We start from the raw sequence: 57,671 nt of genomic DNA, 5'->3' as shown, positions 1-57,671 counted from the left end.
TGTGTTGGGGCGTTTTGGAAGGAAACGGGAAACGGGTGAAATGAGAGTGAGGTGATCCATTTCACGGGTGCACCAGGAATGGATTATCTCACTCTCGTTTTGTTTGGGAAGTGTGTTCAGCAAGAGAAAGGGGAGAATGTCGTTGGATACGGGAAGCCATCTGCTGTTTGGATTCACCATGGCCGGGCTGTCGTATCTCGACCCGGCTGTATCCGGTGACCCGACCCTGGCTCAGGTGGTGATGGTGGGAACGGTGGTGGGTTCCAACGCACCGGATTTTGACAGTGTGGTACGATTGAAGGGATATTCCGCCTACATTCGCTATCACCGGGGTATCACGCATTCGATTCCCGCTTGGTTCATTTGGCCGGCGGTGATCGGGGTTCCATTGGCCGCCGGATATCAAGTGTGGGATCATTTTTGGACGTTGTACGGCTGGATTTTGCTATCCGTCCTCTTTCATGTGATCCTGGATTTGTTCAACACCTACGGGGTGCAAATTGCCCGACCATTCGTGAAGAAATGGTTTCACCTCGATATTTTGGCGATTTTTGAACCGTTCTTGTTTGTGGTGCATTTGGGTGGTTTGTGGTTGTGGTATCAAGGAGCCGACCCGCGTCAGGTGTTCGGCTGGGTGTATGCGATCACTGTCGGGTATATCGCCGTTCGCGCGTGGCATCATCACCGGGTGATCGACCGGGTGCTCAGGGAGACGGGGGTGGAGGGAGTTTGTCACGTTTTGCCCACGTTTCATTGGTTCCATTGGTTGTTTGTCGTAGAGACGGAGGATGGTTATTATACGGGGAGAGTGTCGGGGCGTTCTGTGCAGGTGGAGGATTTCTATCCCAAGGCACAGGAGCATTCGGCAATCCAAGCGAGTATGAAGACGGACGGTGTGCGGGCGTTTCTCAGTTTTGCCCAATGGGTGCACGTCACCTGTCGCGAGTTACAAGACGGGTACGAAGTCATATGGAGCGATGTTCGCTTTTGGTACGACAAAAAGCTGCCGTTCGGCGTCAATGTCCGGCTGGATAAAAAGGGCAACGTCGTGTGGCAGCGGTTGGGCTGGCGCAAACGACTGTGGGATCCACCGTTTGTGTGAGTAGGGGAGAGAGAGCCGCCCGTTTGGGGCGGCTCGTCTGTTAGAAATACAATTCGCCATGCTCCGCTTATCTGTAGCTCCTCTGCCTTTGGCGGATCGAAGGCAGTGGTAGGGAGAAATCATCACATCACTGAATACATCCGACCGGAGTAAATAGTAGGACGGCCCCGCCAACGTGGACAAAACCTGTGATCCTGTCAGCCCTTAGAGACTCTGCTTCTGGCGATTGCTGGCCACTGTCAACGAACAGTTAGCTTTTTGCAAGGCTAAGTTGCCATGAAACACCAAATTTATCCACAACCCAACAAAACTTTTGACTAAATGGATAAGCTTGTAATGGCATTAAAACTGCTCCATCTTGAGTTAACTTCTCAAAGAGTCGATCAATCTCGTCTTCAGTATCACATTTTACATACAATGATATTGCAGGAGTAAATGTAAACTCATGCTTTACGCTACTATCTATACACATAAACTCTTGTCCGCATAGTGAAAAGGTAGCATGTTTCACCTTCCCCTCTTCACCATCTTCGTTCGCTCCATAACGAGTAATACTAATTATTTCTGACTGGTCAAACAAAGAAGTATAAAAATTCATTGCTTCTTCAGCCTTACCATCGAACATGAAAAACATAGTAATCTTTTGATTTGAAATTTCCACTGGAAAACTATCCCCTTTTTAAAATGTAAAATTTCTGGGCCTCAATAAATCGACCGAATATATGTTCTTGTTGATGTTATACAAATTATATATAAGCGGATACATGTTGTCAAATATTATTAGGTTTTCCAATATGGCGAAGAGGATAAAAGGCGGATAAAAGGAGAAAGGCAATGGCTCAAGTGATAACAAAAGCTCCCTCGGATTTCTGAGGGAGCTTTTATGACTGATATTCGACACCAGGAAGGCGTTTATCTCATTCCTGAACAAACCAGAAAACCTGAAAATATGGAGTGTCACCGAATTAACGACCGCAGATACGCGATGACTTCTTTTAACCGATCCACAAACAAATCAATCTCTTCCTCGGGCGTCGTACTGCCGAGTGAAATACGCACGCTTTGATGCGCCTCATCCTGGCTGCGTCCCATCGCCATCAGCACGTGAGAGGGTGCGTGTTTCCCCGCGCTGCAGGCGGAACCGCTGGAGACGGCAACACCCATCCGGTTAAGTTCGAGCATCACCGCTTGACCCTCGATGCGGTGGAAGCTGAGATTCAGGTTGTTGGGCAAACGTTGTTCGGGATGGCCGTTTAACCGTACTTCCCCGATTTCCGTCTCGATCCGACGCCAGAGCCGGTCGCGCAACCGGGTGAGTCGCTCCCGGGTCTCTTCCGCTTCGCGGGCGGCCAGTTCGGCCGCGATTCCCAAACCGACGATGGCGGGAACATTGTAGGTTCCGGGCCGCATACCGCGTTCGTGTCCGCCGCCGTGAACGATGGGGGAGATCCGGACGCCCTTGCGAACGTACAGCGCGCCGACCCCTTTGGGCCCGCCGATTTTATGACCGCCGATGGTCAGCAGATCGACATGAAGATCTTGCACCGAAAACGGGACCTTGCCGAAAAACTGGACGGCATCGGTGTGAAACAGCGTGTGTTTGTCATGGAGCAATCGGCCGATTTCCGCGATCGGTTGGATTGTTCCCACTTCATTGTTGGCCGCCATGATGCTGATCAAGATGGTGTCGGGACGCAGGGCTCGTTCCACATCTTGGACACGTACCAGGCCGTTTTCATCAACGGGCAGTTCCGTTACCTCAAATCCGCTCTCCTTCAGCGACCGGCATGTTTCCAACACCGACGGGTGCTCGATTTGCGTGGTGATGATGTGTCGACCTATGTGACGCCGCTTTTTTGCGGCACCTTGAATGGCCAGGTTGTTGGACTCCGTTCCTCCGCCGGTGAACACGATTTCCCGAGGGCTTTCAGCCCCCAGCGCGCGCAGGAGTTGTCTCCGCGCATGCTCAACCGCATCATGGGCGTGTTGTCCCCAATCGTGTAAACTGCTGGGGTTGCCAAATTCCGTTTCCATGTATTGAAGAATACCCATGCGCACTTCCGGCCGAACGGGCGTGGTGGCCGCATGGTCCAGGTAGATCCGTTTCATTCGTTTCGAACGCCGGAAACCCTTTGCCGGCGCTGTTCCCTCCCTTTGTTTGCTCAGTGATTAGCAAAGTGTTCAAACTCCCTTTCATTATAACGAAAGGGGACAGCAATTTCCTCCCTGTTACCGGGAAAGATTCGTAACCGTTTTCACCAGCTCAAAATTGGCAGTTGACATGAAGGCGGATCATATCAACAATAAGAGTGATCGGTTGAGTTGATTATGTGAAAGGAATCACAAATATATGCGGACAGTAAAAACGGATTATATTGTGGTGGGCAGTGGTATCGCGGGATTGATGACCGGTCTGTTACTGGGAAATACGGGAGAAGTGATCATACTGACCAAATCACGTGAGGAAGCGAGCAATTCATTTCGTGCGCAAGGCGGGATTGCCGCCGCCGTCGGCGAGGGGGATTCTCCCGAGCTGCATCGGGAGGACACGTTGCGGACGGGCGTTCAGCATTGTGATCCCACATCGGTGGATGTGTTGGTCAACATGGCGCCCAAAACGATTCAACTGCTGACGGAGTTGGGAGCGAAGTTCGACCGTGATGGTGAGCAATGGGCATTGGGTCGTGAAGGTTCCCACAGTGCATCGCGCATTCTGCATGCCGAAGGGGATGCAACGGGTGCGGCAATCACCCGGGCATTGCTCCGGCAGGTGGCGAAGCGGCCGCATGTGCACTTGATCTCCCATACAATGGTTGTGGATTTGGTCGTATCCGGCGGGGAATGTGTAGGCGTAATCGCAGCCGACGCCGAAGCGGGTGAGACGTTGTATTTGGCGCGCGGTGTCGTGCTGGCCACGGGCGGTTGTGGTCAAGTGTACCGCTATACAACAAACGACCTTGTATCCACGGGTGATGGGTTTGCCATGGCGAGACGGGCGGGCGTGCCGCTGATGGATATGGAATTTGTCCAGTTTCATCCCACCGCGTTGGCAGTGGAACAAAATCCGATGTTTTTGGTTTCGGAAGCAGTGCGCGGTGAAGGTGCCACCTTGATCAACGATCGCGGTGAAGCATTCATGCAGCGGTATCATACGTGGGGCGATCTGGCACCGCGTGATGAAGTGTCACGGGCAATTTACAGCGAAATGCAACAAGGACGTCGCGTCTTTCTGGATGCCGGTGTGATCGGTGAACGTTTCGCCCGACGGTTCCCCACGATTCATCGCTATTGCCAAACACATGGAATCGATCCGGCAAGTGACCCGATTCCTGTCACACCTGCCGCACATTTTATTATGGGCGGAATTCGCACCGATTCATACGGGCAAACGCGACTTTCCCGTTTGTTTGCATGCGGGGAAGTGGCATGCACCGGTGTTCACGGTGCCAACCGCCTGGCGAGCAATTCCCTGTTGGAGGGAGCCGTATTTTCCCAGCGTGTGGCGGAACGGATGGCGCACCTGCCACCGCGGGAAAAAGAGCCGGTTCAAGTGCCTCATGTCGAACTGTACACGAATCGTAAGCAATTGGACCAGTGGAAAGATCGAATTCGGACGATCATGTGGGTAAAGGCAGGTATTGTTCGAACGGCGCAGGGCTTGGCCGAAGGGTTGAATGCGTTGCGCGAGATGGAAAACGAAGTACCCGTCTTTGCATGGGAGTGCCGCAATATGATCACTGTGTCGCAAGCCATCATGCAATCGGCTTTGTGGCGTCAGGAAAGCCGCGGTGGACACTATCGGGCGGATTTTCCGGAAACTTTGGAGGAATGGGCGAAAAAACACCGCGTTGTGTAGAAAGGGGCGGGGGAGATGAACCCGTTGGAACTGGATGCCGTCATCCGCACAGCATTGAATGAAGATGTCGGACCGGGAGACATCACAACGGAAGCTTTGGCGGAAGAACATCATGAGAGCGCGGCCGTATTTATTGCCAAACAACCTGGCGTTATCGCCGGTCTGCCTGTGGCGGAACGCGTGTTTCGACTATTGGATACGGATGTGCGGTTTGAACGGTTGATGGAAGAAGGAGACGAAGTGGCGGCATACACCGCTGTAGCCCGCGTAACCGGACTGACGCGCGCCCTGCTCACGGGGGAGCGTGTAGCGCTGAACTTCATGCAGCGGATGAGCGGCATAGCGACAGTGACCCGCCAGGTCGTGCGTCAAGTGGAAGGGTTGGACTGCGTCATCCTCGACACGCGTAAAACGACGCCGGGACTGCGTCTGTTGGAAAAGTACGCCGTGCGAGTCGGCGGCGGCACCAACCACCGGTATGGTCTGAGTCACGGTGTGATGATCAAGGACAATCACGTGGCGCTGGCCGGCAGTTTGGAAGCGGCTGTTCGCCGGGTACGGGAACGCGTGGGCCACATGGTGCAAGTGGAAGTGGAGTGCGACACGCTGGAACAGGTGAAGGAAGCACTGAAACTGGACGTGGATGCCATTCTCTTAGACAATATGAAGCCCGCCGAGCTGAGGGAAGCGGTACGTTTGATCGATGGCCGGGTGTGGACGGAAGCATCAGGCGGTATCACACCGGACAATGTACGAGAAGTCGCAGAAACCGGTGTCAATGGCATTTCGCTCGGCTGGTTGACGCATTCGGCCAAGGCGTTGGACATCAGTTTGGATTGGACAGGAGAAAAGGGGGATGAGCGATGATCGACATGTTGACAGCGGTGCATCAGGATTTGCCGGAAGAATACCGCACGCTTTCCGATCAGGAACTGGATCGCCGCATCACGGAAGCGAAGCGACGGCTGGGATCGGACTTGGTGATCCTGGGACATCATTACCAGCGTGATGATGTGATCCAATTCGCCGACTACCGTGGGGATTCGCTGAAACTGGCCAAAATCGCGGAGAAACTGCACGATGTCAAATATATCGTTTTCAGTGGCGTTCACTTCATGGCCGAAACGGCAGACACACTGACCACGGATGAACAGATCGTCGTGTTGCCCGATATGAAAGCGGGTTGCTCCATGGCCGACATGGCGGACATCGATGAGGTGGAAGAAGCGTGGGAAGTGATTCAGGAAGAGTTCGGTGACACGGTTATCCCGGTTACCTATGTCAACTCCACCGCGGCGATCAAGGCGTTTGTCGGTCGTCATGGCGGGACAACCTGCACGTCATCCAACGCGGAGGCCGTGCTGAAATGGGCGTTTGAACGGAAAAAGCGCATCCTGTTCTTGCCCGATCAGCATCTGGGCCGCAACACCGCGTACAAAATGGGCATCCCGCTGGAGCAGATGATTATCTGGGCACCGACGACGGGTGAATTTGAGGATTACCATTGTGATCGGGAAGACGTGCGCATGATCCTGTGGAAGGGGCACTGCTCCGTGCACCAGAAATTCCTCCCCGAGCACGTGCACCGCGTCCGCGAACGCGACCCCGAGATGAAAGTGATCGTTCATCCCGAGTGCTCGTTTGAGGTGGTGCAACTGGCAGATGACAATGGTTCCACCGATTATATTATCCGCACGATTGAAGCCGCCCCGCCGGGAAGCAAATGGGCGATTGGCACAGAGGTCAATCTGGTCCAACGCCTGGCCCAAGAGCATCCGGAACAGAAAATCATGTTGCTCAGCACGACCATGTGCCCCTGCCTGACAATGAACCGGATCGACCGTCCGCATCTGTTGTGGGCTCTGGAAAACCTGGTTGAAGGCAATGTGGTCAACCAGATCAAAGTGGACCCGGAAACCACTCACTGGTCCAAAGTGGCACTGGATCGGATGCTGGCGATCCAATGATGATGAAAAAAACGACCGTCGCCCGTGTTTGAATGAGGGAGACGGTCGTTTTTTTCATCAAGACTGCCAACATGAGAAAGTTTACTGATCCATGGTCATCCGAGCATATTCATTTATGAATTAAGCTAGAAGCTGGTTAAATAAATCGGTATACGGAATGTTATGCAAATTTGAATTAATTGAGAAGGGAAAATGAAAAAAGAAGGGATCAATCGTTGAGATGAAAAAGTCATGAATACCTGAGCAAATAGAATCAGCCGGCTATCCTTTGTTCTGAAAATTGTAAAAACAATATATAGAATAAATCTTGGCATAAAAATTGCTTTAATTAAAAGATAGCAAAAAGGGGGAGGAGAAAATGCCGTGTCAACGAGTTGGGTTGCTTTCATCGAACAAATAGATCAATTGCTTGCACCAAGTATGGCAAAAGATCATCCCAACCTGCCGGTAGTGAAAGAAGAAGGATGCTATTACTACGGCGCAGACGGAAAGAGGTATCTTGATTTTACCTCCGGGATCGCCGTGACAAATACCGGACACCGTCATCCCAAAGTGGTTCAGGCGATTAAGGATGAGGCTGATCACCTGTTGCATGGACCGTCGGGAGTGATCATGTATGAATCCATTCTCCGGTTGGCGGATGAATTAGGAAAAATCACACCCGAGGGATTAAACTGCTTTTTCTTTGCCAATAGTGGAACCGAAGCGGTTGAAGGAGCAATCAAACTAGCCAAATACGTCACGAGACGCCCTTATGTCGTATCGTTTACGGGTTGTTTTCATGGGCGTTCCATGGGGGCGTTGAGCGTAAGCACTTCAAAAAGCAAATACCGGAAATTTTTGCAGTCAAACGGTCTTACTTACCAGATTCCTTATGCCAATACAAAAGAGTGTCCGCCAGGTGAAGATCCTGAAGAATTTTGTGTGCGGAAGTTGGAAAGGGACATCAAAGTCCTGTTTCATCACCAGGTTACACCGGAAGAAGTAGCCTGTATGATTCTGGAACCCGTACTGGGAGAAGGGGGTTATGTAGTTCCACCACGAGCCTGGATTCGTAAAATTCGGGAGATTTGCGACCGTCATGGGATTTTGCTCATCTTTGATGAAGTACAAACAGGATTTGGCCGTACAGGAGAATGGTTCGCAGCACAAACATTTGGTGTCACACCCGATATTATGGCGATTGCCAAAGGAATTGCCTCAGGTCTTCCATTAAGCGCCACAGTAGCCTCCCGGAAATTGATGAAAAAGTGGCCGTTAGGAGCGCATGGAACCACATTCGGTGGAAATCCGCTCGCCTGTTCGGCTGCTCTGGCCACCCTTGAAGTAATCAAGGAAGAAAAGTTGATTGAAAATTGCCGGGAGATGGGAAGGTATGCACGTGAGAAACTCGAGTCCATGAAACGCAATCATCCGGTGATCGGTGAGGTTCGCTCGATCGGTTTGATGATCGGAATAGAGATTGTTCATCCGCAGACCGGCGAACCGAATGGAGAAGGGCTCTTAAACATCCTCAACAGATGTTTGCAAAAAGGCGTGTTGTTTTATTTCTGTGGGAATCAGGGTGAAGTGATTCGTATGATCCCGCCGCTTACTGTCACCAAACAGCAAATTGATGAGGGACTGGGAATGCTGGATGAGGCTCTGACAGAGTATGAAGAAGAATTTTTCAGCATCCTGAAAGAGATGAGATTGAATTAGGAGGGTTTATGATGCAATTGCTTGATATCATTGTCATTCTGATTTATTTTGGTACGATGGTTGTGATTGGTGTATACGGTTCAATGAAAGCCAAAACAACCGAAGAGTATGTCTTGGCCGGAAGGAATTTAGGATTCTTTATGTTCTTTGGTTGTATGGCGGCGGTCATTTTGGGTGGGGCATCTACGATTGGAACCGCAAAACTGGGTTATCAGTATGGAATATCTGGTATGTGGTTTGTAGTAATGATTGGCTTAGGGATACTCCTATTGGGGATTTTTATGATCAAGCCACTATTTGGGGAAAAAGTAAAAACAATCAGTGAATTATTGGGCAAACGTTATAATACCGAAACCAGGTATCTAAGTGCGATTGTGGCTAGTATCTATACGCTCATGGTTTCTGTTACGCAAGTGATTGGAATGGGGACAATTTTTCATGCAGTACTTGGTTGGGATAATCATTTATCCATGCTGATCGGCGGAGGGATTGTACTTTTTTATACACTGCTGGGTGGTATGTGGAGTGTCACCATAACGGATATTATCCAATTTGTGATCAAAGCGACAGGTATTTTTGCCATCATGTTACCCATGAGCTTATATGCAGCAGGTGGCTGGTCAAATTTAGTTTCCCAATTACCCAGTACTCATTTCGATGTGACTCACATTGGATTAACCCAGATATTTCAATATTTTCTGCTTTATACCCTTGGATTGATTATTTCTCAAGATATTTGGCAACGGGCATTTACAGCAAAAACAGAAAAGATTTCTCGTACCGGTAGTATCTCTGCTGGTGTTTTCAGCATTGCTTATGCGATTGCGATTAGTATCATTGGGATGTGCGGCGTTGTTGTCATACCAAACATAGATAATCCGCAAAATATTTTTGCTGCTATGGCGTTAAAAATTCTCCCGCCCGGTGTATTGGGTCTTGTGCTGGCTTGTGTGTGTTCCGCGCTGATGTCAACTTCCTCAGGTACGTTGCTCGCCTCGTCTACTTTAATCACGAATGATATACTCAAACCATTTTTCTTCAAAAAAGCAGATGAAAAGCGATTCATGATCGTATCTCGAGTGGTTACTTTCTTGGTTGGATTGACTGCGATCGTCTTTGCGATTTGGATTCAAGATGTATTAGTTGCACTGGATGTAGCGTATGCGATTCTCTCTGGAGCCATATTCGTACCTGTTGTGTTAGGGTTTTTCTGGAAAAGAGCAACAGCGAAAGCAGGATTTTATTCCATTATCATCAGCACTTTGGTTATCATTGCCGGGTTAGCGATTGAAGGAATTACTTCAACCAATCCGATTATGTACGGAATTGCCACCAGCTTCCTCGTGATGATCATCCTCTCACTGATCACTACGTCGAAAGAAGTTGTTCATGACGAGACAGCCAAGCGGGAGCTTAGTTAGATTTCAAACGGCCTTCCACACTGCTATCTGGTTTGGGCGAAACTGTTCGGAGTGGAATCCCCTTAAGGTCGGGAGACACAATAAGCCGCTTTGACCCATTGTGGGTTCAGCGGCTTCTTCTTTTTATGAGTCATGGGGCTCAGGTGGAAGTTCAAACGGAGGGATCTGCAGATGCTGTATCCGCAAGCGTGTCAACTGTGTGGCCATGTAGTGAGGTGAATAGGGCATATCGTGTTTGAGCCACCAGGATATGACGCCCAGATATGCGGAAGCGGCATAGTGGATCAAGATCTCTTTGGGAACTTTGGGATGGATCTCATGGCTCATGCTTTGTTCCAGACGGCTGTTCAAGACGTTGACGAATACGTCCATGAGCCGGAACCAAAAGCTTTGTTGCCCTTTTTTGCCGAGCATCACTCTGTAAAATTTCTCGTGTTTGGCAACATGTTCGAATACATAGACCAGGTCGGGAAGTGGCTGGACGACATTTCCGTCCGAATCGGTGATATCATAGTCGATCAGCTGGCATTCCTTCATTCCGGTTACCAATTCATTCAATATCTCTTCCACGCTTTGCGCGAGCAGATCTTCTTTGTCCCGGTAATGCAAATAAAATGTGGCGCGGTTGAGGGTGGCACGCTGAGTAATGTCTTGCACAGTGATGGCACTAAATCCTTTTTCGCCGATCAGCTCGATGAGTGCGTTTCTCAGCATTTGGCGAGTGCGGATGACGCGCGGATCCAATTTTCGGGGTTTGGATGACACGCGTTACCCCTCCTTTGTTGATCTTTTTGTTAATTGATAAACAAATCTATTCGATTTGTTGCATAATCGACAAATCGCCCGGAATTGATCATTGTAATCACCGTTAACAGTATTATAATTGACAATGTGTCGTTTAAAAAACGGTTTGTTTAAAAAATGGAATTGTATGATTGTGTCGGAGCCGCTTTCCATTACAGTTATGGATAGGAGATGGTACACATGTGTGGTATCGCCGGTTGGATCGATTGGGAAAAAGATCTTTCGGGTGAGCGGCCGGTCCTGGAAAAAATGGCCCAGGCGATTCGCCATCGCGGACCGGATGCGGACGGATTTTGGCTGTCGGAAAGGGCCGCTTTGGCGCACCGCCGCCTGATTGTGATCGATCCGGAAGGCGGTCTTCAGCCAATGGTGTATCGCCAAGGGGATCGTGTTTATACATTGACATACAACGGAGAGATTTATAACTATCTTGAGTTGCGCCGTCTGTTACAGGAGCGCGGCCATGTATTCAAGACCAATTCCGATACAGAAGTGCTGTTGCACACCTATTTGGAATGGGGCGAAGATTGCGTTCGTCATCTGAACGGGATTTTCGCTTTTGCCATTTGGGATGAAGCGGATCAGAAACTGTTTTTGGGTCGCGACCACTTGGGGGTCAAGCCGCTTTTCTATGCCGAACGCGGTAGCGCCGTCTTGTTTGCTTCCGAAATCAAAGCTTTGCTCGCGCATACGGCTGTCAAACCGGAATTGGATCAGGACGGGTTGGCTGAGATTTTCGGCATGGGGCCGATGCGCACTCCTGGCGTCGGGGTGTACAAAGATGTGAAAGAAGTGCGTGCCGGCCATACCGTTGTGTTCACGCGAGAAGGAAAACGCATTACCCGTTATTGGGAGCTGAAAAGCAAACCGCACACGGATGATGTGGAGACGACTGCTGAGCGCATTCGCGAAATCTTGGAAGATACCGTGCGGCGCCAACTGATTTCCGATATGCCGCTCGTGGCGATGCTCTCCGGTGGTTTGGACTCCAGCGGGTTGACGGCGATTGCCGGGAAAGAACTCGGCCGGGAAGGGAAAACGCTCCATACGTATTCACTCGATTTTGTCGGCAGTGACCGGGACTTCCAGGAAGACTTGCTCCACCGCGATTTGGACCAACCCTGGGTCAAACGGGTGTCCGAACATGTGAAAACCGAGCATCACACCATTGTCCTGGATACGGATGAACTGCTGGAGCACATGCTGGTGCCGCTTCGAGCCCGCGATTTGCCGGGTATCGGGGAAATGGAAACATCGCTGTATTTGTTGTTCAGAGAGATGAAAAAAGATGCGACGGTGGCCTTGTCCGGTGAATCGGCGGACGAGGTGTTCAGCGGTTATCCCTGGTTCCACCAAGAAGAGTTTCTGAATGCCCGCACGTTCCCGTGGCTGGTGAGCACCGGTTTCATCAGCAGGGTCATGTCCCCGGAAGCGTTGGAAAAAGCCCGTCCGGATGAATATGTAGCGGCGAGATACGAAGAAGCGATTGCCGAAGTGCCGGCACTGCCCGGTGAAACGGTATTGGAAGCGCGTCAGCGGGAAATGTCTTATCTCTTTATCACCCGTTTCTTGCCGTTCATGCTCGACCGCAAAGACCGCACCAGCAGTTATGTCGGGTTTGAAGTGCGTGTTCCGTTCTGTGATTATCGCTTGGTGGAATACCTGTTTAATGTCCCATATAAAATGAAAACGGTTGATAACATCGAAAAAGGGATTTTGCGGCGCGCACTGAAGGGTTATTTGCCGGACGATGTACTTTACCGCCGAAAAAGCGCATATCCGACCGCACAAAATCCGAACTATTTCCAAGCGGTCAAGCGCTGGATGAAAGACATTTTGAGCGATGCCAATTCCCCGGTGTTACCGCTGATCGACAAAAAGAAAGTGGAAGCGATTATAGATGGAAAAACAGATCTTAATGACGGTAGAATCACCAAATTGCTGGAATACCTCATCCAAGTGAACACGTGGTTGAAAGAATACGGGATTGTTATTCGTTAACCTTATCGTTGTTGGTTAAAAAAAGTACAAAAGCCTGCTACTGTTGAGGTAGCAGGCTTTTGTACTAATGAATGAATATGCAGGGGGCGATGTTTTCCCGGATGGGCGACCTTCAGGAGCCCGGTAAAAGGTATTTACAAAAATATTAGAAATATGATACAAATAAGAGAACAATCTTTAACAGAATTTTTACGGCATGAGACGGGTTTTTTTACAGAAGAATCAGTTAATGAAGCGGAACCGTAAAAAGAGGAGGTGATCACGTTGATAAGAACCTATAAATTCAGGCTGAAACCAACGAAAGAGCAAATCGAGAAAATGGAATGGACACTGGGCATGTGCCGCCGGCTCTACAACTCCATGCTTGAACAACGAAAGTTCGCCTACAAAAGACGCGGAATCACGTTGAACTATCACAAGCAAGCAGTAGAACTCCCGGCACTCAAGAAGGAGATCCCGGAGTTCAAAGAGATCCATTCCCAGGTTCTTCAAGACGTAGCCAAGCGGTTGGACAAAGCATTTCAAGCGTTTTTCCGTCGTATTGAGCGTGGGGAAAAGCCGGGATACCCTCGCTTTCAGGGTAAGAACCGATACGATAGCTTCACCTATCCTCAAGCTGGCTACAAACTGGATGGAAGGTATCTGAAGCTCTCCAAAATCGGCGATGTGAGAATCAAGCTACACCGCCGGATCGAAGGAAAGATCAAGACTTGCTCCATCAAGCGGAAAAACGGCAAGTACTACGCTTGCTTCTCGTGTGAGGTGGAAGCAACACCTATAAGTACCGGTAAGCAAGTAGGAGTGGATTTGGGGATCAAACATCTTGCTGTGACCTCTGATGGGGAATATTTCGACCACCCTAAGTATCTTCGTCAGTCGGAAAGAAAGTTGAAATGGCTCCAACGGATGGTTTCCCGCAGAAAGAAGGGCTCTCATCGTTGGAGAAAAGCAGTTACGATGTTGGCCAAATGCCATGAATACATAGCCAATCAGAGGAAAGACGCAGCTCACAAAATCAGCCGATATTTGGTGGACAACTACGATGGGATTGCCTTTGAAGACTTAAACATTCGGGGGATGGTGAAAAATCACCATTTTGCCAAGAGCATTGCAGACGCAGGTTGGAGGATGCTGGTTCAATTTACGGCTTACAAGGCAGAGTGGGCCGGTAAGCAAGTGATGGAAGTGGATCCTCGCAGCACGTCGCAAGTTTGCTCGGAGTGCGGTCGGATCGTAAAGAAGACCTTAAAAGATCGTACCCATCGTTGCTCATGCGGATATGTAGCAGACAGAGATGTCAATGCTGCAAGGAATATCCTGTATCGAGCGATGGGATACGATCCTGAACCAAGATACGGGAAATTAGAACTTAACTTTTTCTAGGCTTGGACGAAGCCTTCGTGGATGGATGTGGGTTGCCACGCCAGATGAAGCGAGAAGCCCACGGATTAAGCCGTGTGGAGCAAGTCACTCCGTGCTTCATTCACTGGAATACACGGCTTTCACATTTTTGGGGTATCCGATTGGTTCATTGTTATCACTGCCGTTGGTGGAACGGATTGACCGCAAATGGCTGATTGTTATTTCCGCTTTTCTGATGGCTGTGTTTGGCATTTCATTTGGGGTGACGGAGAATCCAACGCTCATCATTTTGTTTGGTAGTTTTGTACACACTGGTCAGTAATGTCTTTTCCAACGCCTTTCATATTTATCAGGCCGAGATTTTTCCAACCTCTGTCCGCGCAACAGCTACCGGGATCGCCTACAGTTTCAGCCGCTTCATGAGAGGGTTGATGCCATTCCTGTTGCTTCCGATTTTAAAACAATACGGTTCCACGGTCATGTTTACGGTCGTTGCCATTGCGATGGGACTTATTATGCTTGATATCGGTTTGCTCAGGCCGCGAACCACGGGACGATCCCTCGAAGAAATCAATGAGAACAGATTCCATCCTTCTGACTCAAATATCAGTATGTAAGAGTGTTTGAGTCTTCTTCTTAACTTTTCATTTATAAGGAAAATCCATGGGGGGATATTATGAGTACAAAAAGCTTGGTGTTGTCCCTACTGGATTTCAGATTTGATAATAAGGCTGGTTTCGTTCCACTGGTATCTGCTCTTGAAGGAGTACGGGCAGACGAGGCTGCATGGCAGCCACATGCCAATAGTCATTCGATCTGGCAAATCGTAAACCACATTGTGTTTTGGAATGAAAACATATTAAAAAATTTGCAGGGCAACACGACACCGGTGAATATAGATAACAGTGCAACGTTTGGAGACCCTGGAGATCCTACAGACGAGACTGCATGGCAGGCTACTGTTGAGAGGATGAAAGAAGTCTGTACGAATATACAATTAACATTGTCCGACTGGGACGAGAACAGGTTTGATACACCTTATGATAACTCTGCTTCGTCACATAAGCTCGTGCTTGCAGAGTTGGCAATGCACGACGCATACCACATCGGACAAATTCTCTATATTCGTAAATTGTATGCTGCGCGAGCCAATCATTAATGACGTGTCGATATGGATACAGCTCGACTCAATTTAACCAATTCAAAGGGGCTAGCCCAAAGTAGTAGGTGAGATGATTGCAGGCGTGACAAGAGAAGGGTGGCCTTTTCTCCAGCGAGGACATTTTTCACAAGAGCGAGAGAAAAGGCCACCCAGTCAAAAACGTCACCATCGTTCACAACATTTTAAACACTGACCATCGACTTGCTGTTCTCTTCGATCGTCGACGGCTCCAAATTGAAGCAGCGGCGATAAATCCATTCATAGCCTTGTACGTCGATGTCGCGCGGATTGCCAATCGTTTGCGGATCATTGTATGCTTCCTGTGCCAAGCGTGGAATCATATCGGCAGGTACGCCTTGTTCTTCCAGGGTTGGGATTTCTACATCCCTGACTAATTGATAAACTGCTTTTACTGCTGCTTTTGCGGCTTCCTCGACGCTCATGCCGTGGATGTTCACACCCATTGCCTGTGCAATACGTGCATATTTTTCGGGTTCTCCCATCCAGTTATATTCCATGACAGGCCCTAACAGCGCCGCCACGCATTGACCGTGAGCCACAGGGATGATTCCACCGAGTGTTTGAGCCATTGCGTGTGCGGCCCCCGCTGATTCGCTCCCATAGGAAAGTCCGGCAAGCATGGCTGCATGCGACATGGCATAGCGCGCTTCAATATCTTTGCCATTGGCTACTGCTCGGCGCAAGTACTTCGCAACATACTCGATGGCGAGCAGCGCAACGGCATCCGTCATCGGTTGAGCATAATGACAAGTATAGCATTCAATGGCGTGAGACAAGGCATCAATTCCCGTTGCTGCCGTAATATGCGGAGGCATGGAGACGTGAAGTTCCGGATCGATGATCGTTAAATGAGCAGCAATCAACGGACCTCCTACATTAAATTTAAATTGGCGATTCGGGTCGGTAATCACTGCCCATTGCGTAACTTCACTACCCGTCCCGGCTGTAGTAGGAATCGTGGTTAGCGGCGGAATCCGTTTGGAGAGCGGTTTTTTCCCCTCAGCCGCTTCATACTCCAAAACGGGTTCTCCGTGGACTACCTCCACCCCTATGGCTTTGGCCGTATCCATCGAGCTGCCGCCGCCAACTGCCACAAGGCCGTCACAGTTTTCATCGAGATATACGTTTGTCCCATCAGCCACAATATAAATAGACGGGTTTGGTTCCACTCTGTCAAAAATCACGACTTCAATCTGGGCTTCTTTTAAACTTGCAACAACGGGATCAATCAAACCTGCTTTTTTTACACCCGGGTCCGTGACAAGCAGCACTTTGTTGACACCGAGTTTTTTCACTTCTTCTCCGGTGTGCTTGATCACACCAACGCCGTGTTTTACGATCGTTGGCATCTCAAAGCTTTTCAATCTGCTCATTCTTTCAAAACGCATGAACATGTGTGATCTACTCCCTTTATGTAAATGTAAATGAAAAAACTGCTAGAAAACTTCTTTTGCTTTCGGCTTGACCTCTTTGAACCAATTCATCGGTTGCGGGTTTGTGTTTAAGTAGATATGTTTTATTTCCGTGTATTCTTCCAAACCAATCAGGCTTAGCTCACGTCCGATTCCCGATTGTTTATACCCGCCCCAAGGAGCTTGTGGGAAATACGGATGATAATCGTTGATCCATGTAGTGCCCATGCGCAATTGTCGGACAACCCGTTCTGCCCGGTTCAGATCGCTAGTCCAAACAGCACCTGCCAATCCGTACACGCTGTCGTTTGCCAGACGAATCGCTTCTTCTTCCGTATGGAAAGTCTCAACAGTAAGCACCGGACCGAAAGATTCCTCTTGAACAATGCGCATACTCGTATGGCAATTGGTGAAAATAGTCGGCTCGATGAAGAATCCTCTTTGCAGTTCCGGATTTTGGGGTCGTTTGCCTCCAAGCACAAGAGTGGCTCCCTCTTCCAAGCCCATTTGAATATATTTTTCGATTGTCGCTAGATGCTCGGCGGAAATCAACGGGCCCATCTGTGTATCTTCGTCAAAACCGTTACCCAGTCGGATGTGTTTCGCCTTTTCGACGACTGCTTCTACAAACCGGTCGTGAATGGATGCTTCCACAAGCAGCCGTGCCCCGGCGGAACATACTTGTCCGGCATGGAAAAACACAGCGTTCAGAGCGTAATCTACTGCTGTCTCGAAATCGGCGTCGGCAAAAACAATGTTCGGGTTCTTTCCTCCAAGTTCCATGGAAATTTTCTTGAAATTACCGGCTGCTGCTTTCATAATCTGTCTACCCGCTTCTCCACCGCCGGTAAAAGAGATTAAATCCACGTTGTGGTTTTCCGCCAATTCAGCGCCAACAGTCGAACCAGGTCCCAATACCAGGTTTGCGACGCCAGGGGGTAACCCCACCTCGTCAAATATCTCGAACATTTTTATTGAGGTAAGCGGAGTAATTTCCGCAGGTTTCAGTACAACTGTATTCCCTGCTGCGAGTGCCGGAGCCAATTTCCATGAAGCTTGTAACAATGGATAGTTCCAAGGTGTAATCAAGCCACAAACTCCCACCGGTTCACGAACCACTCTGCTGACAGAATGGGGATGGGGGGACTGAATCATATAGCCGCCGTCCTTGTCGGCAAGCCCTGCGTAATACTGGAATACATCAGCGATTCCATCCATATCAGCCAAGCTTTCAATCAGCGTTTTGCCCGTATTCAATGTTTCTAATTCGGCTAGCTCCTGTCTGTATTCTTTAATCTTAAGGGCTATTTGAAAGAGAATTTCTCCTCTTTCAATAGCGGTTAGATTTCTCCACTCTCCGTGATCAAACGCTTTTCTTGCCGCTTGAATGGCATCCATCGCGTCTGAACGGTCTCCACGTGGTACAGTGGCGATCACTTCCTGATTGAAGGGGTTAATAATCTGCTTGGTCTGCCCTGAACGAGAATCCACCCACTTGCCATTGATGTACATCTTGTTCATCTTTCCACCCCTTTAAAAAATAAACAGAGCCTTCTTTCATATCTCAAAAATTCACAGGATACGGAGTGGCGACGTTGCTTGAATCGGTACTGAACAGTCGGTAACAGCCTCTACACGCGGGAAGAAGAGCAGCAACGCGATCGCGGAATGGGACTGATCCGCACTGCGAAGTTGATTTTTTCATCAACGATGTCTGAGTGATGCAATTGGTTACAGTCGTAACTCACCGTAAATTCCATGGGACGAAAGGTTGGTAAAAGGCGGTGTCCAGGTGCGAGGTTCATCATCGTCATCAGTGTGACACCGGGAAGTGTTGTCATCAGGATGGGCAGCAGTGAGTAGAGGAGAGCTGAAGTGAGTTTTTTTCTTGGTTAAAAAGCGTGGTTTTGTGGGGGCGTTCTGATGGTATTCCATCATTACGGTGGATTAGTGCGTGCAATTTTATCATGGTGAATTAGTGCGTGCATTTTTTCATTATTTTTAAGGAGTAGTGTAGCAGTGATGTCAGATGTAGTGCTTGAGATGACGTGAGAATGGTCAGCATCCGCAGACTGTTTCCTTGGACAACGCCCAAGTTCAGTTTGTATGTACCCAAATCAGTGACGTAACTGTTACTTTACTACGTTTTCACCCCTTACCAGCATAAGGCATTTTCTACTAAATCAACAATTTCTACTGTAGGATGAGCACCGCTTGATAAATATTCTAACATTTCTAGTTTGACCGAACAATCCCTAGGGAAAAGATAAATCAAGAAAATAATCGCAACTTATTTAAGTCTTTATTCGTCAAATAATGATAAAAGTAATTTTTTAGAAGGAAGTGAGTCGGAAAATGGAAACGTTGAAAACAAGCCAATCGAATCCATCCTCAGATATGGCTGTGCAAGATTTGAGCGTACAGAAAAGTTCCGGGACCTTTTGGACACCATTAAAAACGGCTGTCATCGGTTTTTTTGTATTTACTGCGATCACACTGGCTTATTCGTATTTTTCAAAAAGCGAGATATACTGGCCCGGATTGATGATCATGCTCTTGCTATACTGTGTTTTTTATTATATCGGGGCGAAAGCGATTACCAAGAGAAAAGGGAAAACGGATGACATGCTTGTAGCTGGAAGAGCGATGCCCCTATGGATCTCTATGTTTACCATGACAGCCACCTGGGTCGGCGGCGGATACATTACCGGTACGGCGGAAAGCGTATACAAATCAGGGATTGTGTGGACTCAGGCCCCTTGGTGTTATTCAATCAGCCTGATTATCGGCGGAATCTTTTATGCTCGAAAAATGCGCAAACTAAAGTTTATGACCATGCTTGATCCACTGGAAGCCCGTTTCGGTAAAAAGATGGCCGGTCTCCTCTATATTCCCGCGTTGATGGGGGAGCTGTTTTGGAGCGCGGCGATCTTAACCGCTCTGGGAACAACATTCGGAGTGATTCTCGGATTTAGTTTTACTGTGTCGATTATTTTTTCTGCCGTTGTTGCTGTTGCTTATACGGTTGTTGGCGGACTGTGGGCTGTTGCTCATACAGATGTTTTGCAGTTAACGATTATGTTTGTCGGATTATTTCTTGTCTTACCTTTTGCTTTTTCCCATGTGGGAGGATTTACGGCCGCTTTTGAACATTATCAGGCAGGTATGAAAGATTCTTTGAGTATTTTCCCCCCTCTCACAGGCTGGAAAGATCCTGACTGGGGGAATTACTACTGGAACTGGTGGGATTACTCTTTGCTCCTGATTTTTGGCGGGATCCCCTGGCAGAGCTATTTTCAGCGTATACTCTCTGCAAAAAATGAGAATGTAGCTATGTGGTTATCCATTACTGCTGGATTGTTATGTGCAGTAGCCGCAATTCCTCCGACGCTCATCGGGATTGCCGGTTACAATGCGGACTGGAAAGCATTAGGAACAACAGCCCCTGAAAACTCCTCCATGATACTTACTTATGTATTCAAATATATGACCCCCGACTTGGTCGGTGCGATTGCGCTTGGCGGATTAGCTGCAGCAGTTTTGGCCGCCGTCGCCGCATCGATGTTGTCAGCCTCCGGCATGGCCGCTTGGAATCTATATCGACCCTTGGTAAAGCCGAAAGCAAATCCCCACCAACTACAACAAATCATTAAACGTTGCATTATCATTATTGGAACGACTGCTACACTGATCGCGTTAAATGCCAAGAGTGTCTATGCTCTCTGGTACTTATGCAGCGATTTGGTATATGTGATTTTATTTCCTCAGTTAACCTGCGCGCTGTTTTATAAGGGAGCAAACCGTTACGGGTCTCTTGCTGGGTTCATTGTGGCAATGGTGCTGCGTATCGGAGGAGGAGAACCTCTTCTCGGTTTGCCGCCGCTCATTCCTTATCCGATGATTGAAAACGGTACAGTACTGTTCCCCTTCCGCACTTTTGCCGCAATAGCAGGGTTTGTCGCCATTTTCGTTGTTTCTCATCTGACCCGACGTATCTGTCCCCCGAAGCAACTGAAAGGTGACTTTCTCCACACGGCCTAAGCACCAGAGAAACTCCCTTTGGTCGCCGTGTGGGGCAAGTCACGAAAAAAGTTCGGTATGTGTCCCAAAAATCCCCTGTAATTTCCTGCGATCACAGGTTCATCACGGAGTCATGATAAAGATGCGGGTACGCAACGGTTGAGCTCAGATCCATCTGTGCTCTCATGAATGGGGGTACAGATGGATCGACCAAAGATTGCATACAGGTCATGCCATTGGCTTGTATGCAGTCGGAGGGAAGATGCCGTACGGTTGGGAAAGGCTCCGTTGCAGTCGGGTATCAACCTGATTGCAGCGGGGTCCCAACCGATCGTACGGCGTCGAGCGAAGATCGTGCAGGGTTCCGAAATGATTCCATACAGCCGTTTGGTTGTATGGGGTTATGAAGAGATCCTGCGCGATCGAACGAACCATCATCATGGGTTGTGAAATGTTTGGTCATGGTCGAAAGATCATGGCTGGATATGAAGCGATTCATGATGGTGTAAGGTAGACCGTTGCGTACTCGTGTTTTTTGTTCGAATTGGCACTAAAGCTCCTCATTTACTCTCCGTTATAACGGGCCGATACCATTCCACAGCATTGCGGTAAAGCACCTTTTCCGCAAGCGCTTCCCCAATGGTCTCACGGATGAGATCAATATCCGCATCCTGAAATGGTCTTTTGGCTCTGGTGGAGGGGAGATCCGTGCCGAACATCAATGCATGGGGATTGACTGCAGTGATGGATCGAATCGCCTCTCTTACGTCCAAATCCACTCTGCCGAATCCTGTTGCTTTGACCCGCACCCCTTTTTCCACAAGAGAAAGCAAAGTGGGAAAACTATCACGGGTTAACCCCAGATGATCGATGGAGACAGCAGGCAATTGGGTCAACAATGGGGCAAGGTCGGTCAACATCTGGGAATTGATGTACAGTTCCACATGCCAGCCTGCCAATTCATATACACGTCGGGCGAATGGCTCCAACCGGGACAATGGCACTGATCTCCCGCGATGTATGTTGAATCGGACACCCCTGACCCCGATTTGGTGAAGGTGCAAGATTTCTTCATCGGGATAATCGACAGGCAGTTGAGTGACTCCGACAAAGTTGGGACCCAAGGTTTTCAGCGCTTCTGCCAGATAGCTTTGATCAAATGATTGAAAGGAACCGGAAACGACTGCACCTCCGATTACACCAAGGTGACGGGTTCTTTGAATGTAATCCTCACAAGTAAAAGGATCAGGTAAAAAGCCTTGATTTTTCGTCAGGGGAAAACGTGGGTCGATGATATGAAAATGGGCGTCGAAAATGGTCACCGATTCTGAAAACTCCTTTTAAAAATTAGACAGGATATGATCGAAAGATGAATCCGGGAACCGAGTCGATGAGCGATTCCCGGACTCGATTTTTTTGACGGGTATCAGGGAGATGAACAGGAAAAATGATCAGTTCACTATTTTGGCGACTGAATGATGAAGATAAGCCTTATATCCGTTGGACAGTTGAATTTCGAACCATTCACGGCCTTGCCCGGTCAGGGAGAACACCGTACCGTTCGCCGCTTTTTGGATGATGGGGGCGGATAGTGACGGTGCCGATCTGACGTTGGCCCGGCTTGCCGTGATTTGTACACGTCCGGATGCGGGCCGGATCGTGTCCGTCCCTGTATCATTGCCCACGATGATCACGTTGGCACTGTAGACGTATCCCGTTTTGCCGTTGTTCAGGTTCACCCGATACCAGTCCCGCACCACACCGGTTTTCTCAATAACGGTGTCTTTGGCCAACTGGGTGATGACAAAGGCGCCAGTGGACGGTCCGGTACGGATATTGGTTTTGTCCACCGTAATTTTCAGCTGACCGGAAGCCGGTTGGACGCCGTAGGAGGGGTCGCCCTCCCAGCGACCGGTGTGTTGGCCGTTATGAATCCAAACAGCTGTGCCTTCCGGAACGATGTCGTATAGCTGAATCACGTCCTCGTTACGCATCCGCACACATCCGCTCGATGCATGGGTACCGATGGATTTCGGTTGATTGGTACCGTGAATGCCGTAGGAGCGCCCTTTGTCACCGTTGACGCTGATGCCCAGCCAGCGTGGACCGAGCGGGTTGTTTGGATCGCCGCCAGGAATGTTTTTCCATCCCGGTTTTACAATCTTGACAACGAGGGTGAAGGTGCCTTCCGTCGTCAGGGATTGGGTTCGTCCAGTTGCGACAGGATAAACTTTGTAAAGATCACCGTTTTTGTACAAATACAGTTTGTTGGTCTGCTTGTCCACTTCAATTTGGTAATGGACAGTTGGTGCTGCGCCTACGTTCGTCAGTGTGAACGTGAAGATCAACACCAGCGCGACCAGTGGAACGAACCACCATTTCCAATGGCGAATCGTTGTCGTTCCCTCCTCTTCTCTCTGTCTCCCCGTCCCGTCTCATGAAAGAAACCGCCTTATCGGCGGATGGCTTGTTTCTATTACTAGCATACAGAGATTCCGGATTCCCGTGAAGAGGAAGGAAGAGGAGATTTTGCGAAATCTCGCTTCACCATTCGCGGACGACGCTCCGGTGAACGTAACCGGTCTCATCTCCGGTACGGATTTCATACCAATCCCCATACATGCCGAAAACGGGCAACGGCGTTCCCTGCTTCATCCAACGCAACACCGGTGCGTGAAAGGAAGGTGCCGTACGAACCTTGGCCGCTTGGGGTGCGATGGTGACCGTGTCCGGGAGTCCATGTCGCGCAGGCGGATTTGATCTTACCACGGATTGATGTACGAACCCGCAGCCGCCCTGCCATATCACACGGTACCAGCTTCCTGATTTTCCGGTGACACTTAGTTGGGTTCCGCGGGGCAAACGGGTCAAAATGTCAGTGTGGAACGAAGGGCCTAAACGAATATTGGCCGCAGCCGGCGTTATCCAAAGCGTTCCGTCGGCTGAACGGACCGGAAGTCGGACATCATTTGAGCGGGCGAGAGCGTGTTTGCTGCTTTTGTTCACAATGGTTACCGGGGTGCCCACTGGAATGATCCGGAACAATTCAGCTACGTCCGCATTGCGCATCCGGATACATCCGTGGGAGGCATAAGTGCCGATGGAGTCGGGGCGATTGGTGCCGTGAATGCCATAGGTGGTACCATCGTCACCACGAACGCTCAAACCCAGCCATCGTTTCCCGAGCGGATTTTGCGGTACGCCTCCGGGAACGTTTTTCCAGCTGGGATTTACTACTTTTATGACGATGGGAAACGTCCCTTCCGGCGTCAGTCGGGGTGACCGTCCGGTGGCGACGGGATAGGAGCGCAACTCTGTTCCATTTTGGTATAATGTCAATGTGTTGGTCGATTTGTCGACCACGATGCGGTATCCACCGGAGGCACCAGCGCTCGGTACTGCCCATCCCACTATTAACAAAAAGCAGATCAGAATGGCAACACGTCGCAAGAACCATTCCCTCCTGAAAAGAAGTTGGCGGATCAACTGTTGATGTGTTTGTAATTCGGCGGAAATGTCGATTTTTTCCTTCTATTGAGTGGAAATTTTTGTTGAACGATGACACCATCGGAACAAAGCGCTGGAGCAAAGGGGAATGTATATGAGAAAACGAAGCCGAGCAAACGCGGAGCACTATCAGTGGGGGAAGGCGTGTGACGGGTGGCACTTGGTTAAGCACCCGGAGATGAGCGTGATACATGAACGGATGCCACCGGGAACGGAGGAAACAAGACATTACCACGAGCGGGCACGCCAGTTTTTCTTTGTGTTGTCCGGGGTCGCGACGATGGAGATCGCGGGGCAGACGGTGGAATTGCATCCACTGGAGGGGATCGAAGTGCCGCCGGGAGTGCCGCATCAGATGCAAAACCGTTCCACGCAATCATTGGAATTTCTCGTGATCTCCCAACCGTTTGCACAGGGAGACCGGGTGATTGTCCCCATTTTCCAATCGGAAAAAGCTTGACCCGCTCGCGGAATTCAGAGTAGCATTGATTTTGGGTCCGTATTATTTCACTAGTTTTAATTATTTTTAATTATCCGAAAAGAGGTGAAATGATGGCAAATGCAACGAAAACACCTCAAGAAAACTTGCGGCGTGGGTTGAAGGAACGCCACATTCAACTGATCGCATTGGGTGGTACGATCGGAGTAGGGCTGTTTCTCGGATCAGCAAAAGCGATTCAGACAGCGGGTCCAGCCTTGATGCTCGCTTATGTGATCGGCGGCATCGTCATTTTCTACATTATGCGGGCACTGGGTGAATTGGCGATGTATCAGCCTGTTTCCGGCTCTTTCAGTACATATGCTGAGGAGTTCATCGGTCCATGGGCCGGTTTCTTCACCGGATGGACGTATTGGTTCATGTGGGTGGTCACAGGCATGGCCGAAATTACGGCAGTAGGGCTGTACGTGCAGTTCTGGCTTCCGTCCGTACCCCAGTGGGTACCCGCATTGTTGGCATTGGCCGGCGTGTATGTGGCCAATTTGATCGCGGTCCGTTTGTACGGTGAGTTTGAATTTTGGTTCGCCATGATCAAGGTGGTCACTATTTTGGCCCTCATCGGCACCGGTTTGTTGATGATTTTCACAGGGTTCGGCAAAGCGGGGGAATCGGTCGGGTTCGCCAACCTGTGGAGCCATCAGGGCTTTTTCCCGCATGGTTTAACAGGCGTATTGCTTGCATTGCAGATGGTGATGTTCGCTTACCTCGGTGTGGAATTGATCGGTGTGACTGCGGGTGAAGCGGAAAACCCGGAAAAAACGTTGCCGGCGGCGATCAACAAAGTGTTGTGGCGGATTCTGATCTTTTACGTCGGTGCGCTGCTGGTGATCATGTCACTGTATCCCTGGAATCAGTTGGACGGAAAACACAGCCCGTTTGTCATGACGTTTGAAAAAATCGGCATTCCTGCCGCTGCGGGCATCATCAATTTCGTCGTGTTGACGGCCGCCCTTTCTTCCTGCAACAGTGGCGTTTTCTCAACAGGCCGCATGTTGTATGCTCTGGCACAAAAAGGGCAAGCGCCTGCCATCTTCGGCCGCGTGAGCAAACAGCAGGTACCGGCAAACGGATTGACCGTATCCGCTCTGGTATTGCTCGTCGGCGTACTGCTCAACTATGTGGTGCCGGAGCAGGTTTTCGCTTATGTGACCAGCGTGGCAACGGTGGGGGCGATTTGGACGTGGGGTGTAATTCTGGTAGCCCACATGCGGTATCGCAAGGCAGTACAGGAAGGACGCGTCCCCTCTGTTTCGTTCCGGATGCCGGGAGCTCCTTGGACCAATGTGTTGTGCCTGTTGTTCCTGGTGCTGGTGGTCGTTCTGCTCGCCTTTGACAAGGATACCCGCGTGGCCCTGTACGTCGCCCCGGTGTGGTTTATTCTGTTGGGCATCGGCTACGTATTGACGCAAAAGGGCAAATCGGCTCAGACTGCGAATACGAAAGCCTCTGCTCAGTGAGTGGAAACCCCGCTACTTTCACCCTCTTCCAACAGGGAGAGGGATTTTTTTCGGCATCCAAGTGCGGGAAGAGTGGCTGAAGCAGAACCAAAAACCAATCTTGTGCAAACGAATGTGTACAATTTGTGATGAAAACGCTTTCTAAGTTTCGATAACCTTTTATACAATAGTTTGTGAGGAAGGGGTTTGTCTATGCAATTAGATCAACGGAGTTTGCGGTTGCTGCAAGAGATCATTTCTTCACCAAACGTAAAATATGGGGATCTAGAGCGGAAACTTACCCTTTCCCGCAGACAGATTCAATATGATCTGGAAAAGATCAACGATTGGTTGAGCCAAAAAAATCTACCGCTAATCCATTACGACCGGCATCACGGTTTTCGGATTGACCAATCCCTTATGCAGACAGTGGCGGAATTGGACTCTTTCCAATCAAAGGAGAAGTATATTTTATCCGATGAAGAGCGTGTCAGATTCGTATTGCTCCTCTTGCTCGCGAAAAAGGAAGACTTGTCGCTTCTTCATTTTAGCAGTGCACTCCAAGTGAGCCGCAACACGGCTCTAAACGATATCAAAAAAGCCAAAACCCTCGCCGGAGAATACGGGATCGACCTTCTTTATACCCGAAAAGAGGGTTATACACTCAATGGATTAGAATGGAACAAAAGACGCTTGCTTGGGTCATTGGTCCGAACCAGCCTGGCACACGAGAATGGAGCATGGCTGCTGGGTCAAGCGTTGGGTACGGATTTCAAATGGGTAGCCATTGTTCGTCAAGAACTGGAACAAATTGAACATCAGTTGCGAGTTCGTTATACAGACGAACGTTTGGCAGAGCTGTCTTATGAGATAGTCTACATCATGATCCGCATCCGGATGGGACACAGGCTGGTTTGGCCGGAGAGTGATTGGCATGAAGTGGTTTCTACTCCTGAGTATGAGGCGATCAAGAAACTTGCTCAAACGTTGCAGTTGGAAGACGAAGGAGATTCCACAGAACTGGCTTATTTTGCCCTTCAACTGCTTACTACCAATATAGTAGATACAGGTAATGAGCTGGATTCTCACAGTAAGAGGCTGATGAGCCAATCCATTCAGATGATTGAAGAGTTCGAGAAGCATGCCTGCGTGGTGTTGCAGGAAAAAGAAAAACTGGCTCGACAAATTTTCCAACATCTACGTCCTGCCTATTTTCGCGTGAAATTTGGTTTGGAATTGGAGAATCCTCTGCGGGATCTCATTCTGAAGGAACATGGGGAACTTCATCACCTGGTGAAAAAGGCGATGAAGCCATTTTACCAATTGGTAGGGCGTCCGGTGTCCGATGATGAAAGTGCGTATGTGACGATGCATTTTGGCAGTTGGTTGAGAAGGCAGGGAACGGAGCTTTCATTCCGGCCGAAAGCCGTTGTTGTTTGTCCCAAAGGGATTGCCATCTCCAAAATGCTCTTAAAAGAACTGAGAGAGATGTTTCCAGACATTCTCTTTCTGGACAGCTTATCAGTACGGGAATTTTACCGTTCTTCATTTTCTTATGACATCGTTTTTTCCACGGTGTTTGTAAGAACTGAGGCACCGCTATTTATTGTAAATCCAATTATCGACGTTGATGAGAAACAAAGGGTTTGTAAAGAAGTTACGCGAGTTCTATACGGTATTACGCAGGCGGAACTCAATGTTCCGGCTTTGATCGAATTGATCGGCCAGTATGCCGACATTCGTGATGATGAAGGGTTGGCGAAAGCGCTACACAGATATTTCAAAAGCAGTTACAAAAAAAGATTGGTGAGGAAGGAGAAAGACAAACCTGTGTTGGACCAACTTATCACCGAAGAAACGGTTCAGCTGGTTGACGAGGTAGAGAACTGGCAAGATGCGATTCGGATCGCTTCCAAACCTCTTCTTCAAAATGGCTCGATTGAGCCGTTGTATGTTGACGCAATGATCCGTTCCATTCAAGAGACAGGGCCTTACGTGGTCATCACACCCAAAGTCGCCATCCCGCACGCTCGCCCGGAAGAAGGGGTCAATATGTTGTCCATGAGCCTTCTTCGTTTGAAAAAAAGCGTGCTGTTTGGCGAAAATAAGCCCGTTCACCTTGTTATCGTACTGGCTGCTACCGATGATGAATCTCATCTGAGAGCACTCGCACAATTGACGGAACTGTTGTCACAGGAAGAAAACATTGATCAACTGATCCAGTCTGAAGAAATATCGGATGTCATGAAATTGATCCATCATTATTCGAAAGGAGAATGATCAAATGAGAATTTTGGTTGTATGCGGAAATGGTCTGGGCAGCAGTTTCATCATGGAGCTGAACGTGAAAAAGGCGCTTGCTGAACTCGGGAAAGAAGCTGTAGTCGAACATACGGATCTGGCGACGGCGCGCACGGAAAAGGCGGATCTCTTTATCGGGGCGAATGACATCATTCACAGCTTGGACGATGGAACAAGGAAAATCATCGCTCTGGACAACGTCATGAATGTAGGAGAGATTAAAGAGAAACTCACTCCATATTTATAAAGTAAATACGCTTGAAGCAGAGGAGAAGGGAGTATGCCCTTATGTTTGACATGATTATGAAAGACATTTTGGGAACACCGGCCATCCTCGTTGGTTTATTTGCACTCATCGGCCTCCTTTTGCAGAAAAAAGGAGTGGCCGACATCATCGCCGGTACGCTGAAGACCATCATGGGATTTGTCATCATCGGCGCAGGGGCGAACGTGATTATCAGTTCTCTGGACATTTTCGGGAAAATGTTTAACAAAGCGTTTCACCTTTCCGGGGTGATCCCCAATAACGAGGCTATCGTTGCGGTGGCCCAGAACACATTTGGCATGGAAACCGCCCTCATCATGGTTTTTGGGATGGTCGTCAACATCTTGCTTGCCCGTTTTACACGATTTAAGTATATCTTTCTCACCGGTCATCACACGATGTTTATGGCCTGCCTGATCGGGGTGATCCTGTCGACGGGAGGTTTAAAAGGAGCCGATCTTGTCATCTTCGGTTCTGTTTTATTGGGGTTGTGTATGGTGCTGTTTCCGGCTTTGTTACAACCCTATGTCAGACAAATCACCAATAGCGACGACTTTGCGGTAGGGCATTTTGGATCATTGGGTTACTTTGTCGCAGGAACGATCGGGAAATATTTTGGTAATAAGGAAAGTTCGACCGAGAACATCAAGGTTCCGAAGCAACTCAGCTTTTTACGGGATACTTCGGTCGCCGTATCTCTGACCATGACCATCCTCTTCGTCATCGTGGCGCTTTTTGCCGGCCAGTCGTTTATTGAGAGCAAGCTTTCGGGTGGAACCAACTTTATCGTCTACTCGCTGATTCAAGCCATTACTTTCGCTGCAGGTGTGTATATCGTTCTGGCCGGTGTTCGGATTCTGATTGCGGAGATTGTCCCGGCGTTTAAAGGGATTGCAGATCAAATTGTGCCCAATGCCAAACCGGCACTAGATTGCCCGACGGTTTTTCCTTTTGCACCCAACGCGGTGATCATCGGATTCATCATGAGTTTTCTCGCCGGATTGATCAGCATGTTTTTGCTGCCTGCGCTCGGGCTTGCCGTAATCGTTCCCGGATTGGTACCGCATTTCTTTACCGGAGCGACAGCGGGCGTATTTGGGAATGCGACCGGCGGAAGGCGTGGAGCGATACTTGGTGCGTTTGCCAACGGCCTGCTGATCAGTTTTCTTCCAGCTCTGTTGCTGCCGCTCTTGGGTACCCTTGGCTTTGAAAAGACGACCTTTGGTGATTCAGACTTTGGAGTGGTCGGCTTAATCCTCGGCTTTATCATGAGATTGTTCTAAAACCAGTAGACCCCTGCCGTTGATGGTAGGGGTTTTTATTATTGAGTAAGTTGTTTTGCACTGGTGTTCGGGGGATTTTTTTATTGGCGAGAGGAAATCAATTGATGGTTACCAAACATATCAAATGCAATTTATTTTGTTCAATAGTGATGAAGTTAGGGGGGGATCTCCTTGCAGAACACGGAATTAGAAGTTCCGACAAACTGTAATTTTGACCATGCGAAGAACGTAATCGAGCAATGTTGCCAGGAGGAAGGGCTTCAGATCACTTTCATCGGCAGCCTATCGTCATATCCAGGTTCTACTCATTGGCATTTTAAGAAAGGGAGAGATCGTGGAACATTGGAAGTGACAATTTGGCCAATGAAGAATCGGATTTGGTTTTCCGTTCAAAAGGGGCGGAGAAGCGAATGGATCGAAGAGGCCATTCTACGGTTGAAACAATCGGTTGAAAGTCGGCTCAAGTAGATTTCAAGCTAACTGGGATAACCTCGTAGGGATCTTCGGAACAAAGCCTGATCCATCTGTCAATATCCTCCAAAACAGTCGAGAGGAGACAGTGCGATTCTCTGAACCCGCCTTCGCCTACGGCGGGGATATCCAACCATCACATGTTATTGTATAAAATAAAATGAAAAGTCAACCAACAAAGGGAGGGAAACCCGATGCATCCACATGAGACCGCTTTAGTGACCAGCCCGTTGGGAGTAGGAGCTGTCGTCACATTGTTGATTGCCGGTTCGTTTTGGTTGGACCGGCGTTACCGGTGGTTTTCCTGGTTGGGAACGGCGATTCTCGTCATCACCGGTGGGGCTGTGTTGGCCAATATCGGCGTGATTCCTCCGTCGATCGAGACGGGTTCTGGTCCTGTCAATCCGTTTTATACGTTTGCGTATGATTACGGGGTGCCATTGGCCATCGTATACATCCTGCTGTCCACCGATCTGCGTGCTTTACGGGGAGTGGGGAAGCCTGCCTTGATCGCCTTTGTATTGGCCTCAGTCGGCACGTTGGCGGGAACGGTGATCGGAGCGTGGTTGTTGGCTGATGCGATCGGGCCGGAAATGTGGAAGCTGGGCGGGCAATTCGCGGCAAGCTACATCGGCGGCGGGGTGAACTACGCTGCCGTGGGGCAGGCGGTGCATACATCCGGCTCATTGTACGCTGCGGGTGCCGCTGCGGACAACATCATGACCAACTTGTGGATGGTGGCCACGGCGGTGATCCCCACTTTGCTGGCCCGTTTTTATCCGTCCATCCGCAACCGGCGGGAAACTGATACGGCACCGGCGGGGAACGGCTTCATGAGCGGCGGACCGACGACCGTTTCTATCCATGAGATGACGTATTTGACGGCAGTGGCACTGACGTTGGTCGCCATTTCCCAGTGGATCACGCCGATCGTGGCCCGATGGGTCGGATTCGAGATTCCCACGGTCATTTATTATACAACGTTCGCACTGTTGTTGTCCTGGTTTACGCCGATCAACCGCTGGGGTGGAGGTGAAGAACTGGGCAACCTGATGCTTCATTTCTTCTTCGCCACCATGGGGGCAGGGACCATCCTTTCGACGCTGGTGAACAAAGGACCGGCCGTCTTTCTCTTCTTGACTGTGTTGGTGGGTGTGCATGCGCTGATTGTTTTCGGTCTGGGGAAATGGGCGCGGATCGAGATTGAAACGCTGTCCATCGCCAGCCAGGCAACCGTGGGTGGTCCGTCCACCGCTCTGGCACTGGCCGTCTCCCAACGCTGGACGTCATTGGTGACGCCGGGGGTATTATTGGGCGTGTTGGGCTACGCCATCGGGACTTATGTGGGGATTGCCACGGCCCGCCTGTTGCAGGTGCTGTTGTAAGACGGATTTTGACAAGGTCAGAAAAACCCGCCGATCTACCTCGGCGGGTGTGAATTATCCTTGTATGAAGGGAAGTCCTTGTACCAAACGAATACCAGCCAAAATAATGAAAAGAAGATATATAACCAATACCAGGGGATCTTTGGAACCAATAAAAAAAGACTTCCCAAAGGGAAGAAAAGTTCGCGGTGAAAAATCTTTTCGAAACGTTTCACCACAATTTGTATCCTAACGTATGGTCCCGTTTTTTCCGTATTAAAATAAAATTGCATCGAATGATTCATATTTTGAAACATGGCCGTTTCGGTTCTTTGAGACTGCTGACAAAGGAAGGGGTCAGCAGTCTCGAAACATCTTATCCAGATGTTTATTTTATTTCTTTGGTTTGATAAGAATAACACGCTTTTCCCATAGCCAGCATATCATTAAACCTAAAGATAACCAGTGAAGCCCTAATAACAAAAACCATCCTAAAATTGGAAAGTTAATGAGAGATGTAACGATTGCCGATCCAATGGCTGCGGTTAACCATCTTTCTTGCCCCACTGAAAGTGGTATCTGCTCACCAATGATTAACGAGATGGCTGTTAGACTGATAATGCTAAATATAAGGAGCAGAAGGTATAAGACGATTAACAATGGGATCCCGATGATACTTATCGTTAACAAAAAGGCAATCGCAATGAGCATTATACTTGTGACGATGCCGATCAGTATCATCCGTTTTAACTCAAAGCGAATACGGGTCATAAACGGATCGATTCGATGTTTAGCCAAAATCGCTGTACCTATTGGAAGCACGAATAGCAATAAAGTGATCGATATTTGAAAGAACCACAAGCCCAATAAGAAAGTCCCAGCGATCAGTATGCTGTTAGCGATTTGATGGTCGAAAGCAAAACTTATTATTTCGTCCGTTACTTTGGCTCCAGGTTCTTGTGTAACGGATCCGCCAATCACAAATACAAGGTCTCGAACATGTGCTGTTTTTTTAATATGGAGATCTCCACCAATCACAATAATCTCGTGTACGGATCCTGCCAGATTAACATCCCCTCCGATTTCGACTACATGATCAATCGTTTTATGCTCGGGGATGTCGACAGTTTGGTGAGAAAACATCGTTTTATCATCTGATAAAGAGAAAACGATGCTGTGATCGGCAGCGTAAACCGGTGCGCTGAACATAACAAAACAAAGAAAGATAAGCATTATGCTATATATGAATAGAAATCTTTGTTTCATCATACAAATTCCACCCTTTTACCGTTCAACAAACGACGTAACGACCAAAGAGAAATTCCTATCAGAATGATGGAAACAACGCACATGACTGTACTAAGATAAGGTATGGCCATGATAACTGTCAGAAGCCCGTGAAACAGATGTAATAAGATACTAATTGGGGTAAAGGAGAAAATGGTACCAACTACAAAGATGAGAAAACCATTTAAGAAAAGTAAAAGAAAAATGCTACTTAATGCACCCCAACGCAATGTGGTATAAGAAAAAAGTGGTGGAAATGTTTCTGCTTTATATTCAGCTTCCTTTTCGTATATTGCATCCATCACCTTGTCGGTCAGATGATCAGGTAGGGAGAGATTCTCATAAGCAGTAACGAGTTGATGGCTCATCGAAGCAAGATCTTCATACAACTTCATGCAGTATGGACACGCTTGTAAATGCCTCTCCACTTCTGTTCTTTTATGCTCGGATAATTCATTATCTATATAGGCGGAAAGCAAATGATCAATATGCTCCATCCTGATCACCTCTCTTTTTCAGTGCATTCCGTAAGGCTAAGCGGGCTGCATGTATCCTTGATTTTACTGTCCCCTCAGGAACCCTCATGATCTTCGCAATTTCTTTATAGGACAAACCTTGGATTTCTCTAAGTAAAAGAACAGCACGGTGTTCTGAAGATAAAGATTGCATAGCCTGGTGCAAATCAATCTGCAATTGTTTTTGTTCAATGAGACTGTCGGAATCAATGGGTTGTTTGTTTCTTTTGTCCAACCAGTCTATAACAATGGTTTTCACTTTCTTTCGTTTTTGCAAACGGTCATAACATAAATGATACACAATGCGGCTTAACCATGAAGTAAAAGCGTAGATGCTGTCCAGTTCTTTCAAGGAGAAATATGCTTTGATAAATGCTTCTTGCAGAACATCTTCAGCTTCCATCACATCATTCAGCATACCATAAGCTTGATAGTATACATTTCTTTTATACCGATTAACAAGGGATTCAAATGCTCTTTTATCCCCTTGTTTTGCCCTTGTAATCAGATCGTATAGCTCTTGATCCACACTATACCCACTCCTGCCTCACTCCCAAAACGATGTGCATCAGTATGTTAAGAAGATCATTCGGGTAAATACAAATTCCTCCTACATTTTTTTCATATTCAATCTTTTGTATACCTGGAATGGAGTTGTCTTTGATAAGAAAGGATTCTTGAGGAGGATTCTCAAGAATCCTCCATCTTACGGTCTTTTCTTACTTGAACATATGGTAATTTTGTCAATATCTTCTCCCCGTGCTTCATGACTAATAATGCAGAAAGGGTTCCAACAAGAATCCCTGCTAATACATCTGTTGGATAATGATGTCCCACATAAATACGAGAGAGACCTATTAGTAAAGCAAGGATAAAAAGCGGGATCCCCAGCTTCCTATTGTGATTCCAAAGAGCAACAGCAATCGCTACCGCTCCGGTGGTATGATCACTAGGGAATGAAGAATCCGCCGGATGTGGTAATAACAAATGCACATGATGAGAGATAAACGGACGCGGACGATAATATACCAAACTGATTAAAAAATTCATTCCGATCGCCAAAGATGCCGTTACAAATCCATATATGGCAGCAAGTCTGGTAGATGAACGTAAAGCGAAGATGACGAGAATGGCCATATATAAATAGGGACCAAAAGTAGTCAAACCCTCAAAGATATGGTCCCACCAAGGATGGTGACCTGCATAATGGTTAATCCATTGGAAAAGTTGATAATCCAAGGGTAATCCCCCCTTGCCATATTCGAGATGATATTTCATTTGTTAGTAAAGGACTTTATGTAGAAAAACAAAGTTCATTTCAAACCAAAATAAATTTATTGTAAATATTTCACATAATGGAAAAAACCCTACATTCATTCTGCGTAAGCAGATGAATGTAGGGTTTTGTTCAATTAACTTAAATAGCTTCCGTTGTGTTCATGTATTTTGCTTTTTTCCCTTGGAGTGATTCGTAAATGATGGGGATTAACATAAAGCTGTTGAGGGTAGAAGTAATCATCCCACCGATGACTACTACCCCTAACGTTTGTGAAATCACCGTATCTGTGTCATGGGATAAAGCTAGAGGAATTAACGTTAAAATGGTTGTTCCTGCCGTCATCAAAATCGGACGTACCCGCGACAGACTGCCGGCGATAATTGCTTCCCGTAACTCCATGCCATTCATGCGATTACGTTCAATTTTATCGATCATCACTATTCCATTGGTCACAACGATCCCTGTCAACATCAGCACCCCAATCAGCGCAGCTAAGTTCCATTCCCCACCAAACAAAATTAAGAACAGAACCACACCGCTTAAGGCTAGTGGAATGCTTAAAAGAACAGCCAACGGCGCTTTCCACCCCTTAAAGACTGCGCTGATAATGAGCAATACCAACAGAACAGAGAAGGTCAATGCCATCGCCATATCCACAATCATTTGTTTTACTTGTTGTGTAATACCGCCAAAAGAATAAGTAACCCCTTTTGGCAGTGAGAGGCTGTGAATCACTTGCTCCGCTTCATCCGAAACCTTGCCGATGTCATTTGCAGTGATTTGCGCCGTCACGGTAGCAAATGGCTCTCCATCCCGCTCTTGGATCGAGGATGGGGCATGGTTAGGACTAATTGTTGCCAATTGATCAAAACGATAAGATTGACCGTTTTTTCCGGTGAGCGTCTCTTTTGCCAGCATCGACATGACTTCAGCAGGGACTTCAAAACTGGTGCTGTCAACATGATGCGATTGGTCACTCAATTGATCGAGGTAGATATCAACCGGAATCGTCTTGCCTCCCTGCATCACATCAAAGTCCTTCACCTGCGAGGTATATTTGGCAAGGAGACTTTCCACTTCCCCCAGATCTACACCAGCTTGTTGGATCTTGGTTGGGTTTAGGGTTACGGTATATTTTGGTGTTCCGCCTGACATGTCAATTTTTCCGTCAACGCTTAATCCTTTAACGGTGGCCAGTTTTTGCCGTACTTTTTGCGTCGCTTGATCCAAGGTAGCTTGATCAGCACCAGTCAAAATCACTTTCAGTTGCGAATCGTCTCCAGAGATGTTCTGGCTGGTTACCGTATAATTCACTTGCTTGGAAAGCGACGGCATTGTTTTTTGCAACTGGCTGACAAAGGTGTCTAGATGATTCTTGTTCTTCAATGTAACGGACAGATTGGCCACGTTTGGCTGTTGGATATAACCGCCGCCTTCATCAAACACATCATCGCTTTGCGGGGTGAAATTGGAACCAAAATTGCTGGAATAAGATGCAACATCTTTGTTGGCGCGCAGCACATTTTCCACTTTTTTCACTTCCGCATCCACTTGCGCCAAGGTGCTGCCTTTTGGTAATTCCAGCTTAATAGATACTTCCCCCGTTTTACCACTTGGCAGGAAATTCACCGGTAAAAACGCCGAATAAAGAACAGCAGCCGCAAAAACAACAAGCGAAATGAAAATGGTCAGCTTTTTGTGGGCAAAAGCAAAGTTGAGCAAAGGCTTCATCGCATTTTCCAGTGTGACCGTCTCGGTCACAACCTTTCTCCAGTTCATGTAACTAAAGGTGGGGATGATCAACATCGCCACAAAGAACGAGACGATCAGCGCGATCACGACAGACCAGGCAAAACCGGAAAAGGAGGCGCTTACGATCCCGCCAACCATCGCAATCGGCACATAAACGGCAATCGTCGTCGCCGTCGAAGCAAAAATCGCGGGAATCATCTCATAGACGGCATGCGCTATGGTGTGCAACCGCGATTCTCCTTTTGCTTCCTGCATCCGGCGGTAAATGTTGTCCAAAATCACGATAGAATCATCCACAATCCGTCCCATCGCCACAATCAAACCGGAAACGGTCAAGATGTTGAGGGTATACCCCATGGATTTGAGCAAGGCAGTTGTAGCCAACAGCGAAACGGGCAACGATACTGCAATAATAAACGTGGAACGCACATTACGGAAGAAGAACAACACACACAACATGGAAAATAAACATCCGAGCAATCCTTCGCGAACCAAACCCCACAATGCCGCATTTAATTCATGTTCGCGATCCAACAATAGATCGGCATGGATTTGGTGGCTTGCGATAAGAAGATCATGCTGCAAACGCTCTTTGACTCGATCTGCTACGTCAGTAATGTTGGCAGACGGGGTTTTTATTACATCTAGAATAATGCTAGTCTTGCCGTTGGTACGCGAAACGGTTTTTACATCCGTCAACGATTTGGAAATATCCGCAACGGCTGACAGCGGGACGCTTTTACCGTCCTTGTTTTTGATCGGGATATTGTTCAACAAAGACAAACCTTCTATATTTATAGGAATTGTTACTTTTACATTCGAGATTTTACCGGCACTCCACAAAACATTGGCTGCTGTCAACGATTTCGTTACATCATCGATTGTGACCCCGTTTTTGGCCAAATCTTTCATCCGAAGCGTGATTACATAGCCATTGTTGGCCGCTCCAGTTAAGCGAACATCGGCCACTCCTGGCACCGTTTTTAACTCTCTGGCTATATCATTCGCAATAGTAGAGCGAAATGACAAGTCATCAATCTTGGTGGTGTTGGTCGTCAAACTATAAGTTAAGATCGGAAACGAACTGGTTGACACCCGTGTCACAACTGGCGGATTGACACCATCCGGCAAATCTGCGGACTGCAATGCCTGTTTCACTTGGCTTTCCGCTTTGGCCATATCAAAATTCATCGGGTAATACAGACTGACCAAGAGACCGCCATCATAAGAATTCGTTTCAATATCTTGAATTCCGTCACAGGCGCGAACAGCATCCACAATCGGTGTAGTAAGATCCTGCTTAATCTGCTCGGCTTGCATCCCAGGCGCTCTAAGCGAAATGAGCAAAGTCGTATTGTTGATATTGGGTAAATAATCTCGTTGCATTTGATAAGCAGAAATTCCGCCCCATGCCAAAATGAGTACGATGCAAATCACCATGAGCGTCGCTCGTTGCATGGTCAATTCTATTAATCGTTTCATGCGTTAACTCCTCCCCATATCATTTTCAGATCTGTTGGGATTTCATTTAAAAAGGACTGGGGAGCTAAATCAAAAGTTCGGATGGATAATAAACAGAATATTAAAATAATAACCTACAGTGGTGTTGTTCAGTATTGGTGACACCTTATACAAGTTTTTTCTGTCAAGCGGCTAGGGCCGCTTTCTTCATTTTTTGCCGAGATGGAGAAAATTGCGTGAATGACAGTCTTGTTAAATCAATCAAACTGGCTTTATTTCGGTATTTCAATAAATCAAAGTACGTCTTTTAAAGGGCACGCCAAGCCGATTCGAAAACAGTTAACAAAGCGGATAAGAAGTAGATAAAGAGTAGATCAAGGGTATTTGCAATGTATTTTCTGTCGACACTCCGTAAAACGGAGGGATCAAACATGCAGATAGATGCTCTGATTAAACATTATGGTTACGGCGGTATTTTCGTCATTCTTCTTTTGGAAATGATCGGTATCCCATTTCCTGGAGAAACTATATTAACACTATCGGGTATTGAGTGGACCATTGGTACTTTTTCGTTGCTGCCTCTGTTGGGAGTGGCTATTTCGGGAAACGTGATCGGATCCTCTATTGCCTACGGAATCGGTCGGTTTTTGGGACGTCCCGTGATCCTTCGATACGGTAGGCTTTTGGGCATTACCGATGAACGATTGAACAAAGCCGAGGTTAAGTTTAAAAAATATCGGATTCCAGTCATACTGTTTTCCAAATTCATTGCGGGTATACGTGTGTTGGTTCCTTATTTGGCAGGCATCAACAGGATGTCTTTTGTTGCATTTTCAATTTACAATTTTATTAGTGCGACACTCTGGTCTGTTGTGTTTATCGTATTGGGTCGATACCTCGACATCGCTTGGTATCGATACCACCAAGTCATTCACCAATTTCTTTTACCGGCGTTGATAGTGACTATTATTTCGGTGGGTGTTTATTTCATACTAAAGACGAGCAATAAGAGACGTGGAAATTGAAAATCGGAGGGGTAATACCAGATTGATTGTATTTATTGGATAGATGAAGTTATGGATGCCTAAAGATAAGAATCAACCCGAAAAGGTTCCTTCTGTTAGAAAAATGTATATATGAGATAGATCAACCAGCCAATAAAAATTAACCGCACCAGAACGATGATAGACCCAGCGATCCAATTCTTAGGTTTCTTCGTGAGTAGCATCGAATCCGCTTTTTTTCTGCTGTCTTCGAGGACAGGGATCGGAATGATCTTGATAGCGAATGCAATTCCTATGGGTAACAGGATCAAATCATCCAAGTAGCCCAGAATCGGAATGAAATCAGGTATCAAATCCACTGGGCTAAAGGCATAAGCCACGACGATGGTGATGACAATTTTGGTCCAAATGGGAGTTCTGGGGTCTTGATAAGCGTAGTACAACGTGAAAACTTCCCGCTTAAGTTTTTTTGTCCATTCTTTCCATGATTTCATTTCGAGTTCCCCACTTTCATCTAGTCGTATCGCAGAAACTCCATTCTGCGATATAATCGAGGGAGGTTCCGTCAGAGAACGCCGATCAAAGGGCAGATTATCCCTCTGAATTTTTGTCGCAGAATGATTTTCAAAGGAGGTCGGTTTGTGCATCCTACGATTCCCAATTTTTTATTCGACCTGAAATCGGACGGAAGAAGACGGAAAACTCTGAAAACATACGAGGGAGTGATTCATCAGTTTATCCGGTGGTTTGAAGAGACGACAGAGGAAAGATTTGACCCTGAGAACGTAACCCCAATTGACGCAACAGAATATAAACAGTATCTCCTGAATCGATCCAAACCAGCCACAGTTAACAAGGCCCGTATCGCACTAAAACGGTACTTCGATTGGCTTGTGAAACAAGAAATGTTAAAGGATTCTCCCTGGGGTGCCATCCGACCTGTCAAGCAGGGTCGAAGGGCTCCCCGATGGCTAGATCGTAAAGAGCAACGTGCTCTTCTCCGGGCCGTTCAACAAGGGCGAAAGCCGCGGGACATCGCAATAGTGTACTTACTTCTGCATGCGGGACTCCGAGTTGAGGAATTGTGCCTCCTGCGCCTGGAAGACGTGGAGATGTCTGAACGGAAAGGCAAAGTGATCGTTCGACAAGGAAAGGGTGGGAAATGGCGAGAGGTACCGCTGAACCGTGACGTCCGAATGGCGCTTGAATCGTGGTTGGAAGTTCGTCCTGCCTCAAGTCCTTGGCTGTTTGTTTCCACCAGGTCTGAGCGGATAACCCCTCGCGCCGTTCAGTTTGTTGTGCGAAAATATGGCCAACGGTCGGGGCTGGAACATTGTACTCCCCATGTATTGCGACACACTTTTTGCCATGAATTAGCGGTCAAGGGAGTATCCCTCGACGTGATTGCCATGTTGGCAGGGCACATGACTGCCGACGGGCGCCCTAACATCGCTACAACGGCCATCTATACCACACCAGGGGACCAGGACCTGCGCCGTGCCGTTGATCAACTTTCCTGGGAATAGGGGGGTGAAGTGTGTATCGCCGCACTCGAGAGCTTCTAACGGAAGAACAACGGGAGCAGTTTACGAAAATTTCCCCTACTTTGGACGAGTGGGAGCTGGGAGCTCATTACACACTAACGGAGCAGGATCGAGCTCTGATTCGCCGCCGCCGCCGGGATGAGAACCGGATCGGCTTTGCCGTTCAGTTGTGCGTTCTCCGACATACCGGTTGGCCGCTGTCGGAAATCAAGGAGGTTCCCGACCGGGTACTCCACTACATCGCCAACCAAATCGATGTGGACCCGGACACATTCCAGCGTTACGCTGCTCGTGATACGACCCGGTGGGAACATATGCGGGAAATCCGGGAAGAATACGGATACCGTCCATTTACGGTCAGGGAGTACCGGCAGTTAGCCAAAGCTCTGCTTCCTCAGGCAATGGAAAAAGACCATGCTATGCACTTGATCCATTGGGCCCTTAATTGGCTACGGGAACGGAAAATCATCCTCCCAGCCATCACCACCGTGGAACGCCTGATCTGGGAGACCCGGCGGCGGGCGGAAGAGAAGATCTACCGTCTTCTGAACGCCGCCTTGACGTCCAACCAAAAAAAGCAGTTGGATGAACTGATCAGGACCCGAATGGAAAACGGAAAAACGCCCCTGGGCTGGATCAAGGAAGACACCGGTCAATCGTCTCCCCGGGCGTGCAAAAAGGCCATTGAACAACGGAACCAGATTCTAAAGCTGGGGCTGGAAGTGGACACACAGGGAATACATCCGCAACGGCTCCGGCAATTGGCCCGTCTCGGACGGAATTATGATCCGCAAGCCCTTCGCCGATTTTCGGAACCCAAACGGTACGCAATTTTGGTGGCTTACCTTCTTGAACTGTGCCAGGATATCACTGACCAGATCATCGAGATCAGCCGCCGGCAAATTGCCAATTTGCACACCAGCGGAAGAAAAGCACAGGATGAGATTCAAAAGCAAAACGGGAAGGCGCTGAATGAAAAGATTGTGCGTTTTGTGGATTTGACAACTGTTCTCCTGGAGGCCAAAAAGAAAGGACAGGATTTGGATGAAGCCATCACCTCCACCATCACGTGGGAACGATTAGCCCAGGAACGAGACGAGGCACGGGAGTTGACCCGTCCTGCCAATTACGATTATCTGGACTTGGTAAAAAACCGATACAACTACTTGCGGCAGTATACCTTCTTGGACGCCATGCAATTCCAATCCACCAAAGCCGCCGCCCCTCTGCTGGAAGCTGTTGATGTGATCAGAGACCTGAATGGATCCGGAAAACGGAAGGTTCCCGAGGATGCACCCCTTGAGTTCATTCCAGACCGATGGTTGCCTTATGTGATGGATGATCAAGGCCGGATCAACAAAGTGTATTACGAGATGGCAACCATGACCGAGTTGCACAACCGGATTCGCTCCGGCGATGTATCGGTAGTGGGAAGTCGCCAACACAAGGATTTTGAGGAATATCTTGTGTCCAAAGAGGAATGGGAACAAGTCCGTACCACCGGAAACGTTCGGTTGGCGGTTCCTCTTTTGGTGGAGGAATGTCTTGATGAACGGACACAGGCGCTTCGGAAACGCTTGGAATACGTTTCAGAAAACCTGAACCAATTGGAAGATGCCCGACTGGAAGATGGAAGTCTCCATGTGGACCGGTTGGAAAAAGAAACACCCCCGGAGGCAGAGAAACTAAGCGACATCCTGTATACGATACTACCACGGGTGAAGCTCACCGAACTGCTGGCTGAAGTAGCCCACTGGACGGGTTTTGACGAAGCGTTCATCCATGCTTCCACCGACCACCCACCAAAGGGAGGCGAAAAGGCCGTGGTGCTGGCAGCGCTGATGGCAATGGGGACTAATATTGGGTTGACCAAGATGTCGGAGGCCACCCCAGACATCTCCTACCGGCAGATGGCCAACGCCGTCCAGTGGCGGATGTACGATGACGCCATGAAACAGGCTCAGAAAGTCCTGGTCCGATTTCAGCAAAAACTCCCCTTAGCCCGATACTGGGGCGACGGGACCACTTCCTCCTCAGACGGGATGCGGGTCCAAGTCGGGGTTTCTTCCCTTCACGCGGAGACAAACCCGCATTATGGCCGCGGAAAAGGGTCCACCTTTTATCGGTTCGTCAGTGATCAACAGGTGGCTTTTCACGATCTGGTGATCAACTCAACAGCCCGGGAAGCCCCGTATGTAATCGATGGTTATCTGAATCACGAGACGGATCTTCAAATTGAAGAGCATTATACGGACACAGCGGGGTACACGGATCAAGTCTTCGGGTTGGCCACATACTTCAATAGGTTTTATTCAAGCTGGACGGATTCCTAACTATGCGAAATCTGCAACTGGCGAATTACATGCAACTATTTTCTATTATAAATGGATAGTTAATTCTGATGGGGCTGCAAACCCCATTTAATGAAGATATGGCCCATACCCATGAAGCTAAGAAAAAAAGTATCCCCAAAACAAAAAAATACCCTATTTTTTTCGTTTTGGGGATATGAAGAGATCTTAACTTGATGTGATAGGATATAAAGAATCTTAACTTATGATGATGTTGCCGTACCCTTCCTTGATATTTAGGATAAGAACTTGGTTGAACCCAAAATTTCCTCTTTGAGGTTGTCGAGCTTTTCTGCATCGTAAAAACAAGGATTTGGGGTGTCAGTGTGCAATTACATGATTATCTAAATAACAAATTTCCTAACCTGAAATTAAGACCGTCCCTTTTCTACAATTGGGATTTTGGGATTCGCTTTGAATTAGGAAATCCCGATGAAGAAAACATAGGAAGTTATATGGAACGTGTCTATTTTCGTGCAATAACACTTTTCAATGCACTTCATTCTATTAGGGATGAGATTTTTGTTGTAGCCAACGTTCATCACGCTGGCGAAGGAAATATATTAAAAAGGCGAAAAGTAAAGATATTCAATCATCATATAAAATCAAAGGATATTTTGTATAGGTTACAACACCAGATTATTCCATACGTTTTTGAAGATGTATATGATATTTACGATATTGAAACACATAGATATTTACTTAAATGCAAGGTTCAAGATGTAAAGTATATTCATTTAATAAAGGCGATTTGTAATCGGGAAATGGACATTAGACCTAAAATTTTTCACGATGTATTCTTTATAAACCTCTCAAAAGACACGATTTTTCATATTTATGATGATAGAGGTTGCGACATTATTGCTTCGAACAAAGAAAGTATAAGACCCTTGTATGAGTTATACAATGACTGGGTTTTAGAATATGACAAAGAGGCAATTGATAAATTATTTCAATAGCCTCTTTTTTCTTCACTAAAAGGGAGTCACCGTAACTATTCTTTCTTTAGTGATAAGAAAGGTCGAAAAACACACGGTTGGAGTGAGGTGTGGCTCTAGAGGTCTCGGAATCTCGAGTCGAACCATACATCAGAGGAATGATGTTGACAGAATGCGGATTCTGTAAAGATGATGAGCATCAAAAATCAGGAAGAGGCACAGAAGGATGTGTAAATTTTTTCGGGAGCCCTATTTTTGAACGACTGTTCGTACAACGGGTGGCGGCTACATATAATGATTTAACGGGGGTTGGGGAGAGGGGAAACCCTCTCTTTTTTTGTGCGTGGATGTTATCGCTTCATCACTTTAAAGGAAATTTGGACGCCACACAGGTCAAAATTCGAGGGCTGAGAGGGTGATAGAAGGGTGATAGAGAACAGAAAAGAACCCAGCAATACACTGGGCAATGAAAATCCACAATGTGGCGTCCAATCCCTTCTACCATCTTAACATAGAATTTAACGACTTTGGCCTGCTACCAGTGATATGCAATGATTCGCTGTAGTGGATTATTTTTCCCATTTAACATTATAATCAGAAAATAATATAAGAGACTTCGGCTGCCGATGGCACTAAAAAAGGAGGGGCCAAAGTGGCGCTGTTATCTGATGTTGAACGGGCATTGAACAGTTTTTTTCGTGTGAAGGATCTGGGACCGGACCCGGGGTTCAGCCGGTTTATTCCTGGTGTATACGATCCGATCGGATTCGACTGGAAATCAGCGTTCGAACCAGAATTCAACCAGTTGTTCAACGGCTTTATGATTCGCGGCGTCGGGCGGGTCCGCCGTGTGTTTCTCGCGGTATTTCCGACGGAGGATGTGTTGGAAGCGTTTCTCGATGAGGGTGACGAAGGGGATCTCCTGTTTATGCATCATCCTTTGACGATGGAATGCGGCGATCCCCGTGGAGAATGGGGCAGGGGATTTGTCCCGGTGGATGGGGAATGGTGGGCGCGTATCAGGGAGAAGGGATTGTCGGTCTACACCTGTCACGTTCCGATGGACATACATCCGACCATCGGTACCAATGCGTCCATTGTTGAAGCTTTGGAAGCGCGAGAGACGGATACATTTTTCCGAGATCAGATGGGAGCGTACGGTCGGATCGCAGAGATCGGGGAAGTGGATACGGACGCACTGATCGCTTGGTTGCAGGAGATTTTTGCTATTCCTTATGTGGATTTTGAGGGAAAAAAACGGAGCAATATTACGCGCATTGCAATTGTCGCTGGCTGCGGGGATGTCGTTGCGGCCATGAAAGAGGCGGAAGAAAAAGGAGCCCAAGCTTATGTAACAGGTGAAATACACTGTCGGGTGGACAATGATTATGGCAGAAGGCGCTTTCGGGAAATGATGGACTACGTCTCCGCTACTTCGATGTCGTTGATCGGTGTCTCCCATGCCGCATCTGAATTCCTGGTAATGAAAACACAGATGCAACGTTGGTTTGAACGGGAGTGTCAAGTGGCGACAACCTTGCTTGAGCAAAGCCATTGGTGGCGATAATTGAAGGTTATATTAATGAGGCCCCTTATGAATGTCCGCTAATATGATTAGCGGACATTCATAAGGGGTAATACCAGCGAAGCTGTTACCAGAGGTAAAGCAGATTCCATAAAAAGTAAAACCCTCAACTGAGGGCTTTTTTAATTTCTCGCATGGCGGTTCCCTATTAATATATAGATTCCGCATCTCGTAGAAGAGCACATACGCGTTTCAGGTAATCGGTGACTCTCCGATCATCGTCATATGGATATTAGAAGCCAAAATGCAGTGCGACCTCTTTCGCGGTTTCCCTAAAAAGATCACACATCACGAAAAGCGACTGCCAAATATTATATAGTTGTTGTTTGATGCGGACACCGCACCTTTTTTCTTGATGTTACTCTTTCGGCAGGATTCCAAATAAACGCTACTTCTTGTGGCGTCAACGGCGAATCCTGCCCAGACTCCGTTCGACAAACTCCCGTCGATATCGAAAATAAAACGAAGCAACCCAACAGGTAGCAACTACCTAACCGGGTTGCTTTTGATGTTGTCATGAAGGCTTGATCCTTCAATGCGTACCGACGATGAGGGTGGATTCAGTGGTTTGCTTCAGTTTACCAACCCTATTTATTAAGGATCGCTATCGCGTAGATAAAAATACCCAATACAACAGGGGAGCTTATACATAAGATTAGCGATGGTTTTCTATTTAACAAGGATGTTTTCCTCAATAATTCATCGAATGCAAAAAATACTAGCGCTCCAAATATGGTAGGAAATAGGAAAAAATATACTGTAAAGGAGGGTGTCAAATTAACATTGGGGGCCAAATTATTGATTGCATAGAGTGCATATCCACTTAAAAAGTAAAGTACAAAAGTAATGATCCAACGTGGTCTTAAATTGAACCTCCTAACAGTTAATTCGATCAATGTAGAGAATAGAATGCCAAAAGTAAACACACATAACAAGGTGACCGGAAAAATGATGTGTGATAGGGTAAAATCATAAAAAGAACCAAAAAATGGTTAGAAACGTCGTTGTTAATGATGCAGAGGTTACTTTTCTAAGAAACATGCTAGTCTCCCCTTTTTCAACTAACACCCCATTAGTTTTAAAAAATTGAAATTCGATTTGTTCTTTAATCCTTATCCATTAAACCTTCCCATTAATATAGTATTATAGTAATCCCCGTCAGATAGAATTTTGTCATTTTTTAGAATCCCTTCAACTTCAAAACCATATTTTTCATAAAGCCTTATAGCTTTATCATCAGTTTCAAGAACATTCAAAGTTATTTTCTTAATACCATTTGAGTCAGCCCAATGAATAGACTCTTTTAAAAGGTTTTTTCCCTATACCATATCCCCAATATTCTTTTAATACACAGACTCCAAATTCTACTTTATGAGACATTCTTTTCAATTTGTACCCTACACACCTTGAAAAACCTACAATTCTTTCATTAACTTCAGCAACTAAAAAAAGATTACTAATACTCTCTGTATCCTCTTTAATTAACTGTTTAAAACCTGATTCATCTATGTACGCCTCGCCTTGTTCTCTATCTAGATTTTCTGTTTCGCCATCTACTTGCAATCTTACTTCAGACAAGTTTTTCGCATCTTTCTCTATTGCAGACCTTATAATATAACGTAAATTATGAATATAAAATTCCTTTTGATTAATCCTCATTACAATGCCCTCCCATCATTTCTTATTGAATTAACCTGCAAGTACATTTCTTCACAATCTCTTCTCCATCTTAACATAAATATTCATTTTCAGCCAAAGGGGTCCCGCCCTCGATCCTTTTCGTTTTTGAAACAAGAGACTACTCTTTTGCAATGTGGCTCCAAGTGTGGTCAGGTATGGTAAGGAAAATCCCAATAGACCAAGCCCATATGGGACATAGATCTTTGTATTAACCACCGGAGTTAAAACGTTGGAAAACATTGTTCGTTGATCTGAGGTTTATCGTAGGGTAAGTTCCCGGCGCCTTTTCTAAGTTCATCGGCATGAATGATAAAGGTTATCAACAGAGTAAAAGCAGTACACTTTATTTAAAATACTATTGTTGTAAACTATTTTCTATCCAACTATGATAGTAGTGAAAGTGAGCTTTATAATGTGGAGGAATATCTTAATGAAAACTCTCGCTCTACTATTTTTGCTAGCTTCTCTTATCTTTACAGACGCGAAACGCTTGTGGTTCGGTTCAGTTGGTTGGGGTTTACTTGCAATCTTTTATTGGTTGGATTATTACAATAAAGCAGAAAAAGTGAAGAAATGTAAAATTTTCCAATCAATTCTTTCAAAAATAGAAAAAGAGAAGAAATGGAAACTTTTCCAAGCAATTCTTTCGGCTGCACTCTCCATTTTATGTCTTTGGTTAATAAGTGTATCTTAAACCTTTAAAAAATAACCCAACTCAGCGACTATGTCGCTGGTTTTTCATACCGATTCCAAAGAGAGGTTTCCAAGAAAAAACCCGTCTAGGGCTTGTCCGGGCAAAAACTTTCGTCAACAAAAAACACAAAAAGGATGCAGATCCCAGCTCTCAGGCATGATAAAGGGGAGGAATTCCGTAGATGAAGGACTCCGATCTTTCCATCCAGGAAATTTGTGAAACGCTTCAGGTGTCCAAGGCAACACTTTATCGGTATCTAGGAAAGAGAAAGCCGTCCAAATAAATAAAGGCCCGGAAGAGCCTAGTAAAAGGGGAATGGACATTGGAAAAACGTCTGATCGGTCATGTCCCTGTAGATTGTGCGATGCTGGTTATTTGTGATCCCATCAATTATGGTGTCGAACCTCCTAACAGAGGCGACGTTCAAGGTGTTGAGTTCTGGGGTAAAGGTGAAGAGATCGTCAGAGAAGAACTTCAAAGGCGAGGATACAGAGTCACAGTGAAAAACGGAACCTATCGGATCGAAACGACCGATAAAGCGGAAGCGGATCGGTTGAAAGAAATCATCAAACAGATTGCTCAGGAAAAGGAAACTTTCATCATGACAGACATCCGGGAAGACAGCGCTTATTGGCGGATTTGTGATGCCGCTTACAACGAAAATTTGGGTGGTCCCGTGGATGGATTGGACGGCGTTTTGGCAATTTCGACCATGGGCGACGGGTATTTCCCGGTTTACGGGTATTATGATGAATATGGCTTGGTCAAAATCGAAATTGAGATCATGGCCCCGGATGAATAGTGAGACAGACGTTTGTGTTCCACCTAAAAAAGTGAGAAAAAGGAGAAGAATATGGAGCAAGGGGTTTCCTTAGAACAAATCAAACTACTTATATCATTCAACATGACTCAAGATGAGAAAAAAAAGCTGTGTCAATATATCATGCAATTACCTCAATCAGAGTTGATCAGCCTAGCTAGACAGGTAATGGAGTTAGAAGATGAATCCCATATACAGGAAATTCTAGCACTGCTAGTAAAAATCAGACCTTCTTCACTGAGTGAACTTCAAAAAGAATGGATTGATAAAGAGCAATTCTATCCTGGAACTTTATACCGAAAAGCAAATGCAGAGGTTCGTACTCTTCTTCTTCAACGAATGGAGGAGGCTTCTTCCCTTGATTCTTTGACAGTTAATCATTTATTACTATCACTTGCTTGGGTAGGTGATGAAGAAGTTCAGCGGCAGTTTTCTCTATGGAGGCAGAACCCACCATCTTGGGCTGATAAGCTATGTATCCCTCCCGAAGAGTATTCATATGAAGCAAATTGGAAATTAGATGAGAATGGAAAGAGACAAGATTTAGTCTATGAAGAACATATCTATACTGCTGCATTAGCAGCACAAAAAAATATTTGGTTAGAGGAAAGGTGTCAATGCTGTGGTTGGAAACTAGCAGTTCTATTTGATTTGGACCTTTCTAATCCTAAGTTGCATTTTCTAGGTATGCAAGGAAAATATCTTCGAATAGCTACTTGTATTCAATGTACATGTTATTCCACTATTTACACAGAAGTAGATGGGGATGGGAATGTAAGGTGGAGTTTTTATAACGAGAAACCAGAATATTGTTATCACCAACCTGATGGTAACTACGAAGATTTTGGGGTGACCTGTTTTGATGTAGGACCTAAGCAAGAAGCATGGGAAGAACTTTATTTTGAAGAGAAATCTAAGATTGGTGGATATCCAGTATGGATTAATGATGCTTATTTCCCTAATTGTCCACGTTGCCAAGAAAAGATGCCTTTTATCGCACAGCATTATGAAGAGGGCCAAGAAGGACTTATTTACGTTTATTTATGTAGCTCCTGTGAGGTTGTAGCAACCCACTATGATCAAACATAGATAGGATAATAAAATGCCTCTTGAAGAGGCTGAGGCTATTGACAAACCCAGCGGAAAAACTGCTGGGTTTTGTATAGGGATTGGAAGAAAATAGAGAAAATCGGACAAAGATCACAAACTATTCTCTTCCGTTTTCTTTTACATGGCTGCATGATCATTAAGCTTTTTACAGTAAGATCTCATCACTATGGTATAGATTAAAGACAGGAGTCCAAAAATCACAGTACCTAGAAACCCAAATACGATCCAACCGTGAATCCAATGTTCACCGCTAACATCGACCATGTTGCCGCCCTGCCACACTACCAAACAAAAGAGAAACATTCCGTAAAACGGGATTCCGCCTTGAAGTGCGACATTAAATCTTTTGGTCGTATCCGGACTAAGCGGGACGACGACCCGATGAAAATAATACCGGAGATAACGAATACCCAAAAAAATAATTAACCCAAGTAACAATAACCACACCAGTAAACTTGTTACAAATCCTGCTTTGTGATCAAATCCAGATATTAGAGACAAAAAAATTCGAGCGAAAAGGAGAACTCCGCAAACCAGCGAAAAAAGGAAGTGTGGAATAAACAGTTTAAAAAACCGAATCAATTTAGTTCATCCCCCTGTCAGGTTCAATGATGATGTTCGTGGCCGGTATGAGTTTTTGTGTCAGGAACGGATGAGTTTATTGTTTGAGAAAAATATTTGGTATTCACCACGAGACCATATTTCGTTGCCAATTCATTTATATACTCTTCTTTCATCGATTTCGAGACATCCATAATATAATCGGTTTTCACTTGATCTTTGACCGCTTCATACGGTTTTTTCGTCCATTTTCTTTCTTTCAGCCAGACAATCACATCGTGATCTCCGGCATGGAACTGAACAAAATCATTCACCCCTGTGTATTTCAATGCTTCTTTCATATCTTCATTCAAATCTTTTTCTTTCACCCATGTTTCCTTGAGCGATTCAGGTTTGATACCATATTCTCTTGCCGCTTTGACAAAATCTCCTCCATACTGTCGGTACGTTTCAATGAATGCAGGTTCTTCATCGAAATCGGGATATTTCCGTATTGACGTTGATTGATGAAAAAGACTATCAAGCAGGGGTGGAGAGATTGGAAACGGAATTCAACAGCGATCCCGAAGCTGGCATCGTACAGGATTTTGCAGAACTGCACTTGATTGCTGTGAAAAAATAGACTACCCGATTCAAAAGTCTCATATGGCCCCCGGAGCCTAGGGCCGAGCCCTCTGGCTCTCCGTAGAGACCATTACCGTTGGTGTCATCTTCTGATTTCGACAAAAAATGCGTTGTGTTTCACTACAGGTTATCTTTTAACTTTCGAATATCAGACCATCCGTAGGCGACTTCTATAAGTTCCTTTCCAGCAATCGTAATTGTGCTCTCACGGATATAGATACCTCCAAGAGCCTCATAAAAGTAACGGGAATCATTTTCTGCCAAGACCCACACAAGCATCGAGCGAAATTGTGTCGCAAGGTGATCAACCACTGCTTTAAAAAGTAGTTTACCAATGCCTTGTCTTTGAAACTCCTTTAGCAGATATATAGCGTACAATTCACCGTCGTAACCGGGTTCGCCAGAACGTTCACGTCCTCCACCTGCGAATCCAACAATTGTCCCGGACTCATTTTCCGCAACATACAATTTGTGTTGATTGTCGGCTTGTTGTAGTCGCTTAATCCATCTTTTCTCACTGTCGGAATAAGACATGTTGATTAGATATTCATTTGGAACAATGGAGTTGTAAGTAGTACGCCAACTATCGACATGAACTTTTGCAATAGCAGAACAGTCATTGAGCGTCCCCTCACGGATTCTAATTGCCATAAACACACCTCCATCTCGAATAACTCCGTCCAGAGTTCACGCAAAATAGGGGAAATAACCTATTTTACTTAGAGAGATTTGTTTTTTTTGAAATGAAATCAAGCCATAGTAGATCCACCAACCAAAATAAAAATGCAGGTACAATTGCAGATAGTGAAATAAATAACGAAAAGACACTATTAAACATGAGAGGGAGATCAGAAGGCTTAGTTACAGCTACAGCTAAAGTAGGCAAAATAACTCCACCAATTAGATGAATGACCAGAGAGAGAAGTAGTTTGCTGGACTTTCTATTTTTCGAGTATTTTTGACTGATTAATTCTGCTACGACCGAGATAATTGGAGCATAAATAAAGAGAATGGGTACACCAAAAATCAATATATAAGCGATGCTCTCCATCATTTCAATACCAACAACTACTGAATTAAATAAAAAATAAATTAAACAGAACACAAACAGTAATGATGCCACGATTAGCTTTCTAACTAATAATTTCCTCAAAGACCATAAATCCATCTTTCTCCCTCCAAAAGATTGATTGAAATCAATTTCAACAAAAAATTCTTATAACCCTTGTAAATCAGGGTTTGTAGTGAGTGGCCCAAAAAAAAGAAGGAATCGTTGCCTAACCCTTTTGGGCGCTTATCTTTCTTAGTCATTACACAATACCCCTAACGAAACCAAAATTAGGAATAAATATTCCCCTTGATTGGGGGTTAATCATAGTATTGAGTAACTAGCTTCCCACACTTCACCTCCACAATATCGTGGAGGTTTTTATGGTTAACCATGAGAGCACTCAAACTTCGATCCCTTCAAGCATAGGGGTCTAATTCTCTTTCCCCCAGACATTTTTCATGCATCATGCTCGTTTTTCAGTATTAAAACTGAACATAAGTGAGGCACTTCAACCGGTTCATTTGGAAATGCTTCTTCCAACAACGATCGCATTTCCCTGTCAAATACATTCCTGATCTCATTCGAAAACCGGCTGTACCATGAAATGTCCGGATCCGCCCACACCAATACTCGTGGGAAAACGGAACAACATACTCCCATTGCCAACCGGCGGTCCATTCAAAACCGGCCGCTTCCCATTCGTCAAACCAATTTCTAGGAAAACCTAGCAAACGTGAGGTCGCCTCCGCTTTGGAACCTGCTGGTTTGACGGCTCCATTCCTGTATTTTTGTGCGATTTCCAGCGTTTTCAAGTACAGGGGATGCGGTTTTTTAGGGTGAAATCCCGAATCCATCACAATCAAACAGCCGCTTTCTTTGAGAAGTCGCTTCGCTTCGGCAATGGCTTTGACACGATCAAACCAGTGCCATGCCCGCAGTACAGTAAATTGCTGGCGGTACCCCAACAAGGTAACCGCACCAAGGAATGAAATCATTTTCCCCATATAGGTTTTGACTTTCTGTAGAAAAGAAAACTGATCGTAGACAAGATCAGAGTAAAGATAGAGAACCCAACCGCAACGGCAACTCCATCCTCATCCACCATACCAGGATATTGGTAAAGGCTTGCAAGGTAACTGGTGGCTAGATTGACACTCCACGTCCGGTGCCCCGCTGGCCGCAATGTCCGGTACGCCGCTGTTCCTCACTCCATCCGACAGGTTGCACTCCTATGTGGAAGCTCACCTGTGTGAAGTGAGGTCGCAGATCGGTCCGTTGAATACTGTTTACCTATTTGGCGGAACGGGTTCCATTTCAACAGCAATTGAGAAAAGGATGAAATGGTATTTGGGGTATGAATGAGATGAAGCCACCGTGGATGGATATGGATTTCCATACCAGATGAAGCGAGAAGCCCACGGGATCAAAGGGAGTACCTGTGGTGCTTCAGCCGTATAGGCAAGTCACCAACCTTCCGTTTCGGTTCATCATGAACCGATGCGGAAGGTTTTCTTTGTTAACTGAATTCATACAATGAACAGTTGGGCTTTGATGCGATCCTCTGGTAAAGTAAAAGGAAGTAAGTAAAAAAGAGGAGGAAGAGTCGTTGTACCGGATGATCTTGTTTGACGTGGATGGGGTATTTTTAAGCGAGGACCGATGCTTTGACGCTTCCGCACTCTCCGTGTGGGAGCTGCTGTACAATCCCCGTTATTTGGGATTGCGGGGAGATGTGTTTACCACACAACCATCCGAGGAAAAAATCCGTCAACTGCGCCAGTTGGTGTTTGACAGCGACCGGGTGCTGGATTGGATCAAAACGCGGGGGATCAACTCCAACTGGGATATGGTACAGATGACGTTTTCCCTGCAGTGGCTCCGCTTGCTGAAACAAATTCAAGCCGAGCGGCCGGAGTGGGTGGCGGAAGCGATGAGCGGCCCCGTCACAGCCGATGTGTTGCGCCAGTTGGGCGGACGGTTGCGTGAAGCGGGCATCATGTATGAGCCGCAGTTTGACGCGTTCATCCCGGCATTGGCCGAATCCAATGTCACCAAACAGGAATTGATCGCGTATTTCAATACGTTGGCGAAAGCGTGGTTGGGTATGGAAACCGAGGCGTTCTCGCCCAAAAGCGCGTTGTGGGAGCTGGGGCGTCATGTGTTCCAGGAATGGTATCTGGGTGACGACCGATACCGGCAGGTGGAAGACAAGGCACCGGCCACACCGGGCAAAAACGGATTTTTGCACCAGGAGATTCCGCTGGCCGATCCCCGGAAGATTAGACAAGTGCTGGACGGGTTACGGAGAGAGGGTATCGTGTTGGGATTGGGAACCGGCCGTCCGCTGATTGAGACGGAAGTGCCGCTTACCGCCCTCGGATTGTATGATGCGTTTGACCCGGAACGGATCGTCACCGCAGATGATGTGATTCAGGCTGAACAGGCGCACCCGGAACATGCCCCGCTCGGTAAACCGCAACCGTACACATATTTAAAAGGATATTTCGGTCGGAGCAAAGCGGATGCAGAGGTGCTCACCGTCGATTTGCCTTTGTCCAAAGGCGAAGAAGTGTTGATCGTGGGGGATTCGATTGCCGATTTGTTGGCAGCCCGAAAAATGGGTTGCAAGTTTGCAGCCACGTTGACGGGATTGACCGGAGAGGCCGCGCGAGCCAAGTTTGAGGAGTTGGGCGCCGATTATATTGTGCGCGATGTGACAGAATTGTCTCGCGTTATCAGCGGAACCGGACGGTAAACCGACGTTTGCAACAAAGTGATAGCCTGTCCGATCACCCTTCAGGTGGCCATTTTTTCCCAAGTGAAGAATCGGAAAAGCGCAGGACTCTATCGCGGGCATTATCCTGTTGAGTGAAGCGTACTATGCCCGCTTCCTGCGATTCCGGTTCAGGATTCTCAACAAAAGTCCACTTTTCATACATTTAAGTTGACTATAATTCCACGTTTTTTGCATAATAGAATCGGGAAGGATAAAAACTGCCCGTCCTTTTTCGAAGAAGAAAAAGGACCAAATCCTACATATTGGAGGGTGAATCATGGCCAAGCACGAACTGCCTGCATTGCCGTATGCCCATGACGCGTTGGAGCCGTACATCGATGCGCAAACGATGGAAATTCACCATGGCCGGCATCACGCCACATATGTCAACAACTTGAATGCGGCGTTGGAAGGTCACACCGCCTTGGCGGAAAAATCCATTGAAGACTTGTTGCGCAACATTGACCAAGTACCGGAAAGCATTCGTACCGCTGTGCGCAACAACGGAGGCGGTCATGCGAACCACAGCCTGTTCTGGCAAATCATGAGTCCGAATGGTGGCGGTGAACCGAGCGGGGAGCTGGCTAACGCGATCAACCAAGCTTTCGGCAGCTTCGACCGATTCAAAGAAGAATTCACCAAAGCGGCAACCACCCGTTTCGGTAGCGGTTGGGCTTGGCTGGTCGTGAAAAAAGACGGTTCCTTGGCCGTGACGAGCACACCGAACCAAGACAGCCCGCTGATGGATGGCGACACGCCGATTTTGGGCTTGGACGTGTGGGAGCACGCCTACTATCTCAAATATCAAAACAAGCGTCCGGAATACATCAAAGCGTTCTGGAACGTGGTAAACTGGGACGAAGTCGCCAAACGGTACCAAGCGGCGCGCGGATAAAAAGGACGGAAAAAAGCACGGTGGGGAAGATTCCACCGTGCTTTTTTGTTGTGTAATTTCCAAGGAAATACATACCTTACATTCTAATCATTTTCGCTTGAAAGGTTTCCATATCCAACTTATAATGGTCAACGTGTATCAGACAGGCCGAATCTCCGTGTCGGTGTTCGGCGCGGGGTACGGGGGATGCAATCATTGTTGGGGTGAAGCCGCCATTTCGGCGGCCGGGATTAACTCCTTTCCCGAACCCGTCAGCTAACCTCGGAGGCTTTGAAAGGAGGCATAACATGTCTATTTGGAAAAAGTGGGCGTGGTTGCTCACTGGAGCAGTAGTTGCGGTGATCGTTGCAGCGGTTCCGTTTGGAAGCGGAAAGGCGGAAGCCGCTGCACCGACGATGATACAATACGGCAGCAATAACGGAGATGTCTGGGATTTGCAATATCGCTTGCAACAGCTGGGGCTGTACCGTGGCAAGCTGGACGGTATTTACGGTTTGAAAACGGAAAAAGCGGTTATCCAGTATCAGATTCATCATAAATTGCGAATTGATGGCATTACCGGCCCCCAAACGTGGGGATCGTTGAAGCGGCATACAGTGTCCAAACAGACGGTATCCAAAAAAGCACACAAGCAGCCTCTTCATTCTGTAAATTCCCGTTTTTCTAAAAAAGACATTTCGTTGATTGCACGAGCTGTATACAGTGAAGCACGAGGTGAACCTTACAAAGGGCAAGTGGCTGTAGCCGCTGTAATTTTGAACCGGATTGATTCACCGGAGTTTCCGAAAACAGTAAGCGGTGTGATTTTCCAAGACGGTGCGTTTACGGCGGTACAGGACGGGCAGTTCTGGTTGAGCCCCAACAGTACAGCCTATCGCGCTACGATGGATGCGATCCGAGGATGGGACCCGACAAACGGTGCACTGTACTATTTCAACCCGGACACCGCAACTTCTGATTGGATCTGGTCTCGCCCGCAAATCAAAAAAATCGGAAAGCATATTTTCACGAAGTGACGAGGAAAAGCCCGTTCCCATGGGGGACGGGCTTTTCTTATTGAGTAAAAACCGGCGTGTCCGGAAATATTTTGAGAGGAGATGTTTATTTATTTTTAGCTTGACAAAAGTAAGTATATAAATGCATAATATCAACGTAACTAAAGTTAGTTTAATGAAAGGAAGGAAGGCTCACATGGCGACGGTTTTGTACATCACTGCCAATCCCAAACCGGAAGATCAGTCGTTCAGCCTGCAGGTGGGACAGGCATTTTTGAATACCTACCGGGAGGCCCATCCCGAAGATAAAATCGTCGAGTTGGATGTGTACAAACTGGACATCCCCTTCTTGGACGAAGATGTTTTCAGTGGTTGGGGCAAATTGCAACAGGGAACCGCGTTTGAGGAATTGTCTGCAGAAGAGCAGAAAAAAGTGGGACGGATCAATGAGATCGTCGATCAATTTGCAGAAGCGGACAAATACATCTTCGTCACCCCGATGTGGAACTTCAGTATTCCTCCACGGATGAAAGCGTATATTGACTCCATCTGTATCGCAGGCAAAACATTTAAGTACACCGAAAACGGTGCAGTCGGTCTGCTGAAAGGTAAAAAAGCTGTCCACATCCAAGCGCGTGGTGGCATCTACTCCGAAGGCCCGACAAAGGACTTCGAGTTCGGTGACCGTTATATCCGCGCCGTCATGTCGTTCCTGGGTGTGGAATCGGTGGAATCCGTCATCGCCGAAGGCATGTCGCAATTCCCGGACAAAGCGGAAGAAATCAAGCAAAAAG

53 protein-coding genes, 2 pseudogenes and 1 riboswitch (2 of these 56 cut by a window edge) are annotated in these 57,671 nt (G+C 47.0%); of the genes and pseudogenes, 35 read left to right on the top strand and 20 right to left on the bottom strand.

Translation table 11 applies throughout. The features are described from left to right. Positions 1 to 55, top strand: the final stretch of a protein-coding gene (locus KI215_RS13040; protein ID WP_212773145.1) for a hypothetical protein. Its footprint begins 86 nt before the window's first position; 55 of the gene's 141 nt are visible here — the last part of the coding sequence; its start codon lies off the left edge, out of view; it ends in the stop codon at positions 53 to 55. An 81-nt stretch (positions 56 to 136) separates the two neighbouring features. Further along, positions 137 to 1,102 carry a metal-dependent hydrolase gene (locus KI215_RS13035; protein ID WP_246512118.1) on the top strand — a complete coding sequence of 322 codons (966 nt, stop codon included), beginning with the start codon at positions 137 to 139 and terminating at the stop codon, positions 1,100 to 1,102. Between the two features lie 250 nt (positions 1,103 to 1,352). Here KI215_RS13035 and KI215_RS13030 read toward each other — a convergent pair whose 3' ends face one another. Both KI215_RS13030 and KI215_RS13025 read right to left on the bottom strand, forming a co-directional pair. Then, on the bottom strand, positions 1,353 to 1,736 hold the full coding sequence (locus tag KI215_RS13030) for a VOC family protein (protein WP_420830197.1): 384 nt from the start codon (positions 1,734 to 1,736) through the stop codon (positions 1,353 to 1,355). Between the two features lie 323 nt (positions 1,737 to 2,059). Then, positions 2,060 to 3,211: a cysteine desulfurase family protein gene (locus KI215_RS13025; RefSeq protein WP_212773143.1), complete on the bottom strand. Its 1,152-nt coding sequence runs from the start codon at positions 3,209 to 3,211 to the stop codon at positions 2,060 to 2,062. Positions 3,212 to 3,452: 241 nt separating this feature from the next. On the opposite strand from KI215_RS13025, the gene nadB reads away from it, so the two are divergent. From nadB to KI215_RS13000, 5 genes are all read left to right on the top strand, one after another. Next, positions 3,453 to 4,958: an L-aspartate oxidase gene (gene nadB / locus KI215_RS13020; RefSeq protein ID WP_212773142.1), complete on the top strand. Its 1,506-nt coding sequence runs from the start codon at positions 3,453 to 3,455 to the stop codon at positions 4,956 to 4,958. A gap of 15 nt (positions 4,959 to 4,973) precedes the next feature. Beyond that, the gene (gene nadC, locus KI215_RS13015) at positions 4,974 to 5,825 is read left to right on the top strand and encodes a carboxylating nicotinate-nucleotide diphosphorylase (RefSeq protein WP_212773141.1); all 852 of its coding nucleotides are present in this window, start codon (positions 4,974 to 4,976) and stop codon (positions 5,823 to 5,825) included. Continuing rightward, positions 5,822 to 6,925, top strand: a complete 1,104-nt coding sequence (gene nadA, locus KI215_RS13010) for a quinolinate synthase NadA (RefSeq protein WP_212773140.1) — start codon at positions 5,822 to 5,824, stop codon at positions 6,923 to 6,925. Before nadC ends, nadA begins: the two co-directional genes overlap by 4 nt. Before the next feature lie 363 nt (positions 6,926 to 7,288). Beyond that, entirely contained in the window at positions 7,289 to 8,626 is a 1,338-nt protein-coding gene (locus KI215_RS13005) for an aspartate aminotransferase family protein (RefSeq protein ID WP_212773139.1), read from the top strand. 11 nt (positions 8,627 to 8,637) lie between these two features. Beyond that, positions 8,638 to 10,047, top strand: a complete 1,410-nt coding sequence (locus tag KI215_RS13000) for a sodium:solute symporter family protein (protein ID WP_212773138.1) — start codon at positions 8,638 to 8,640, stop codon at positions 10,045 to 10,047. Between the two features lie 123 nt (positions 10,048 to 10,170). On the opposite strand, the gene KI215_RS12995 is transcribed toward KI215_RS13000, so the two are convergent. After that, positions 10,171 to 10,812, bottom strand: a complete 642-nt coding sequence (locus KI215_RS12995; RefSeq protein WP_246512117.1) for a TetR/AcrR family transcriptional regulator — start codon at positions 10,810 to 10,812, stop codon at positions 10,171 to 10,173. 219 nt (positions 10,813 to 11,031) lie between these two features. On the opposite strand from KI215_RS12995, the gene asnB reads away from it, so the two are divergent. From asnB to KI215_RS12975, 5 genes are all read left to right on the top strand, one after another. Continuing rightward, complete coding sequence (gene asnB, locus KI215_RS12990) at positions 11,032 to 12,852, top strand: asparagine synthase (glutamine-hydrolyzing) (protein WP_212773137.1); 1,821 nt, start codon at positions 11,032 to 11,034, stop codon at positions 12,850 to 12,852. A 264-nt stretch (positions 12,853 to 13,116) separates the two neighbouring features. Then, positions 13,117 to 14,235: an RNA-guided endonuclease InsQ/TnpB family protein gene (locus tag KI215_RS12985; RefSeq protein ID WP_212773136.1), complete on the top strand. Its 1,119-nt coding sequence runs from the start codon at positions 13,117 to 13,119 to the stop codon at positions 14,233 to 14,235. Positions 14,236 to 14,326: 91 nt separating this feature from the next. Next, positions 14,327 to 14,536 (top strand): hypothetical protein, encoded by a 210-nt coding sequence (locus tag KI215_RS16030; protein ID WP_246512116.1) that lies wholly within the window; start codon positions 14,327 to 14,329, stop codon positions 14,534 to 14,536. Continuing rightward, a complete protein-coding gene (locus tag KI215_RS16025) occupies positions 14,508 to 14,831 on the top strand; it encodes an MFS transporter (RefSeq protein WP_338048302.1) in 324 nt (107 codons plus the stop codon). Before KI215_RS16030 ends, KI215_RS16025 begins: the two co-directional genes overlap by 29 nt. A gap of 59 nt (positions 14,832 to 14,890) precedes the next feature. Further along, a complete protein-coding gene (locus KI215_RS12975; RefSeq protein ID WP_212773135.1) occupies positions 14,891 to 15,373 on the top strand; it encodes a DinB family protein in 483 nt (160 codons plus the stop codon). A 185-nt stretch (positions 15,374 to 15,558) separates the two neighbouring features. On the opposite strand, the gene KI215_RS12970 is transcribed toward KI215_RS12975, so the two are convergent. Further along, positions 15,559 to 16,791 (bottom strand): iron-containing alcohol dehydrogenase, encoded by a 1,233-nt coding sequence (locus KI215_RS12970; protein WP_212773134.1) that lies wholly within the window; start codon positions 16,789 to 16,791, stop codon positions 15,559 to 15,561. Positions 16,792 to 16,833: 42 nt separating this feature from the next. Then, entirely contained in the window at positions 16,834 to 18,330 is a 1,497-nt protein-coding gene (gene betB / locus KI215_RS12965; protein WP_212773133.1) for a betaine-aldehyde dehydrogenase, read from the bottom strand. 834 nt (positions 18,331 to 19,164) lie between these two features. Here betB and KI215_RS12960 point away from each other — a divergent pair. Beyond that, positions 19,165 to 20,850 (top strand): high affinity choline transporter 1, encoded by a 1,686-nt coding sequence (locus KI215_RS12960; protein ID WP_420830135.1) that lies wholly within the window; start codon positions 19,165 to 19,167, stop codon positions 20,848 to 20,850. A gap of 180 nt (positions 20,851 to 21,030) precedes the next feature. Continuing rightward, positions 21,031 to 21,279 carry a hypothetical protein gene (locus KI215_RS12955; RefSeq protein ID WP_212773132.1) on the top strand — a complete coding sequence of 83 codons (249 nt, stop codon included), beginning with the start codon at positions 21,031 to 21,033 and terminating at the stop codon, positions 21,277 to 21,279. Positions 21,280 to 21,389: 110 nt separating this feature from the next. Here the strand turns inward: KI215_RS12955 and KI215_RS12950 are convergent, their stop codons facing one another. The 3 genes from KI215_RS12950 to KI215_RS12940 all read right to left on the bottom strand — a co-directional run bounded on the left by KI215_RS12950 (position 21,390) and on the right by KI215_RS12940 (position 24,279). Further along, positions 21,390 to 22,151 (bottom strand): amidohydrolase family protein, encoded by a 762-nt coding sequence (locus KI215_RS12950; protein WP_212773131.1) that lies wholly within the window; start codon positions 22,149 to 22,151, stop codon positions 21,390 to 21,392. Positions 22,152 to 22,280: 129 nt separating this feature from the next. Beyond that, complete coding sequence (locus KI215_RS12945; protein WP_212773130.1) at positions 22,281 to 23,177, bottom strand: L,D-transpeptidase family protein; 897 nt, start codon at positions 23,175 to 23,177, stop codon at positions 22,281 to 22,283. A 196-nt stretch (positions 23,178 to 23,373) separates the two neighbouring features. Continuing rightward, positions 23,374 to 24,279 (bottom strand): L,D-transpeptidase family protein, encoded by a 906-nt coding sequence (locus KI215_RS12940; RefSeq protein ID WP_212773129.1) that lies wholly within the window; start codon positions 24,277 to 24,279, stop codon positions 23,374 to 23,376. A 151-nt stretch (positions 24,280 to 24,430) separates the two neighbouring features. On the opposite strand from KI215_RS12940, the gene KI215_RS12935 reads away from it, so the two are divergent. From KI215_RS12935 to KI215_RS12910, 6 genes are all read left to right on the top strand, one after another. After that, a complete protein-coding gene (locus KI215_RS12935; RefSeq protein WP_212773128.1) occupies positions 24,431 to 24,796 on the top strand; it encodes a cupin domain-containing protein in 366 nt (121 codons plus the stop codon). 92 nt (positions 24,797 to 24,888) lie between these two features. Next, entirely contained in the window at positions 24,889 to 26,292 is a 1,404-nt protein-coding gene (locus tag KI215_RS12930) for an amino acid permease (RefSeq protein WP_212773127.1), read from the top strand. A 192-nt stretch (positions 26,293 to 26,484) separates the two neighbouring features. Next, positions 26,485 to 28,551, top strand: coding sequence for a BglG family transcription antiterminator (locus tag KI215_RS12925; protein ID WP_212773126.1), 2,067 nt, complete (start codon positions 26,485 to 26,487; stop codon positions 28,549 to 28,551). Between the two features lie 4 nt (positions 28,552 to 28,555). Continuing rightward, the gene (locus KI215_RS12920; protein WP_212773125.1) at positions 28,556 to 28,819 is read left to right on the top strand and encodes a PTS sugar transporter subunit IIB; all 264 of its coding nucleotides are present in this window, start codon (positions 28,556 to 28,558) and stop codon (positions 28,817 to 28,819) included. Positions 28,820 to 28,860: 41 nt separating this feature from the next. Beyond that, positions 28,861 to 30,120, top strand: coding sequence for a PTS ascorbate transporter subunit IIC (locus tag KI215_RS12915; RefSeq protein WP_212773124.1), 1,260 nt, complete (start codon positions 28,861 to 28,863; stop codon positions 30,118 to 30,120). 665 nt (positions 30,121 to 30,785) lie between these two features. Beyond that, on the top strand, positions 30,786 to 31,976 hold the full coding sequence (locus KI215_RS12910) for a DUF819 family protein (protein ID WP_212773123.1): 1,191 nt from the start codon (positions 30,786 to 30,788) through the stop codon (positions 31,974 to 31,976). 372 nt (positions 31,977 to 32,348) lie between these two features. Here KI215_RS12910 and KI215_RS12905 read toward each other — a convergent pair whose 3' ends face one another. From KI215_RS12905 to KI215_RS12885, 5 genes are all read right to left on the bottom strand, one after another. Further along, a complete protein-coding gene (locus KI215_RS12905; RefSeq protein WP_212773122.1) occupies positions 32,349 to 33,224 on the bottom strand; it encodes a hypothetical protein in 876 nt (291 codons plus the stop codon). Further along, positions 33,221 to 33,739, bottom strand: coding sequence for an anti-sigma factor family protein (locus tag KI215_RS12900; protein ID WP_212773121.1), 519 nt, complete (start codon positions 33,737 to 33,739; stop codon positions 33,221 to 33,223). The genes KI215_RS12905 and KI215_RS12900 overlap by 4 nt, the downstream gene beginning before the upstream one ends. Next, entirely contained in the window at positions 33,726 to 34,286 is a 561-nt protein-coding gene (locus KI215_RS12895; protein ID WP_212773120.1) for an RNA polymerase sigma factor, read from the bottom strand. Before KI215_RS12895 ends, KI215_RS12900 begins: the two co-directional genes overlap by 14 nt. Positions 34,287 to 34,447: 161 nt before the next feature. Beyond that, the gene (locus tag KI215_RS12890; protein ID WP_275956707.1) at positions 34,448 to 34,996 is read right to left on the bottom strand and encodes an undecaprenyl-diphosphatase; all 549 of its coding nucleotides are present in this window, start codon (positions 34,994 to 34,996) and stop codon (positions 34,448 to 34,450) included. Between the two features lie 178 nt (positions 34,997 to 35,174). Continuing rightward, positions 35,175 to 38,270, bottom strand: coding sequence for an efflux RND transporter permease subunit (locus tag KI215_RS12885; RefSeq protein ID WP_212773118.1), 3,096 nt, complete (start codon positions 38,268 to 38,270; stop codon positions 35,175 to 35,177). A 410-nt stretch (positions 38,271 to 38,680) separates the two neighbouring features. Between KI215_RS12885 and KI215_RS12880 the strand changes: the two genes are divergently transcribed. Further along, positions 38,681 to 39,274, top strand: a complete 594-nt coding sequence (locus tag KI215_RS12880; protein WP_212773117.1) for a DedA family protein — start codon at positions 38,681 to 38,683, stop codon at positions 39,272 to 39,274. Positions 39,275 to 39,369: 95 nt separating this feature from the next. Here the strand turns inward: KI215_RS12880 and KI215_RS12875 are convergent, their stop codons facing one another. After that, positions 39,370 to 39,900, bottom strand: a complete 531-nt coding sequence (locus KI215_RS12875; protein ID WP_338048301.1) for a YkvA family protein — start codon at positions 39,898 to 39,900, stop codon at positions 39,370 to 39,372. Here KI215_RS12875 and KI215_RS12870 point away from each other — a divergent pair. The 4 genes and pseudogenes from KI215_RS12870 to KI215_RS12855 all read left to right on the top strand — a co-directional run bounded on the left by KI215_RS12870 (position 39,871) and on the right by KI215_RS12855 (position 45,653). Next, positions 39,871 to 40,779: a tyrosine-type recombinase/integrase gene (locus KI215_RS12870; RefSeq protein ID WP_212773115.1), complete on the top strand. Its 909-nt coding sequence runs from the start codon at positions 39,871 to 39,873 to the stop codon at positions 40,777 to 40,779. The two genes, KI215_RS12875 and KI215_RS12870, sit on opposite strands and share 30 nt — an antisense overlap. 11 nt (positions 40,780 to 40,790) lie before the next feature. After that, positions 40,791 to 43,097, top strand: a pseudogene (locus KI215_RS12865) (Tn3 family transposase); the annotation flags it as partial. A gap of 377 nt (positions 43,098 to 43,474) precedes the next feature. Then, positions 43,475 to 44,107 (top strand): DUF3885 domain-containing protein, encoded by a 633-nt coding sequence (locus KI215_RS12860; RefSeq protein ID WP_212773114.1) that lies wholly within the window; start codon positions 43,475 to 43,477, stop codon positions 44,105 to 44,107. Between the two features lie 631 nt (positions 44,108 to 44,738). Next, the gene (locus KI215_RS12855; protein ID WP_212773113.1) at positions 44,739 to 45,653 is read left to right on the top strand and encodes a Nif3-like dinuclear metal center hexameric protein; all 915 of its coding nucleotides are present in this window, start codon (positions 44,739 to 44,741) and stop codon (positions 45,651 to 45,653) included. A 250-nt stretch (positions 45,654 to 45,903) separates the two neighbouring features. Here KI215_RS12855 and KI215_RS16375 read toward each other — a convergent pair whose 3' ends face one another. After that, positions 45,904 to 46,002 carry an aminoglycoside 6-adenylyltransferase gene (locus tag KI215_RS16375; protein WP_212775195.1) on the bottom strand — a complete coding sequence of 33 codons (99 nt, stop codon included), beginning with the start codon at positions 46,000 to 46,002 and terminating at the stop codon, positions 45,904 to 45,906. 781 nt (positions 46,003 to 46,783) lie between these two features. Beyond that, positions 46,784 to 47,330 (bottom strand): annotated as a pseudogene (locus KI215_RS12845) (N-acetyltransferase family protein). A 451-nt stretch (positions 47,331 to 47,781) separates the two neighbouring features. Between KI215_RS12845 and KI215_RS12840 the strand changes: the two are divergent. The 4 genes from KI215_RS12840 (at position 47,782) to KI215_RS12825 (ending at position 49,954) form a co-directional block, all read left to right on the top strand. Then, the gene (locus KI215_RS12840; RefSeq protein WP_212773112.1) at positions 47,782 to 48,045 is read left to right on the top strand and encodes a hypothetical protein; all 264 of its coding nucleotides are present in this window, start codon (positions 47,782 to 47,784) and stop codon (positions 48,043 to 48,045) included. Positions 48,046 to 48,226: 181 nt separating this feature from the next. Beyond that, entirely contained in the window at positions 48,227 to 48,328 is a 102-nt protein-coding gene (locus KI215_RS16370) for a helix-turn-helix domain-containing protein (RefSeq protein ID WP_212773111.1), read from the top strand. A gap of 39 nt (positions 48,329 to 48,367) precedes the next feature. Then, positions 48,368 to 48,847: a hypothetical protein gene (locus tag KI215_RS12830; RefSeq protein ID WP_212773110.1), complete on the top strand. Its 480-nt coding sequence runs from the start codon at positions 48,368 to 48,370 to the stop codon at positions 48,845 to 48,847. 51 nt (positions 48,848 to 48,898) lie between these two features. Further along, positions 48,899 to 49,954 (top strand): DUF1963 domain-containing protein, encoded by a 1,056-nt coding sequence (locus KI215_RS12825; protein WP_212773109.1) that lies wholly within the window; start codon positions 48,899 to 48,901, stop codon positions 49,952 to 49,954. 626 nt (positions 49,955 to 50,580) lie between these two features. On the opposite strand, the gene KI215_RS12820 is transcribed toward KI215_RS12825, so the two are convergent. Beyond that, positions 50,581 to 50,904 carry a hypothetical protein gene (locus KI215_RS12820; protein WP_212773108.1) on the bottom strand — a complete coding sequence of 108 codons (324 nt, stop codon included), beginning with the start codon at positions 50,902 to 50,904 and terminating at the stop codon, positions 50,581 to 50,583. 125 nt (positions 50,905 to 51,029) lie between these two features. On the opposite strand from KI215_RS12820, the gene KI215_RS16135 reads away from it, so the two are divergent. Then, complete coding sequence (locus tag KI215_RS16135; protein WP_275956706.1) at positions 51,030 to 51,158, top strand: hypothetical protein; 129 nt, start codon at positions 51,030 to 51,032, stop codon at positions 51,156 to 51,158. A gap of 122 nt (positions 51,159 to 51,280) precedes the next feature. Here the strand turns inward: KI215_RS16135 and KI215_RS12815 are convergent, their stop codons facing one another. The 3 genes from KI215_RS12815 to KI215_RS12805 form a co-directional block, all read right to left on the bottom strand. Continuing rightward, positions 51,281 to 51,811, bottom strand: coding sequence for a GNAT family N-acetyltransferase (locus KI215_RS12815; protein ID WP_212773107.1), 531 nt, complete (start codon positions 51,809 to 51,811; stop codon positions 51,281 to 51,283). Positions 51,812 to 51,875: 64 nt separating this feature from the next. Continuing rightward, positions 51,876 to 52,328, bottom strand: coding sequence for a hypothetical protein (locus KI215_RS12810; protein ID WP_212773106.1), 453 nt, complete (start codon positions 52,326 to 52,328; stop codon positions 51,876 to 51,878). Between the two features lie 365 nt (positions 52,329 to 52,693). Beyond that, on the bottom strand, positions 52,694 to 53,215 hold the full coding sequence (locus KI215_RS12805; protein ID WP_212773105.1) for a hypothetical protein: 522 nt from the start codon (positions 53,213 to 53,215) through the stop codon (positions 52,694 to 52,696). Positions 53,216 to 53,384: 169 nt separating this feature from the next. Here KI215_RS12805 and KI215_RS16365 point away from each other — a divergent pair, with 169 nt between their 5' ends. From KI215_RS16365 to KI215_RS12780, 5 genes are all read left to right on the top strand, one after another. After that, positions 53,385 to 53,573 (top strand): hypothetical protein, encoded by a 189-nt coding sequence (locus tag KI215_RS16365; protein ID WP_420830196.1) that lies wholly within the window; start codon positions 53,385 to 53,387, stop codon positions 53,571 to 53,573. Positions 53,574 to 53,826: 253 nt separating this feature from the next. Then, positions 53,827 to 54,966, top strand: coding sequence for an HAD family hydrolase (locus tag KI215_RS12795; RefSeq protein WP_246512310.1), 1,140 nt, complete (start codon positions 53,827 to 53,829; stop codon positions 54,964 to 54,966). Between the two features lie 298 nt (positions 54,967 to 55,264). Further along, positions 55,265 to 55,882: a superoxide dismutase gene (locus tag KI215_RS12790; protein ID WP_212773102.1), complete on the top strand. Its 618-nt coding sequence runs from the start codon at positions 55,265 to 55,267 to the stop codon at positions 55,880 to 55,882. A gap of 135 nt (positions 55,883 to 56,017) precedes the next feature. Beyond that, a riboswitch (cyclic di-AMP (ydaO/yuaA leader) is annotated at positions 56,018 to 56,167 on the top strand. A gap of 2 nt (positions 56,168 to 56,169) precedes the next feature. After that, positions 56,170 to 56,898 carry a spore cortex-lytic enzyme gene (sleB, locus tag KI215_RS12785; protein ID WP_212773101.1) on the top strand — a complete coding sequence of 243 codons (729 nt, stop codon included), beginning with the start codon at positions 56,170 to 56,172 and terminating at the stop codon, positions 56,896 to 56,898. 175 nt (positions 56,899 to 57,073) lie between these two features. Then, positions 57,074 to 57,671: the 5' portion of an FMN-dependent NADH-azoreductase gene (locus KI215_RS12780; RefSeq protein ID WP_212773100.1), read on the top strand. The gene runs 38 nt beyond the window's last position; only the first 598 of its 636 coding nucleotides appear in the window; the start codon lies at positions 57,074 to 57,076; the stop codon falls past the right edge of the window.

Source organism: Polycladomyces abyssicola (genome assembly GCF_018326425.1).
GTDB lineage: Bacteria > Bacillota > Bacilli > Thermoactinomycetales > JIR-001 > Polycladomyces > Polycladomyces abyssicola.
The sequence above is the reverse complement of the archived record's forward strand: the minus strand, read 5'-3'. Positions and strand labels throughout refer to the sequence as shown.

Coding starts and splice junctions, on each gene's coding strand:
- KI215_RS13035 (WP_246512118.1), top strand. CDS start 137: ATGTCGTTGGATACGGGAAGCCATCTGCTGTTTGGATTCACCATGGCC.
- KI215_RS13030 (WP_420830197.1), bottom strand. CDS start 1,736: ATGTTTTTCATGTTCGATGGTAAGGCTGAAGAAGCAATGAATTTTTAT.
- KI215_RS13025 (WP_212773143.1), bottom strand. CDS start 3,211: ATGAAACGGATCTACCTGGACCATGCGGCCACCACGCCCGTTCGGCCG.
- nadB (WP_212773142.1), top strand. CDS start 3,453: ATGCGGACAGTAAAAACGGATTATATTGTGGTGGGCAGTGGTATCGCG.
- nadC (WP_212773141.1), top strand. CDS start 4,974: ATGAACCCGTTGGAACTGGATGCCGTCATCCGCACAGCATTGAATGAA.
- nadA (WP_212773140.1), top strand. CDS start 5,822: ATGATCGACATGTTGACAGCGGTGCATCAGGATTTGCCGGAAGAATAC.
- KI215_RS13000 (WP_212773138.1), top strand. CDS start 8,638: ATGCAATTGCTTGATATCATTGTCATTCTGATTTATTTTGGTACGATG.
- asnB (WP_212773137.1), top strand. CDS start 11,032: ATGTGTGGTATCGCCGGTTGGATCGATTGGGAAAAAGATCTTTCGGGT.
- KI215_RS12975 (WP_212773135.1), top strand. CDS start 14,891: ATGAGTACAAAAAGCTTGGTGTTGTCCCTACTGGATTTCAGATTTGAT.
- KI215_RS12970 (WP_212773134.1), bottom strand. CDS start 16,791: ATGTTCATGCGTTTTGAAAGAATGAGCAGATTGAAAAGCTTTGAGATG.
- betB (WP_212773133.1), bottom strand. CDS start 18,330: ATGAACAAGATGTACATCAATGGCAAGTGGGTGGATTCTCGTTCAGGG.
- KI215_RS12960 (WP_420830135.1), top strand. CDS start 19,165: ATGGAAACGTTGAAAACAAGCCAATCGAATCCATCCTCAGATATGGCT.
- KI215_RS12955 (WP_212773132.1), top strand. CDS start 21,031: ATGGATCGACCAAAGATTGCATACAGGTCATGCCATTGGCTTGTATGC.
- KI215_RS12935 (WP_212773128.1), top strand. CDS start 24,431: ATGAGAAAACGAAGCCGAGCAAACGCGGAGCACTATCAGTGGGGGAAG.
- KI215_RS12930 (WP_212773127.1), top strand. CDS start 24,889: ATGGCAAATGCAACGAAAACACCTCAAGAAAACTTGCGGCGTGGGTTG.
- KI215_RS12925 (WP_212773126.1), top strand. CDS start 26,485: ATGCAATTAGATCAACGGAGTTTGCGGTTGCTGCAAGAGATCATTTCT.
- KI215_RS12920 (WP_212773125.1), top strand. CDS start 28,556: ATGAGAATTTTGGTTGTATGCGGAAATGGTCTGGGCAGCAGTTTCATC.
- KI215_RS12915 (WP_212773124.1), top strand. CDS start 28,861: ATGTTTGACATGATTATGAAAGACATTTTGGGAACACCGGCCATCCTC.
- KI215_RS12910 (WP_212773123.1), top strand. CDS start 30,786: ATGCATCCACATGAGACCGCTTTAGTGACCAGCCCGTTGGGAGTAGGA.
- KI215_RS12905 (WP_212773122.1), bottom strand. CDS start 33,224: ATGATGAAACAAAGATTTCTATTCATATATAGCATAATGCTTATCTTT.
- KI215_RS12900 (WP_212773121.1), bottom strand. CDS start 33,739: ATGGAGCATATTGATCATTTGCTTTCCGCCTATATAGATAATGAATTA.
- KI215_RS12885 (WP_212773118.1), bottom strand. CDS start 38,270: ATGAAACGATTAATAGAATTGACCATGCAACGAGCGACGCTCATGGTG.
- KI215_RS12880 (WP_212773117.1), top strand. CDS start 38,681: ATGCAGATAGATGCTCTGATTAAACATTATGGTTACGGCGGTATTTTC.
- KI215_RS12870 (WP_212773115.1), top strand. CDS start 39,871: ATGATTTTCAAAGGAGGTCGGTTTGTGCATCCTACGATTCCCAATTTT.
- KI215_RS12875 (WP_338048301.1), bottom strand. CDS start 39,900: ATGCACAAACCGACCTCCTTTGAAAATCATTCTGCGACAAAAATTCAG.
- KI215_RS12840 (WP_212773112.1), top strand. CDS start 47,782: ATGAAAACTCTCGCTCTACTATTTTTGCTAGCTTCTCTTATCTTTACA.
- KI215_RS16370 (WP_212773111.1), top strand. CDS start 48,227: ATGAAGGACTCCGATCTTTCCATCCAGGAAATTTGTGAAACGCTTCAG.
- KI215_RS12825 (WP_212773109.1), top strand. CDS start 48,899: ATGGAGCAAGGGGTTTCCTTAGAACAAATCAAACTACTTATATCATTC.
- KI215_RS12815 (WP_212773107.1), bottom strand. CDS start 51,811: ATGGCAATTAGAATCCGTGAGGGGACGCTCAATGACTGTTCTGCTATT.
- KI215_RS12810 (WP_212773106.1), bottom strand. CDS start 52,328: ATGGATTTATGGTCTTTGAGGAAATTATTAGTTAGAAAGCTAATCGTG.
- KI215_RS12805 (WP_212773105.1), bottom strand. CDS start 53,215: ATGGGGAAAATGATTTCATTCCTTGGTGCGGTTACCTTGTTGGGGTAC.
- KI215_RS12795 (WP_246512310.1), top strand. CDS start 53,827: ATGATCTTGTTTGACGTGGATGGGGTATTTTTAAGCGAGGACCGATGC.
- KI215_RS12790 (WP_212773102.1), top strand. CDS start 55,265: ATGGCCAAGCACGAACTGCCTGCATTGCCGTATGCCCATGACGCGTTG.
- sleB (WP_212773101.1), top strand. CDS start 56,170: ATGTCTATTTGGAAAAAGTGGGCGTGGTTGCTCACTGGAGCAGTAGTT.